Genomic DNA, 56104 nt, shown 5'->3' with positions numbered 1-56104 from the left:
TCTCGGCGGCGGTAAAGCCGCTGGTGCGCGGCGTTTCGATGTGGATTGCCGTCCACGGCGCGCGCAGCGCATCGGCCAGCCGCTTGGCCGCGCGCACCAGTTCGGGCGCGCCGGGCTGCTCGCTGATCGCCACGATCAGCCGGTCGTTGACGGCGAAATTGCCGCCCACCGCGTTGGCCCGCATGTAATCGAGCATCTGCGCATCGACCGCCTGCGCCGCGCGCCGCAGCGCCAGTTCGCGCAGCGCCGAGAGGTTCGACTTTGTAAAGAAGTGGCCGAGCGCGCGGGATGCTTCAGCCGGGACATAGACCTTGCCCTCGCGCAGCCGCTCGATCAGCTCGTCGGGCGGGATATCGACGATCTCCAGATCGGCATCCTCGATCACGCGGTCTGGCAGGGTTTCTCGAACGCGGACGCGGGTGAACGAGGCCACCAGATCGTTCAGGCTTTCGAGATGCTGGATGTTGAGGGTGGAGTAGACGTCGATCCCGGCTTCCAGCAGTTCCTCGACATCCTGATAGCGCTTGTCATGGCGACTGCCCGGCGCGTTGGTGTGCGCCAGTTCATCGACCAGCACCAGCGCCGGCTTGCGCGCCAGCACGGCGTCGATGTCCATCTCTTCCAGCACATGGCCCTGATAGGCGATCTGCCGGCGCGGAATCAGTTCGAAGCCATGCACCTTGGCCTCGGTTTCGCGGCGACCGTGGGTTTCCACCACGCCGATCACCACGTCCACTCCGGCGTCGCGCCGACCGGCCCCGTCTGACAGCATCTCGAAGGTCTTGCCCACGCCCGGAGCCGCCCCAAGGAATACCTTGAGGCGGCCCTTCCCCTCGCGCGCGGCGGCGCGCAGGAGCGCTTCGGGATCGGGGCGCGGTTCGCTCATCCGTCAGTGTTTGCGCGCGCCCGCAGCTTTGTCGAGAGCGAGGTTGAGTTCGAGCACATTAACCCGGGGTTCGCCGAGAAAACCAAGCGCGGGGCCCTCGGTGTGCGCGGCGATCATCCGGCGCAGCGCCGCTTCATCCATCCCCCTTGCGCGGGCAACGCGCGATGCCTGCCAATAGGCGGCATCGGGGCTGACATGAGGATCGAGGCCCGAGGCGGAGGTGGTCACGAGGTCGGCCGGAACCGAAACCCCCGGCACGGCCCCGAGCGCGGCGACATCGCCCTTCACGCGGTCCGCCAGAGCCTGGCTGGTCGGGCCGAGATTGGACCCGGCCGAGGCGGTCGCGTCATAGCCCTTGCCGGCGGCGGAGGGGCGGCCGTGAAAATAGCGATCGGCGGTGAAGCCCTGCCCGATCAGGTGCGAGCCGACGATCCGGCCATCGCGCGCGATCAGGCTGCCGTTGGCTGCGCCGGGAAAAACCACCTGGGCGATGCCGGTCAGGGCCAGCGGGTAAGCGATGCCGAGCAGCAGCGCGAACAGCACGGTCAGCACGATGGCGGGGCGCAGGGCGGCGGAGAATTCCTTGGTCATGTGATAGTCCTCAGACGAGGTTGAGCCCGGCGACCGCGAGATCGATCGCCTTTATGCCGACAAACGGCGCGACGAGACCGCCGAGGCCGTAGACCGCGAGGTTGCGGGCGAGCAGCGGACCAGCACCCATCGGCCGGTAAGTCACGCCCTTGAGCGCCAGCGGGACCAGTGCGGGAATGATGAGGGCGTTGAAGATGATCGCCGACAGGATCGCCGATTCCGGCGAGGCGAGCTTCATCACGTTCAGCACGCCAAGGCCGGGATAGAGCACCACGAACATCGCCGGGATGATGGCGAAATACTTGGCGACATCGTTCGCCACCGAAAACGTGGTCAGCGCGCCGCGCGTCATCAGCAGTTGCTTGCCCAGCCCGACGATCTCGATGAGCTTGGTCGGATCGCTGTCGAGATCGACCATGTTGCCCGCCTCGCGCGCGGCCTGGGTGCCGGTGTTCATGGCAACGCCGACATCGGCCTGCGCCAGCGCGGGGGCATCGTTGGTGCCGTCGCCGCACATCGCCACCAGCTTGCCGCCCTGCTGTTCCTTGCGGATCAGCGCCAGTTTGTCCTCCGGCGTCGCCTCGGCGAGGAAATCGTCGACGCCGGCTTCGGCGGCGATCGAGGCAGCGGTTAGCGGATTGTCGCCGGTGATCATTACCGTGCGGATGCCCATCCGGCGCAGTTCGCTGAAGCGTTCCCGAACGCCGGCCTTGATGACGTCCTTGAGGGCGATCACACCCAGCAGGCGGCCGTCCTGCGCCACCGCCAGCGGGGTCTGGCCGGACCGGGCGATATCCTCGGCGATGCGCCGCAGTTCGGCCGCCGCTGCGCTCGATGCCGCTTCCGGATGCGCGCGCAGGATGGCATCGACCGCGCCCTTGCGGATCAGGCCGGCGCTGCTCTTCACCCCCGATATCCGCGTTTGCGCGGTGAACGGGATGATCTCGGCATCGTCGGGCAAGCGGGTGGCGGCGGCCCCGAACCCTTCGCGCGCCAGCACCACGATCGAGCGTCCCTCCGGGGTCTCGTCGGCCAGGCTGGCGAGCATCGCGGCCTGCGCCAGAACGCCGGCCTGCACCCCGGCAAGCGGGCGGAACTCGCTCGCCTGCCGGTCGCCGATGGTGATGGTGCCGGTCTTGTCGAGCAGCAGCACATCGACATCGCCCGCCGCCTCCACCGCGCGGCCGGACTTGGCCAGCACGTTGAACCGGACCAGACGGTCCATCCCGGCAATGCCGATCGCGGAAAGCAGCGCGGCGATCGTGGTCGGGATCAGGGTGATCAGCAGCGCCGCCAGCACGGCGACCGGGATGTGCCCCCCGGCATAGCTCGCGAACGACGGAATGGTGGCGACCGCGATCAGGAAGATGATGGTCAGGCCGACCAGCAGGATCGTCAGCGCGATCTCGTTCGGCGTCTTCTGCCGCTCGGCCCCTTCGACCAGCGCGATCATGCGATCGAGAAAGCCCTGCCCCGGCTCCTGCGTCACCCGGACGCGGATCGCATCGGAGATGACCCGAGTGCCCGCCGTCACCGCCGACCGGTCACCGCCCGCCTCGCGGATGACCGGCGCGCTTTCGCCGGTGATCGCGGCTTCGTTGACCGCGGCGACCCCGGCGATCACCTCGCCGTCGGCGGGGATGAGATCGCCGGTTTCGACCACCACCTCGTCTCCGCGCCGGAGCGCGGAGGCGGCGATCGTGCTGCCGTCGGGCAGGCGGGCGACCAGATCGCTCTTGGTGGCGCGCAGCGAAGCGGCCTGTGCGCGCCCGCGCCCTTCGGCCAGCGCCTCGGCAAACGTGCCGAACAGGACGGTCAGCCACAACCAGCCGATCAACTGGACCTGAAAGCCCAGCGGCAGCGGCTCGCCGCCCACCGCCAGCAGCACGGTGAGCAGCAACGCCACGACGGCGGTGGTGAACAGCACCGGGTTCCTGACCAGCGCGCGCGGGTGGAGCTTCCGGAAGGCATCGCCGATCGCGGGTACGACCAGCTTTGCCGAGAACATCGAGGATACCGTGGTCATGATGGTCAATCCCTCAGAACAGCCGGCCGGAGATCATCGCGAGATGATCGGCAATCGGACCAAGCGCGAGGCCGGGAAGAAAGGTGAGGCCGCCGACGATCAGGATGATGGCCACCAGCAGGCCGATCCACAGCGGTCCCGTGGTCGGGAACGAGCCGGCGGTTTCGGGCGTGTACTTCTTGGCGGCCAGGCTGCCGGCGATGGCGAGCGCGGGGACGATCATGAAGAACCGGCCGATCCACATCGCGATGCCCAGCAGGCCGTTGTAGAACGGCGTCCCGGCCGTCAGCCCGGCAAAGGCGGAGCCGTTGTTGCCGGTGCCCGAGGAATAGGCATAGAGGATTTCGGTAAAGCCGTGCGGCCCCTTGTTGAGCGGCCCGGCAAGCCCGGCGGGCAGCACCGCGCTGATCGCGGTGAAGCCCAGGATGCACAACGGCAGGACGGCGATGGCCAGCACTGCCAGCTTCACTTCGCGCGCCTCGATCTTCTTGCCGACATATTCGGGTGTGCGGCCGACCATCAGCCCGGCGATGAACACCGCCAGCAGCGCGAACAGCAGGAAGCCGTAAATGCCGGCCCCGACTCCGCCGACGACGATCTCGCCCAGTTGCATGTTGAACAGCGGGATCACGCCGCCGAGCGCGGTAAAGCTGTCATGCATGGCATTGACCGCGCCGCACGAAGCGGCGGTGGTGACGACCGAGAACAGCGCACTGGCGGCGATGCCGAAGCGGACTTCCTTGCCTTCCATGTTGCCGCCGGCCACGCCCAGGTTGTGCAGCACCGGATTGCCCGCCGCTTCCTGCCAGTAGGCAATGCCGGCCCCGGTGAGAAACAGTACCATCATCGCCGCGAGGATCGCCCAGCCCTGGCGCGTGTTGCCCACGGCCTTGCCGAAACACCAGGTCAGGCCCGAGCCGATCGCGAAGATCGACAGCATCTGCACGAGATTGGTCAATGCGGTGGGATTCTCGAACGGATGGGCGCTGTTGGCGTTGAAGAAGCCACCGCCGTTCGTCCCAAGCATCTTGATCGCTTCCTGGCTGGCGACCGGCCCCAGGATCAGCGTCTGCTTCGCCCCTTCCAGCGTCGTCGCATCGATGCTGGATGCCAGCGTCTGCGGCACCCCGCTCGCCACCAGGAACAGCGCGTAGATGACGCAGGCCGGCAGCAGCAGGTAGAGCGTCACCCGTGTGCAATCGGCCCAGAAATTGCCGATCGTCCCCGCCTCGCGCCGCGCGAAGCCGCGGAACAGCGCGAAGGCGATGGCGATGCCGGTGGCGGCGGAGAGGAAATTGTGGATAGTCAGCGCCACCATCTGGCTGAGGTTGGAAAGCGTGCCTTCGCCCGCATACCACTGCCAGTTGGTGTTGGTGACAAACGCGATCGCGGTGTTCATCGCCCCATCCGGGCCGACGGCGGCCAGTCCGCGCGGGTTGAGCGGCAGCACCGCCTGAAGCCGCAGCAGGGCATAAGTGAACACCGTCAGCACCAGTTGGAACAGCAGCATGTGCAGCGCATATGCGCGCCAGCTCTGCTCGGCGTCAGGCCTGACCCCGGCGAGACGGTAAAAGCCGCGCTCGACCGGGCCCAGCACCGGGTGCAGCGGGGTGCTCCGCCCCTCATACAGGGCGAACAGGAACACACCGACCGGTTTCGCCAGAGCGATGGTCAGCGCGGTGAAGAGGAGGATCAGCGTCCAGCCTTCGATGGTCATGTCATACGTCCGTTCAGAAGCGTTCGGGCCGCACGAGCACGGCGACCAGATAGACGAGCAGCCCGGCGGCGGTGAGGCCGGCGAGCGCGAGCGGCAGGGTCATCGCGGTCTCCTCAGGCTTTTTCGCACAGGCGCACGAACGCCAGGGTGATGAGGAACAGGCCGCCCAGCAGGGCGAGCCACGACAGGTCGGGCATCTAGCGATCCTTCCAGTAAGGGGCGTTGAGCGCGGACAGCGGGACTTCCGCCAACAGGCGGGGGCCGAAAAGACTCAGCGCCAGGCCGCAGGTGAGCGAGGCGATGATCCCCAGGCACAGGGCGAAGTCACCCGGCGTGGCGTGGTGCGGCAGCGCCACCACACGATGCGTGAAGAGCGCCAAACGGTAGCAAGACGCGAGCAACAGCAGGCCGATGCCACGCAGGACGACCTCGGCCGTCCACCAGCGCCGCCCCTGTTGCAGCCGTTCAAGATGTGGTGACATGAAACGCTCCCGCACCAAGTGTGCGGTGGTTCATGTGCGCCCTTCCGGCGTAAAGGTTCTACAGGGAAAACGGCCCCGACCGTAAAGCTTCCGTAAAATTCGTAGCGCCGTCGCGCGCGCGGGGATACGCGCGCAAACCATGAGCGATGCCTCCACCGATCCGCAGGGCGCGCACGCCCACCCCGACAGCCAGACCGCCCTGGCGATCGGCGCGATCGGCGTGGTGTTCGGCGATATCGGCACCTCGCCGCTCTATGCGCTAAAGGAAAGCTTCATCGGCCATCACCCGCTGACGGTCGATGCCCCGCATATCTTCGGCGTGCTTTCGCTGATCTTCTGGACGATGATGCTGATCGTCACGCTGAAATACGTCCTCGTGATCCTGCGGGCCGACAACAAGGGCGAAGGCGGCAGCCTGGCCCTGCTGGCGCTGATCGGGCGCAAGCTGGGCCCGAACCGCTGGACCCCGGTGATCGCGATGCTGGGGGTGGTGGCGACCGCGCTGTTCTATGGCGATGCCATCATCACCCCGGCGATCTCGGTCCTGTCCGCCGTCGAAGGGCTGACCGTCGTCAACCCCGCCTTTGCCGACTGGGTACTGCCGTTATCGATCGGCATCCTGTTCGGCCTGTTCGCCATCCAGTCCTACGGCACGGCGGTGGTCGGCAAGCTGTTCGGGCCGGTGATGATCGTCTACTTCATCGTCCTGGCAGCGCTGGGGGTCATTAATATCGCCAGCGCCCCGCAAGTGCTGTGGGCGCTCAGCCCGCACTATGCGCTGGAGTTCTTCCTGATCGACCCGAAGCTCGCGTTCCTGGCGCTGGGTTCCGTCGTCCTCGCGGTCACCGGGGCAGAGGCGCTCTATGCCGACATGGGGCACTTCGGCCGCAAGGCGATCATGATCTCGTGGCTGTACATCGCGTTCCCGTGTCTCCTGATCAACTACCTGGGGCAATCGGCGCTGCTGATGACAAACCCCGCTGCAGTGTCGAACCCGTTCTTCTTCCTGGCCCCGGAATGGGCCCGCCTGCCGCTGGTGATCCTTGCCACCCTCGCCACCATCATCGCCAGCCAGGCGGTCATCTCGGGTGCCTATTCGGTATCGCAGCAGGCGGTGCAACTGGGCTTCCTGCCGCGCCTCAAGATCATGCACACCAGCGCCAGGGCGGCGGGGCAGATCTATGTGCCGATCGTCAACTGGGCGCTGCTGATCCTCGTCATCCTGCTGGTGATCGGGTTCCAGAGCTCCAGCAACCTCGCCGCCGCCTATGGCATCGCGGTGACCGGAACGATGCTGATCACCGCCTGCATGGTGGCGGTGCTGACTTTCGCCGTGTGGAAGTGGCACCCGCTGCTGGCGACGCTGATCACCGCCGTCTTCCTGATCGTAGATGGTCTCTATTTCGCATCCAACGTGACCAAGATCCCCGACGGGGGCTGGTTCCCGCTGCTGGTCGCCGCGATCGCTTTCACGCTGCTCACCACCTGGGCCACCGGCCGCAAGCTGGTGCGTGATCGGCTGGAGGAGGATGCGATGCCGATCGACCTGTTCCTCAAGTCCGTCGGCGAGCGGGTGAAGCGGGTGGCCGGCACCTCGGTGTTCCTCGCATCCACCACCGAGGGTATTCCGCCGGCGCTGCTGCACAACCTCAAGCACAACCATATCCTCCACGAACGGGTGGTGATCCTGACCGTGACGAACGAAGGCGTGCCGCACATCGCCCCGAAAGAACGCAGTGAGGTGGCGGACCTGGGGAGTGGCTTCTACCGGATCGTGCTCCACTTCGGCTTCATGGACGAGGTCGATATCCCCGCCGAACTGGCGCAGGAAAGCCGTGCCGGCGGGCCGTTCCGGCCGATGGAGACCAGCTATTTCCTCGCCCGCCAGACGCTGATCCCCTCCGCCCGCCCGGGCATGGCGATCTGGCGGGAAAAGCTGTTCGCCTGGATGGTGCGCAACGCCCAGAGCGCGATGGAATTCTTCAAGCTGCCCACGAACCGCGTGATCGAACTGGGCAGCCAGGTAGAGATCTGAGCCCTAGGGATCTTGCCTTGAGAGAGGTGGCGAGGCCCGCGCTACGCGCCGATGCGGCCGATCGCTGCGCAGAGCGCGAAACCTTGGCAGGAGTGGCAGGATTCGAACCCGCGGCCCTCGGTTTTGGAGACCGATGCTCTACCAACTGAGCTACACTCCTGCGGCCGTCGGTGCCTCTAAAGGCAGAATCCGGGAATGACAAGCGCGAGGCCGAAACATTCGCCATGCCTCGCGATATTTCCTGCGCGCGGGTGTCGTCTTGTTACCTGTTTTTGCTAAGACCCTTGTCGTGCCCACCAATCTGATCCCTGCCCCGATCGAGCCGGAACTGCTGATGCTGGCCTATCGCAGCGGCATTTTCCCGATGGCGGACCGGCGCGACGATCCCGAAATTTTCTGGATCGAGCCCCGGCAGCGGGCAATCCTCCCGCTCGACGGTTTTCACCTGTCGCGCTCGCTGGCCCGCACGCTGCGGCGCGGGCGCTTCACGGTGACCTGCAACGCAGCGTTCCCGGACGTGATGGACGCCTGCGCGGCCCCGCGCGCGACCGAGGACGGGCAAAGCTGGATCAGCCATCGCATCCAGCGCAGCTACGAACAGCTCAACGCGCTTGGCCTCGCGCACTCGATCGAATGCTGGCAGGCCGGTGCGGACGGTAGCCGGGAGCTCGTCGGCGGGCTCTATGGCGTCGGGTTCGACGGGGTATTCTGCGGCGAATCGATGTTTTGGCGCGTGCCCGATGCCTCGAAGATCGCGCTGGCCTGGCTGGTGGCGGCGCTGCGGCGCGGCCATGCGGCGCTGCTCGATTGCCAGTTCCTGACGCCGCACCTGGCATCGCTGGGGGCGGTGGAGATGCCGCAGCAGCGCTATCTCGCGCTGCTCCAGTCAGCTCAGTCCTGGGTGGCGGCGGGGTCGGCTTCCGGCGATGCGGCGGCGACGGGCGACACTGCTGCTGAAGGTGAAGACGAGGGCGCAGGGGCCGGCGTGCTGTCACTGCCCGATGCCTTCGCCGCGCTGCTGGACGATGCCGCGTCTGCCGGGCTTTCCTCCTCGCCCGGGTACTTCATCGCGCAATCCTTGACCCAGACGTCATAGATGGGATGCTGCACGGTGTTCAGTGCTGGCGAGTTCTTGAACAGCCAGCCGGAGAACACCTTGTGCCAGGCCAGCTTCTGATCGGTCGTCGCGCGTTCCTCGACGAAGACCTGCACGAACGCGCCGACTTCCTGCGGGCGTTCCCAGGGCAGCGATTTCTCGCAAGTGGCGACCTTGACCACGAGGTTGCCCATGCGCCGCGATTCGCCCGGCTTCATCACCAGGTCGGTGGCTTCGTTGTTGCGCTTGTTCAGCACCGCCAGGGTAACGACGCGGTCCTTGTTCGGAGTACCCAGTTGCTGGCCCTGCGCCGCCTGCGCCTTGCCCGCCTGCATTCCGGCGATGGCGTCGGGCACGCCGGTATCCTCCACTTCGGGCGCAGGTTCGCCGCCGCATGCGGACAGCAGCGGCAGCGTGCAAGAAAGCAGCAGGATCGCGGCCAGCCGGCGCATCAGCCGCTGCCTCAGGCGTCCGGGGTCCAGGCCTCGTAATCGCCGGTGGCGGGGGCGCGCCGGCCACCGCGCTCCAGCGCGCCTTGCGGACGATAGGCCATGGCGGTGCCCGTGGCGTTGGGGGTATAGTCCACTTCCCAGATGCGCGGTGCCGGCAGGTGGCTTTCCGGCACGGCGTCATAGGAATGGTGCAGCCAGCCGTGCCATTCGGCCGGAACCCGGCTGGCATCGTTGGCACCATGATAGATGACCCAGCGCTTTTCGTAGCCTTCGACGGTTTTCGCCTTCTTCGCACGGAAGTAGGTGTTGCCCTGCGCGTCGGTGCCGACATGTTCGCCGTTCATCGAGCTCCAGAGCGAGGTGCCGATGGTGGCGCCGTCCCACCAGGTGAAGATCTTGCCGAGGATTCCCATGGTCTGGCGCGTTAGCCCGTTTGGCCGGTGCTGCGCAAGCATGTCTGTGCTTTCACCCCCAATGCCCCGGCAAAGTACGTAATCGCGGCAAAGCGGCATGTTCGCTTCTGGCCGCTATCGATTGCACCACCCCTCGAAGGCGCGTCATCGCGCCCTGTTCAATGGAATGTGTGCAAATGGCGATTTTGCAAAAACTGAAAATCCAGACGGTGACGATGGCCGCCACGATCGGCGTGGCACTGCTCGCGCTGGGCGGCGGCGGCCTGGCTTTGCAGATCATCGGCCGGATCGGAGATTCGCTCGCCTATTCGGCCGACAACACCGTGCCCAGCCTGGCCGTGCTGGGTGACATCGCGCAAGGCGCGGCCCGCTCGCGGCAGTTGATGGCCGCGCATATCCTGGAGACCACGCCCGAAGGAACCCGGCGCCTCGATGCGCAACTCGTGGAGTCCATGCACGAGACCGACGCCAAGTTCGCGTCCTACCAGGCATTACTGTCAGACGAGACGGAACGCGCCATGTTCGCCCAGTTGCTCGGAGACTGGCAGTCATGGAAACAGGCGGCAGAACCTACACGTCAGGCCTCGCTTTCGATCCAGACCGAGCGGGCCACCTCACTTTTCAACACCCGCCTGCGCCCGCTTGGCGAAGTGCTTGACCAGCACATGGCCAAGGAATTCCGCTACAATGTCGATATCGGCAAGCGAGCCGGGCTGGAGGGCAAAGAGATCGTCGCCTCCGCGACATGGCGGATCGGCATGGCGCTGGGGATCATCGCGATCGTCAGCCTGGCCATCGTCGCCATCATCAGGAACCGGCTCAGCGGGCCGCTGTCGCGGTTGACCGATGCGATGCGGGAAATGGCCGGCGGCAATCTGGACCGGGCCGTCCCCGGGCGTGAGCTGACAGACGAGATCGGCGATATCGCCCGGGCGCTGGACGCGATCAAGGCGGGTGTCGAGGCCCGCACCCGCCAGCAGGCGGAAGAACAGACGCGGATCCAGGGGGCCATGGTCGATAGCCTCGCCAGCGGCCTCGGCGCGCTCAAGTCCGGCAAGCTCGATTGCGCGATCACCACCGCCTTCCCCGCCGATTACGAGCGGTTGCGGGTCGATTTCAACGATACCGTCGATACTCTCGCAACGCTGATGCGCGAGGTTGCGAGCGCATCCGAAAGCGTCAGCACCGGATCGGCGGAGATCGCCAGTGCCGCGAACGACCTGTCCAACCGCACGTCCTCGCAGGCGGCGGCGCTGGAGGAATCGGCAGCAGCCGTTCGCGAACTGCGCGAGGCGGTGACCGATACCGCGCAGACCGCCGGCAAGGCCCGCCAGACCGCGCGCGACACCGAAGGCCAGGCGATCAGCAGCGGCGACATCATGCAGCAGGCGGTGGGCGCGATGGAAAAGATCGCCGATTCCAGCCGCCGCATGCAGGAAATCGTCACCCTGATCGACGGCATCGCCTTCCAGACCAACCTCCTCGCCCTCAACGCCGGGGTCGAGGCGGCGCGGGCGGGCGAGGCCGGCAAGGGCTTCGCGGTGGTCGCCACCGAAGTGCGAGCGCTGGCCCAGCGCTCGGCCGAATCGGCGCGCGAGATCGCCGGGATCATCAAGACCAGCGGGGCCGAAGTGGGCAACGGCGTCGAGATGATGAACGCCACCAAGAGCGCGCTCGAACAGATTGTTGCCAGCACGGCGACGCTGGCGCAGATGATCGATACCATAGCCCAGTCGGCCGAAGATCAGGCCAGCGCCATCCGCCAGGTCGACCAGGTCGTCGGCCAGATGGACACCACGACCCAGCAGAACGCCGCGCTGGTCGAGGAATCGACCGCCGCCTCGCGCGCGCTGGCAAACGAAGCGGGCCGGCTCGGCAAGATGGTGGCGCGGTTCACCGGCGGCGGCACCGGCGGTGCGACCGGCTTCGCGGCTGCTCGCCAGACGCCGCCGCAACGCGCCGCCGCCCGCGCACCGGCGCGCCGCCTCGCTGCAGTCGGCGGCGGGGGCAGCGCGGCGGCGGATGACTGGTCGGAATTCTGAACCGGTCTGGCCCTATGAAAAAGGCCCGCCATTCAGACGATGGCGGGCCCTTTTGCGTCCGTAACGATGAGGCTCGGATCAGCTCGCCGAAGCGGGTGCTGCTACCGGTGCAGCAACCGGGGCCGCCTGCGGCGTCGGCGCGAGCGTTCCGGTCATCTGACGCGGGGCGTTGGCGGGAATAGTGAACGACAGCGGCTCAACGGTGTGAGCGCGCAATTGCTGGCCGTTGACGATCGTCGCCGAACGCCCGGTCACGAAAGCCGAGAACACGCCGACGGCAACCGCCGTGGCAACCGTCGCACCGGTGTTGCCTTCGCCTTCCTGACGGAACGTGCCGGTGAGCGGGATGCGCCGACCGCCCATGTCGAGCCAGTCGAACGAGACTTCCATCTTGCCCGACTTGCCGAATGCGCCCTTGTTGGTGATGTAGGTGACGGTGCCTTCGCCAACGGTCCCCTTGGGGATCACGACAACGCCGTCCTGCATCACGTCGAACATGGTGGCGAGCTTGAACTTGCTGCCCTGCTTGATGAGCTTGCCCTTGGTGGTGATCGTTTCGTTGCTGGTCACCACCACTTCGGTGTTGGGCGGCAGCACGAGGGTCTGCAGGGCAGGCTCGACAACCGCCGGAACGACAGCCGCCGTTACCGCAGCCGGTGCTCCGGGCACCTGCTGGACGACGGGTTCAGCGAAAGCGCTGGTAGAAAGGCAAAGCAGCGTTGTGGCGCAAAGTGCGACGCGCATAAAATCATGTCCCCCATTCCCGAGCCGGCGACGCCGACTCTCCCCAAGAATGTTCCATCGCGAATAAAGCACCGGCTATCGCTGTCCAGCCGAATTACGACGAACTGTTGGCCCGTCCGTAAACGGCGGCAAGTGCTCGGCGAAATTACAGTTTTGTAATACTTAGGGGTGCTGCCGATGTCACCGCGGGCTGCAAATCACCACTGCACCACATCGCCGGGCACGATGCCCAGTTCGGCGGCGCGGCCGGCGTTGAGTTCCAGCACGCCGATCGCGAAGCCGGCGGCGGACAGCAGGCTTTCGTCGTAGGGCTTGCCATGCGCGATGTTGAGGATGCGCCCATCCTCGCCGATAAACACGATATCGAGCGGCAGCACGGTGTTGTGCATCCAGAAGGACGGCACGCGGGGCGGGTTCATCGGGAAGATCATGCCTTCGTCCGCGCCCATCCGGCTGCGGAACATCAGCCCGCGCGCCTGCTCGGCCGAAGTGCCCGCCAGTTCCACCCGGAACGTGTGAACGCCGCCGGCGGAACGCACCGTCAGCGGGATGACGCGGAGGCCGGAATCGGGATGCACCGACGGCGCGGCAGCGTCCGCTGACGGAGCAGCCGAAACCGGCGGCGTGGCTGCGGCTTCCTGCGGCCCTTGCGAACACGCGACGGCGGCCAGCAGGGCAAGAGCGGCAAGCGGATGTTTCAGACGCACGACGATGCTCCTTGCGGTTCAGGCGGGTGCCTCAGGCCGAATCGGCCCACTGCTCCACCTCTTCCGGATCACGCGCATCGACGATCCGGCGGGCGATGTCGAGCGGGTGGCCGGCGCGGACCATGGCGGCCACCTGCTTTTCGCGCTGCGGCCGGTCGGGCAGCAGATCAGCCCCGCGAAACGGCCCGAACCGCCGCCGCCGCGCGAGCACCAGCGCCGCCTGCCGCTGCGCCGGTTCGTCCAGCCGGTTATCGGCGCGCAAGTCCTCGGCGATGCCCGCTTCGCGCAGCGCCTGCCCGATGCGCCCCGCCCCGAACCCGCGCCGCGCCAGCGCGCCCGATCGCATCCGCGCCCAGGCCTCGTCATCCAGGTAGCCTGCCTGAGCGAACCGCATGACCAGCGCCTCGATGCGGTCCTCGGGCCGGTCCTCCGTCCGGTCATCTGTGCCTTCCCAGCCACGCTCGCGCAGCTTTCGCACCAGGTAACTACGCAGGCGGGCTTGCGTCGTCGCATAACGCGCGACATAGGCCAGCGCCGTCTGCTCCAGGGCGGCGGGGGTGAACGGGACACGATTGCGACGCTTGTCGGACATCTTGCCCTATTCGTGCCACAGTCACAGCCGAATGGGGAGAGCGTGCGAGTGGTGCATGCATCGCGGCGGTCTAGGCAAGGTTCATAAAACAACGCCTAAGTGCCGCATGCAGACGTAAAACGGTTTAACAAAGAACGGGTTACAACGAATGAACGACACCATCAACTTGGTGCCGCACGGGACGCACAAGCCGGTATCGACGCCTAACGAGGACGTGCTGCCCCGTCGTTTCGCCGATTTCGCCACCTTTACCGAGGCGCTGGATTATGCCGCCACCGGCGCGCGCGGCTTCAATTTCCACGATGCGCGCGGCACGTTGGCGCGGGTCTATCCGTTCAGCGAACTGCGCGAGGATGCGATCAAGGTCGCCCATGCGCTGATCGCGCGCGGCATCAAGCCGAACGATCGCGTGGCGCTGATCGCCGAAACCGGCCCCGATTTCGCCGCCCTGTTCTGCGGCGCGGTCTATGCCGGCGCGTGGCCGGTGCCGCTGCCCCTGCCCACCAGCTTCGGCGGCAAGGACAATTACATCGAACAGCTTGCGGTCCAGCTTGACAGTTCGGACCCGGTGCTGCTGGTCGGCCCGGACGAGATCGCCGCCATGATCGAGGCCGCCGCCGCGCGCCAGGGCTGCGCGCACGCCGGCTGGGCCGATTTCGCCGCCAAGGATGCCCCGGTGGTGGAGCTGCCCGCGCGTTCGCCGGACGATATCTGCTATCTCCAGTATTCCAGCGGTTCGACCCGCTTTCCCCACGGCGTTGCCGTCACCCATCGCTCGCTGCTGTCGAACCTTGCCAGCCACAGCCACGGCATGGAAGTGGAGCCGGCCGACCGCTGCATTTCCTGGCTGCCCTGGTACCATGACATGGGCCTGGTCGGCTGCTTCCTGTCGCTGATCGCCAACCAGGTTTCCGGCGATTACATGAAGACCGAGGATTTCGCCCGCCGCCCGCTGGCCTGGCTCGACATGATCAGCCGCAACCAGGGCACCTCGATCTCCTATTCGCCCACATTCGGCTATGACATCTGCGCGCGTCGCATTTCCAGCCAGAGCGCGGTGACCGACCGGTTCGACCTGTCGCGCTGGCGGCTGGCCGGTAACGGTGCCGACATGATCCGCCCGGACGTGATGCAGAACTTCGTCAACGCCTTTGCCGCCGCCGGGTTCAAGGCTGCGTCGTTCCTGCCCAGCTATGGCCTGGCCGAAGCCACCCTTGCCGTCACGATCATGCCGCCCGGCGAAGGCATCCGCGTCGAACTGGTCGAGGAAGAGCGTCTGTCGGGTGCCCCGCGCGACCTTTCGCGCCCGGCCCGCTATCGCGCCATCGTCAACTGCGGCAAACCCGTGCGAGACATGGAAGTGGTGATCCGGGGCGAAGACGGCACCCTGCAGGGCGATCACAAGATCGGCAAGGTCTGGTGCCGCGGCGTCAGCGTCATGCATTCCTACTTCCGCGATCCCGAAGCCACCGCCGCGTGTCTGGTCGACGGCTGGCTTGATACCGGTGACATGGGGTACATGGCGAAAGGCTATCTGTTCATCGTCGGCCGGGCGAAGGACATGATCATCATCAACGGCAAGAACCACTGGCCGCAGGATATCGAGTGGGCGGTGGAGCAGTTGCCCGGCTTCAACCACGGCGATATCGCCGCCTTCTCGGTCGAAACCGAAAACGGCGAGGAAGCGCCGGCGGTGCTGGTCCACTGCCGCGTGTCCGATCCCGAGGCGCGCGTAGCGCTGCGTGACCAGATCCGCGACAAGGTGCGTTCGATCACCGGCATGAATTGCGTCGTCGAACTGGTCCCGCCCAAAAGCCTGCCGCGCACCAGTTCGGGCAAGCTGAGCCGCGCCAAGGCCAAGAAGCTGTACCTTTCCGGAGAGATCGAGCCGTTCAAGCTGGCCGCCTGATCGAACTCTCCCCGGCAGGGCGGGGTTGGGGGAGCGATGCCGCAAGGCAGCGCGTCAAGGCGTGCGGCGGCACACCCCCTCCCGACCTCCCCCCTGAAGGGTGGAGGAGCAGGCCGCGCGTAGCCTAATGACATCAATCGCACAGTCTACCCGTCGCGACGGGGAACCTGTCGCATTCCTGGCAGCTTGTTGTGCTGACAGACAGGTGCGCCATGCAACCGGCGAGCAGTCGTCCAGCCACGGAGAACGCGCTTGCAAGACATCGTCCTGACCAGACAAGGCGCAGTGCCCCTGCCCGGATCGCAGCGCGATGTCCCCGCTGAAACGCGGCCCGACGAGCAGGCGCGTCAACGCCGGTCGGACGCGATCGGCATTGCCCGGGTGCTGTGTATCCTGGGCGTGGTCTACGTCCATGCCTGGACGGGCCTTGGCGGCAACGGCCTGGAACTGGCGCGCGGCACTTTTCAGGAAAATCTGCGCTGGGTGCTGATGGAATGTTTCGGGCGCAGCGCGGTGCCGCTGCTCGGGCTGATTTCGGGGTGGCTGGTGATGGCGTCGCTGGCGGAGCGCGACGGCCGGCGGCGCGACTGGGCCGGCCATGTCGGTCGCAAGGCGCGCACCGTGCTGCTGCCGATGGTGGTGTGGAATGCCATCGCGCTGGTGCTGGTATCGGGCACCGCCTGGCTTTTCACCCTCCCCGCCCCGGTTCCGCACACGCTGGGCTGGACGATCGAGGAACTGCTGATCCTCACTCGCAATCCCGACATCAACGTCCAGATGCCGTTCCTGCGCGATCTGTTCGTGTGCATGGTGCTGGCTCCGGCGCTGGTGCGGCTGCCCGCCCGCGCGCTCGGCCTGATCGCACTGGCGGCAGGGATCGCACAGGCGTTCGCGCTGGGCTGGCCGATCTTCCTGCGCCCGTCGATCCTGATGTTCTTCGCGCTGGGCATGATCGCGCGCCAGACCGGGGCGGCAGAGCGGGTGGCGGAATGGCCGCTATCCCGCGCCGTGCTTCCCTTCGCGCTGCTGCTGCCGGTCAAGCTGGCGCTGGAGTTCGCCCTCGCCGATCCGGGCGCGATGCCCGCCTTCGTGGCGTTCGACCTGACGGTAAGGATCGCCGCCGCCTTCGCGTTCTGGCGGATCGCCTGGGCGGTGGCGCGGAGCGATGCGCGAGGGCCGCTGCTGGCGCTGGAACCTTATGCCTTCTTCCTGTTCTGCGCCCATCTGACCCTGATCTGGCTGTTCGCGCCACTGATCGGCCGCCTCACTGGCCCGCTGGGCTCACCGCTCTATCCGCTGTTTCTGATCCTCCAGCCGCTCCTGGTCCTTGGGGCGACACTGGCGGTGGCGAGCCCGCTCAGCCGCCATTGGCCCGCCGCCGCCCGCGTGCTGAGCGGCGGACGGTTGGGACGGAGGCGGCCCTAACCTTCCCCCAGAAAGGCCAGCAACCCCCGCTCCTCGCGGCTCAGCCAGCGGGTTTTGCGTGGCAGTGTCCTGGGCAGCGCCGGGGCGTACTCGCCCGTTGCAGCGGCAAGCACCTTGGGATGGACATAGGACTTGCGCGCGATCGCCGGGGTGTTGCCGAGGCGGTCGCAGACATCCTCCAGCATCGCCTTGAGCGACGCGCCGGGATGGGCATGGAGGTGTGCGAAGGCGATCGTGCTGGCCGCCCAGGTGCGAAAATGCTTGGCGGAGAACCCCTCGCCCAGCACATCGGCGATGTAGGCGTTCACATCCTGGCTGTGCACCGGCCGCGCCAGCCCCTCGGCGTCGAGATACTGGAACAGGTGCTGGCCCGGCAGGTCCTGCATGCGCCGCACGCATGTCGCCAACCGACGGTCCGCGCAATCGATCTCGTGCTTCTTGCCGCCTTTGCCGATGAAACGAAGCCGCAAGCGCCCTGATGCCAGCCTGGCATGACGACGGCGCAGGGTGGTAGCGCCGAAACTCCTGTTCTCCCGCGCATAGCATTCGTTGCCGACGCGGATTGCGCCCTGATCGAGCAGAGTGATGACCGAGGCAATGGCCCGCTCGCGCGTCAGGCTGCGGCGGCCAAGGTCCTTGCGCACCTGTTCGCGAAGGCGCGGCAACAGGGCACCGAACGCGCCGCAGCGATCGAACTTCATCGCCTCGCGCGCCTCCCGCCACTCGGGGTGGTAGCGGTATTGCTTGCGCCCGCGCGCGTCGATGCCGGTCGCCAGCAGGTGGCTGCGCGGGTCGCAAGCATACCAGCAATCGCGATAGGCGGGCGGCAGCGCCACCGCGTTCAGCCGGTCGATCTCGGCGCGGTCCGTAATCCGCCCGCCGTCAGGCGCGAAATAGGCCCATTGCACTTTGCCCGCCCGTTGTCTGGCGGGCTTGCGGGTGATGCCGGGCTCGTCTTCCTCGACGAAGCGCAGGGCTGAAGGGGGCATGAAGGTTCGCCGTTGTCAGGATCGTGGGATTCCACCTGCCCGATCAACGCGCCAACCCGGCACAGGTTGTCAGGCCACCGCTGCAACCGACGGGTTCCGGCAGCGTTGCATCGGCAACCATCGCAACAGAGGACTTTCGACCATGGCCGATGCCCGCATCTTCAGGGACCTCAAAGCCGATCATGACCGCCACCGCGCCATGCTGGAGAAGCTGGGAGAGACCAGCGGTGCCAGCGAGGAACGGCGCACCCAGTTCGAGGCGCTGCGCACCGAACTGCAGGCGCATGCGGCGGCCGAAGAGGAATCGCTTTATGCCACCATGCTGGCCGAACCGGACCTGCGCGACGAAGCGCGCCATTCGGTATCCGAACACAAGGAAATCGACGATTATCTGGGCGAGTTGGTGGACATCGACATGTCCTCGTCAGCGTGGCTGACGAAGTTCAAGGAGATGCGCCACCGCTATCTCCACCATATCGACGAGGAAGAGGAGGAGATGTTCCCCTCCGCAGCCAAGAACCTTTCGGCGGAGGCGGAAAAGCGTATCGCCAAGGTGTTCGAACAGCGCAAGCCCGCAGAGCTTGAGGCCGCCGCCGAACAGACCCCGGGCGACGACCGCGAATAATCGCCGCCGCCCGACGCCCGCCGCCGCTTCCGGAACGACCGGGGCGGTCCGGGCGTTACCTCACCATAGCAAGAGGAGATCCCACCATGGACAAGGAAACCCGCGAAACCTTCTGGAAGGCCTTCGCGTCCAGCCCGATCATCATGATGCGACTGGAAGGGGCGGATGGTCATGCCGAACCGATGAGTGCCCAACTCGACAAGAATGCCCATCACGCCATCTGGTTCTATACCAAGCGCGACAACCGCATTGCTCCGGGTGGACCGGCCATGGGCCAGGTGATGACCCGCGATCACGGCGTCTTCGCCTGCATCAAGGGCGCGCTGAGCGAGGAAACCGACCATTCGGTGCGCGAAGCCCACTGGAACAACGCCGTCGAAGCCTGGCTGCCCGGCGGGAAGACCGACCCCAATGTCATCATGCTGCGCTACGACATCACCGATAGCGAAGTGTGGGCCAGCGATATCGGCATTACCGGCGCCTTCAAGATGCTGACCGGCAAGCCGATCGATCGCGAACACGCCGGCACCCACGAACTCGGCGCGGTCTGAACCCCTCGCAGGACCGCGTACAAGGAGGGCGCGAGGGTGAGAACCTTCGCGCCCTTTTCCGTGCAGCGATGGGGAAATATGCCCTGATAGGGCTTACTTGCTCCTCCACCCTTCCGGGGGAAGTCGGGAGGTGGTGTTCCACCACGAGCCCTGCGGCAGTGCTCCTCCAACGACGCCCCCGCCAAGACCAGGACAATCGCATATGAGGCGTTTATCCGCAGCAGGGTCATGCTGAGCTCGTTTCAGCATCCATCGCGCGGTTTGCACCGCCGTCGAATAGGGCTTGGCCCCATCGTCCAGCGCCTTTCAGCGTCCCGTCCGGCGGCACGATAGCCCCTGGAACAAGTTCAGGGTGCCCCAATACGGATAAGCAATAACATGCGAGTGCCGTCCCGCAGAGGCAGGCCGACGCCGCATTCATCAGGCGATCAGTGAGAGCGGAGACGTTCCAGCTCGGCCGGGCGATCCTGTTCCGGGCAGCCGGCGAGCGCATAGGCGATGGCTGCCAAGATGGTCTGGCGCGAAAACGGCTTCTGTACGAAGCCCACGGCCGTTTCCGCCGGGTAATCGATCTGGTTAGGGGTAGCGGTGACGTAGATCACTCTGGCCCCGAACTGCCCTGCCAGATGGCGGGCAATATCCGGGCCGGTCAGGCCATCGCGAAGATTGAGATCGACAAGCGCAACGTCGGGCACTTCCTCCAGGTCCAGCACCGATGCGCGATCGGGCACCGTGCCGACGACCGCATAGCCGCCATCGGACACGATATCTTCCAGTTGCAGAGCGACGAGAAACTCATCCTCCACGATCAGGATTTTGCCGGCCGAGGGAAAAGCAGAATTCAAAACGCGGAACTCCTTAGCGAATGGCCGCAGCGATCAGGCGGCTTGCGCCATAGCCGCAAGCCGCAGTTCCTCGGGGTGGAGGTTGGCGATCTTGCCGAGTTCGGCGAAGAAAGCGTCGATCGCATCACCGCCCAGCACGAAGTTGTGACGGAAATCGGGAAGCTGGCCCGATTCGATGACTTGCGACAGCATCGCCCGGGCGCGGCAGATGCGGCTCTTCACCGTACCCAACGCGATCCCGCAAATGTCGGCGATCTCTTCATAGGAAAGGTTGCCCGCAGCGACGAGGATCAGCGCTTCGCGATAGCTGGCCGGGATCGCGCTCAGCGCGCGCAGGACGTCGGCCAGTTCGATCGCGCCTTCCTGTCCGGCGGGGGCCCGCAGGATACGTTCGGCAGCCACTTCGTCGTACTCGCCGTGGAAGCGGGCGCGGCGTGCCTCGCTGTAGAAGTGGTTGCGCAGGATCGTGAAGGTCCAGGCCTTGAAGTTGGTGCCCGCAGCATAACGGTCACGCGCCGCCCAGGCGCGCAGCATGGCTTCCTGCGCCAGATCATCGGCCCGGTCGCGGCAACCGCAGAGGCCGCGCGCGAAAGCGCGCAGGTGCGGCGCAACATCGGCCAGGGCGCGCTTGAAATCGCGATCGGTGAGAGCGCTGCGTTCGACCGGCTCGGCACCGGTTTCGGCGTGGTCTTCAAGCGATGCGATGGCGCTGATGGATGTCATGGCAATACCCTCGATTATTGCTGTCTGACCCCGAGAACGCGACGATGTCCCGGAAAGTTCCCGAAGATCGTCATAGTGTTCACAACGGTTTCGACGCACTCGGCCTGACCTGCGCGCGGCACGGCTCAACGGCAAGGCCACCGATGTTCATCGCCGGTTTCGATAGTCTCGATTCTATGGAAGCGTTGCCTGCTGGCCTTTCGGCCGGCGCAAAGATTTCGGCGAAAATATTATGTGTGCTTCGGGAACATTGCCGCCCCTGACGATTTGAGGCCTCCGTCCACTTGTTTAAGTGAGCGGAGGCCTCGGGATCGGATCACCACCGGTTGCGGGGGGTGGGGTGGGGCCGGCAGTGATACTGGACTAACCGGTCGCAGGCGTTTTGGTTCCCGTCCAAAGGGGCCCGAGCGCAAAAATTTTCTGGTTGCCCTTGCCTTCGGGCAGCGGCAGATAATCGCTGCAGTCCTGCCGGCTTTGCCTGTGCATAGCGGTACGGAGACAGTGCCCAACATTGACGACACGCCATCATGCGCATGTCCAGAGGCCGAGGTAGATGAATGTCCGTTTCTGACCAGATCGCCCTTCAACTGCCCTATCTGCGGCGATACGCAAGGGCGCTGACCGGTTCGCAACAGTCGGGCGATACCTATGTGCGCGCCACGCTCGAAGCGGCCCTCGCGGATAGCGCGCTGCGCCAGGCGATCGCCGGCAGCCGCGCGGCGCTTTATGGTGCATTCACCAGCATCTGGACCACCAGCCACATCACCGAACCCAGCTTTGCGGGCGGCGATGTCGGCATGCACGAACGCGCTGCGCAGGAACGCCTCGCCACGATCGCCCCGGCCCACCGCCAGGCGCTGCTGCTGACCACGGTGGAGGAATTCTCGCGCGAGGACACCGCCGCGATCCTCGGCATCCCGGCCGAGCGGGTCGATACGCTGGTCGATCAGGCCGTCCGCGAGATCGAAAGCGAAAGCGCCACCGATGTCCTCATCATCGAGGATGAGCCGCTGATCTCGATGCAGCTCGAAGGGCTCGTCACCGATCTGGGCCACAACGTCGTCGGCACCGCCGCGACGCACCGCCAGGCGCTCGACATCTTCGGCAAGGCACCGGCCGGTCTGGTCCTCGCCGATATCCAGTTGGCCGACGGCAGCTCGGGCATCGACGCGGTGGAAGACCTGCTCAAGTTCGGCGACGTGCCGGTGATCTTCATCACCGCCTACCCCGAACGCCTGCTCACCGGCGAACGCCCGGAACCGACCTATCTGGTCACCAAGCCGTTCCAGGAAGCCACCGTCCGCGCGGCGATCAGCCAGGCGCTGTTCTTCGGATCAAGCAACCCGCTGAAGTAGCGGTGGGCTGGGAGCATTGCGCGTTTAATCAGCGCCAAAAGTTCCGTTCGTGTCGAGCGAGGTCGAGACACTGAAGGCACAGTGCCAGCGTGTCTCGACTTCGCTCGACACGAACGGAGAATGATACAGGCCTCACATGCTTGGTTTTAAGGTTGGTCGTTAGCCCCGCCGCATGCCGCCAAAGCATCGGCTGCGGCCTTGTCGATGAACGGAGCATCCGACGGCTCGGCCCAGACCCGAAGATCAGCGATTAGAAGGATCGGCGCAAATTTCCGCAGCTTCAAGGATGGGGACCGTCACGCTGCTCCCTCTCAAGGCTTGCTGAACAAACGGCTACGCCAGGAGCGCGTCCCTCTTCGCCAGTCCCAGCACCGCCTCTGCGCGAACTATTGCCTCACGGTCGCTTGCCGCGTGGAGAAGCGCATCCCTGACCGCAGGCGTGTCAGCGTCTTCCTGCGCGAGGAGAAATGCCGCCCAATCGCGATTTGAAACAATGTCGTCACGGGTCAGTTCGATCAGCCGTTGCAAATTGTGATCGGCCCATTCGCTTCCCGAAAGCGGCACTTCCTCGGCGATGATCGCCTTGACGAACGCCGATTCAGGTTCGTAACGATCGCGCATTATCGTACCATTCCAGCCATTTCGGATGTCGTAAATTAAGGCCGCCGAATTCCTGCCGCAAGATCGGCGCGATCGAGCCTCATGCGTTCTAGGGAATCGGAAAACCACCGTGGAACATGGAAGGCCGAGGTTAGGGGTGGGATGCTCGCAGCCGATGAATCAGTTATCAAAAGGAACCGGAGCGCCTCAAGGACGCCGAGAAGTTCACGGTTCCGCTTTGCGTATCGCTTGTGGTCACATCCAAAATCAGCGAGGAAATGGTGCTGCGAGTTTTCTGTCGTCCAAAGGAGATAGAGCGCCCCTGCGTCCGTCACACGCGGCGTTCCCTTGGGGCAAGTCCGGCTCATGAACTCCCGTGCACTTGCTTCGGAGAATTGCACGGATCGCTGGCGGTAGGGTTCAAGTCTCGCGGCGATCGACTGAAACTTAGCTCGGTCAATTCTGAACTTGCCCGCTCTCCCGTTCGGGAAAGGCTCGCTTAGTTTGTATTTTCCATTTCCTTGGTCATCGATCTCGACATCAACCGAAGACACCCCCGATAGCCGCATTTCAATCCGCTCGACTTTCTCGTTGTTGCCGGGCGCGGTGCAGCCGGCAAGCGATAGAAGGAGTACGAGGACAAATGGCGCACGCATTGCGCTAGTTTATGTCGAACACAAACGTCCGCAAGGGGCGAAACCCGACCTTCGAACTTCCGCACGCGGCCTTAACCGTGCGCCCAGCCTACTGCCCGCCACCCCGCAAGGCGAACTCGCGCAACACGCGCACCGGCACGTTCAGCCGGCACTCCACCCCGCCCGGCAGGAACTGAAGCTCCACCTTTCCGCGCAACTCGTGCGCGACGATCTTCTCGATCAGGTCGCGGCCGAACCCGCGCTTGCTCGGCTCGGTCACGGTCGGGCCGCCCGATTCGCGCCAGTGGATCGATGCGAGGTCCGCCCCGGTCCGCTGCCAGGTGACGCTGACCCGCCCATCCTCGACACTGAGCGCGCCGTACTTGGCGGCGTTCGTCGCCATTTCGTGCAGCGCCAGACCGAGCGACATCGCATCATTAGGGGCCAGCTTGATCTCCGGCCCGTCGATGGTGACGAACTCCTCATGCCCTTCCATGTACGGCGCCAGTTCGGAGACCACGACATCGCGCAGCGCCGCGTTGGTCCAGTCGGTTTGCGAGAGCAGGTCGTGGGTGGCCGACAGCGCCCGGATACGCGAAGTCAGGCGATCCGTAAAATCGTCGATGTCGCGCGATCCGCGCCGGGTCAGCGCGGCGATCGACAGCACGTTGGCGAGCGTGTTCTTCACCCGGTGGTTCAATTCGCGGGTGAGCGAATTGCGGATCGAGGCTTCGCGGCTCAGCCGTTCCAGCATCAGCCGGTCTTCCGCCGCGCGCCGGGTGATGAGCCGGCCGATCGCCATCACCATCAGCGATGCCACCGCCCCGAAGAACAGCGTGATCCGGGAGATGGCGCTGAGCATCCCGGTCTTCTTGTCGCTGACCTGGACCACCCAGGAATGGTTGCCGACATCGATGCGCCGTTCCGCCGTGCGGCCGATCAGGCCGTCCACCGGCCGCTGCGCCAGCAGATTTTCCGAGGCGACGGTCTCGTCGTAGATCTTCACCTCCAGCCGGTCGGCCCGGAACAGTTCTCCGGCCGAGCGGATGAAATCATCGGCGCGGAACGGGGCGTAGACGAAGCCTTTGACGATGCGCGACTGTCCCTTGATGACCACCACCGGCATGTAGATCAGGAACCCTGCCACATTGGGCCGACCGACGTCCTGGATGAGCCGCAGCTTGCCCGAGGCGACCGGTTTGCCGGTCTTCATGGCCTGGTCCATCGCTGCACGGCGGGTGGGCTCGGCATACATGTTGTAACCCAGCGCCCTGCGGTTCTGGGCACCGCCGGGCTCCAGATAGACGATCGGCACGGCATAGGGATCGCCGAAATCGGGCCGGGGGGTCACGAAGAAGCTGCTGCGCCCCTGGTTGACAATTTCCAGTTCCAGATAGGCCAGCCGATCCGCCCGCACCAGCGGTGCCCAGCCCATGCCAAGCGAGCCGTACAGATTGCCTTCGTGCTGGAGATCGGCCGCGAATTCGCGGAACTGTTCCTCGCTGACGCTATCCTGCGTGGCGAACAGGGCGCTGGCGGCGCGCAGCACGGCGATGTTCTCGGTCACGCGGCGCTGGAGCGCGGAGGATATCTCGGTGAGGTTGCGGTCCAGTTCCACCGCGCGGGTCTGCCGGTCGGCATGCTCGATCGCCATCACGCTGACCGCCGTGGTGATGCTGGCGAGCAGGAACAGCAGGAACGGCCAGCCGCGCGGGTAGCGATAGAACCACGCCTGCCTTTCGACCCGGTCGAACAGAGACTGGTCAATCACCCGGCAATTTCCCCGTACTCCATCCCGGCCACCCGGCCATTGGGGCCTGTCGATCCGATCCCCCGAATCTCTATGGCCGCTGCGGCGTCAAAGGGGAACCATGGGCGTCGCCAATTGTTCCGTGGCTTGATGGACGAAACCTTGCTCCTCGCTGACGGTGGTCTGGGCAGAATGCCGGATAATCGGGGCTTGACCGCCCTGCCCCGCGCACGGCAAGGTTTTCGCGTGGAAAAGGAAGTACCAGTTGTCTCAACCTGAACGACCTGGGCAGCCCGGCAAGAAGATGCCGGGACTACCACCGGAGCTGCGACGAAGCGGTGAGCCGGGCTGGGCGGGCGGGCTGAGGAAGCTCTATAATTCCGTGGTGGATGAACCGCTCCCGTCCAGCTTTGACGATCTGCTCAAGAAGCTGGACGAAAGCGGCGATGCCTGACCGGATAGAGGTTTCCCCCGCCGATGAAGGGTTTCGCCGCGAGTTGCTGGGGGTCCTCCCTCACTTGCGCGCCTTTGCCCGCGGCCTGTGCGGCCGCCCCGATTTCGCCGACGATCTGGTGCAGGAAGCCACGATCAAGGCATGGGTAGCGCGTGATCGCTATACGCCGGGCACCAACATGCGCGCCTGGACCTTCGCAATCCTGCGCAACCACTACCTGTCCGAACTGCGCCGCTCCCGCCGCCAGACCGATCTGGACGAAGGCGCGGTCGAGCGGATGCTGGTCATGGAAGCGGATCAGGAAGGCCCGCTGCACCTGTCCGACATGGAGACCGCGCTGAGCAAGCTGGCCCCCGAACGGCGCGAGGCAGTGCTTCTCGTCGGTGCTTCGGGGTTCAGTTACGAGGACGCGGCCGAGATCGCCGGATGCCCCATCGGCACCATGAAGAGCCGCGTCGCCCGCGCCCGCGCCGATCTCGCGCGGTTGCTGGACGGCAAGGCCGATGCGGTAACCGCAAGGCTGCGCAAGGCGGGCTGAAGAGCGTCCCGGACATAAAAAGGGCTCCCGCACCATGCCGGTACGGGAGCCCTTTTTGCATCTGCCAGCAGGATCAGCCGGGATAGACCCAGGCCGTGCCACGATCGAAGTTGTCGGATGCGAACTTCCAGTTGAGCAGGTTGTCCAGCACCGCCTTCACATAGGCAGGGCGCTTGTTCATCTGATCGATGTAGTAGGCATGTTCCCACACATCCACGGTCAGCAGCGGGTTGACGTCGGCGGTAATCGCGGTGCCGGCGTCATGGGTGGAGATGACCTTGAGCTTGCCGCCATCGACGACCAGCCAGGCCCAGCCGCTGGCGAAGTGGTTGACCGCTTCGTTGGTCAGCGCTTCGAGCAGCGCGTCCATCGATCCGAAATCGTTCTGGATGGCAGTTGCCAGGCTCTCGCTCGGCGCGGTCTTTTCCGGGCTCAGCGAATGCCAGTAGAAGCCATGGTTGTAGACCTGCGCGGCATTGTTGAACAGCGGGCCCGAAGCCGACTTGCTGATCTCCTCCACCGACTTGCCGGCATTCTCGGTGCCGTCGATCGCGGCGTTGAGCTTGTCGACATAGGTCTTGTGGTGCGCGCCGTGATGGATTTCGAGCGTCTTGGCCGAGATATGCGGCTCCAGCGCGTCCTGGGCATAAGGCAGCGGCATCAGGGCAATGGTCATGGCAGGCTTCCTGTACAGTTCTTGTCGAATTCACGGCGGCGGCACCGGCCCGCCGGCGACCCGCGAAGGAACGCCGGGGCGATCACACCGGGGGTGCATTTCGGTGCTGCAGTGCGACAAATCAAGCGCCGCGAGGTGTCAAATTTGTGCACTGCACGCAAAAGGGGGCGGCGGCCAGGCCACCACCCCCCGGGGATTCGCATTATGGCAGGTTAATTTGCCTTGCGAACTTCGTCAGCCTTGTCCTCGATGGCATCGGCCTGAGCCTCGCCGGTCGCTTCGACGGCATCGGCCTGGGATTCCATGCCTTGCGATTCGAGCGAATCGGCAGCGGCGTCGGACGCCTGCTCGGTCGCGTCGGCCTGCTTTTCCAGGTTGTCGTCAGCGGGATTGTTGCAGGCGGCCAGGCCAAGCGTTGCGGCGGCAGCGGCGGCGATCAGCGCCGTGCGGGTATCGAGAACAATCTTCATGGGTCTTTCCCCTGCTCTTGCAAACCGGAACGGCCCCGTGCCGACCGGTCTGATGAAAAATGGCCCGGCGACGAGGCCGCCGGGCCGTCTGCTTGCCGTTTAGCGGACCGAACCGCGACGGAAGAGGTTGACGATCGCCAGGAGCACGACGGCACCCAGGAACGAAGCGAACAGCGACATGATGTCGAAAGCGCCGCTGGTGATCGGCGCTCCGCCGATGAGCGGGGTGATGACGAGACCGGCGATCAGCGCGCCGACAACACCGACGACGACGTTGAGGAACACGCCCTGCTGGGCGTCGGTCCGCATGACGATCGAAGCGAGCCAGCCAAGGACGCCGCCGACCAGAAGAACGAGAAGAAGGGTCATTGTTCCGTCTCCAGAAAAAGTGAGTAGTTGCCGGTTGAAACTGTCATCGCGCCGCAAGGTTCCGGGTCAATGTTTTCAGGTCGTCGCAAGATGCGTCGGGGGGAGCCCACGAGCACGCCGACCGTTTGAGCATCATGACCCCGGCCGAAAACCGCAGGCGAGCAGGCGCGGCGCTGGCATCGGCGCTGACGGTAGGCAGCGTTGTGGCGGCGCTGATCGCCGGTCTTGGCGCGCGCTTCGTGCCGCTGGCGAACCATCCCTTGCAATCCGTCGTCACTGTCAGCCCTGCCCCGCCCCAGCCTGCACCGACCCCGACCCCGGTCGCGCGCGCCAATCCCAAGCCGCCGCATCAGGGCGGCGGCGGCAAGCCCCGCGTCACCACTCCGCAGCTCGAAGCCCCGCCCGCCTCGGCGGTCGTGTTGTCAGTGCCGGTGCCGGCGACGCCTGCGCAGGGCCGGGCCGGAACCGCGCAGTCGGGTGGCGATGGCGGCAGCGGGTCCGGCAGCGGCGGGGGCTCCGGTTCCGGCTCGGGGAACGGTTACGGCAGCGGATCGGGCTATCGCCTGCCGGCGGTGCTGCCCCGCCAGACGCACGGCAAGCTGCACTTCACCGACCTGCCGCCCGACTTGCGCAAGCGCCGCCAGGGCGATGTGCTGACGCTGCGCTACCGCATCGGCGTGGACGGCACGGTCAGCGGCTGCACGATCCTCTCCTCCAGCGGCGATCCGGCGCTGGATGCGCAAACCTGCGCCCTGATCTCGGAACGCTTCCGCTTCCGCCCGGCGCGCGATGTTCAGGGAAATGCGGTGGCTTTCACAATGACCGAAATCCACGGCTGGGACGATGCGTCAGAGCCGGACGAGCGGTGATCGAGCCGGGGCGCAATCGCCTATGAAATCGCCTATCCGTATTCGTCACCCTGAACTCGTTTCAGGGTCCATCGTGCCGCCGGCCGGGACGCTGAAAGGCGCTGGACGCTGCAACCAAGCCCTATTCGACGGCGGGGCAAACCGCGCAATGGATGCTGAAACAAGTTCAGCATGACGAAGCTGAGGGTAAACTCGTCATATGCGATTGCCCTGGTGATCGAGTTGAGTCCGGCTTCGCCCAGTAGCCGACGTTCGAACTGGCCTTGCTCAATTCAATCAGTGGCTGCCGGGTGCAAAAGGATTAGGGTGTAAAGGGCCGAACAGAAGGTGGCAGCCACAACCAGCCCGAGTATCATCGTCTGGCGCATAGCACGCTGGTGGTCATCACTGACGTGAAAGGAAGCTATACGAGCGCCCAGCACGATTATGGCATCAGGCAACGCGAAAAGCATGAGTTCGCCGCGCGACGCGGGTCTATCAACCAGCGGCGTTAAGAAGATTGCCGCGTTGACAGCAAGCGCAATCCAGAAGCCCACATAAGGCCAGGTTTCTGTCGGATAGTCTTTGCGCAGCTTCCATATGATACCAAGGCCAACTGCCGCGCACGCAACTCGATAGAAGGTAGCGAAAGGAAACTCGGCTTCATTCTCAAGTGCGACGCCAACGACTACAAATGTCGCTACACCGATAAGAGCCAATCCTAACCGCCCAAAGTATAGTCCCAATGACCGGTCTCCTTCAACCCGTAGCGTTCCAGAAGACCGCACAGCATTCAAGGACGAACGTCCGCTCCCCAACAATCTTCGCCGTTCCTCCTGATACGAAGCCCAACCTAAATCCAAACACCCACCTTCACCGCGCCCCAGCATCCGCCCGCTTTTCCCCCATCCGCCGCGCAATCACGGCGCAGACCATCAACTGGATCTGGTGGAAGATCATCAGCGGCAGGACGATCGCCCCCACCTGATCGGGCGCGAACAGCACGCCGGCCAGCGGCACGCCGGTGGCAAGGCTCTTCTTGGACCCGCAGAACAGCAGCACCACGCGATCCTCGCGCGCGAAGGCCATCGGCCGGCCGATGGCTTGCGCCGCGCTCATCACCACCGCCAGCATCGCCAGCGACAGCGCGCCGATTTCCGCGATGTCCCCCCATGTCACCCGGCTCCACAGCCCGCCCAGCACGGCGGCGCTGAACGCGGTGTAGACGACCAGCAGGATCGAGCTCTTGTCGGTATAGCCCAGCACCCGCTTGTGCCGCGCCACGAAGCCCGCGATCCATGGCCGCAGCAGGTGGCCGGCCAGGAACGGCAGCAGCAACTGGGTGGCGATGGTGATGACCGGATCGCTCGAAAACCCGCCGCTGCGCCCGGTGATGAACAGCGCGGTCAGCAGCGGCGTGAGGACAATCCCGGCAAGGTTGGAAAACGAGGCGCTGCACACCGCCGCCGCCACGTTGCCGCCCGCCATCGAGGTGAAGGCGATCGAGGACTGCACCGTGGACGGCAGCAGCGACAGGAACAGCATGCCGCGCGCCAGCGGGGTCGGCAGGAACGGCAGCGCCTGGATCGCCAGCCCCAGCAGCGGAAACAGCAGATAGGTCAGCCCCGCGACCGACAGGTGCAGCTTCCACGCCCGCGCCCCGTCAATCACCGCCTGGCGCGACAGCCGCGCGCCGTGGAGGAAGAACAGCAGCGCGATGGCAAGGTCGGTAATGCGGTCCGCCACCGTCGCCCACACGCCTTGCGCCGGCAGCACGGAGGCCAACACAACGGTCGCCATCAGCGCCAGCACATACGGATCGAGGTTGAGCCGTGCGAGCGCCCTGCCGATCACAGCCAGCCCGCCTCGCGATACCATTGCGCCGTCTGCTTCAACCCTTCGCGGGTGGCGATGCGCGGCGTCCACAGTGTTGGCGGCACTTGTGCGGCAGCACTCACCACCCAATCGGGATGGCTGAAATAAGCGGCGCGATCGGCCGTCATCTTCGCCTTCGCGCCGCGCAGCAGGCCATCGATCCGGGCAATCCGCGCCAGCATCGCCGGTGACAGGCCGATCACCCAAGGCCGCCGGCCCACCGCCCAGCCGATGGCGCGCGCCATCTCGCGATGTTCCCAGCCCCCTGCCCGGCCGTCGTCAGGCTCGAACACCTGCCCGGTCACCATTTCCCCGCCCGGCACCAGATCGACCAGCAGCCGCGCCAGATCGGCGGCGTGAATCATCGAGGCGTGACCCTGCGCCGGGACCGGCACCACGCCCCAGCGCGCGGCGCGGAACAGTTCGAACATCTCCTTGTCGCGCGGGCCATAGATCGCCGGCGGACGCACGATCGTCCAGTCCAGCGCGCTGGCCCGCAGCAGTTTCTCCGACCGCGCCTTGGATGCACCGTAAGCCGATAGGTCCGGCTCGCGCGCGGACAGCGAGGAAACGTGAATGAAGCGGCGAATACCCTTCAGCCGCACCGCATCGATCAGGTTGAGCGTGCCGGTGACGTTGCCGGTTTCGAACCCGGCGGCATCGGGCGCGTTCACCACCCCGGCCACGTGGATCGCCGCCTCCGCGCCCCGGGTCAGCGCCGCCATCGCCTCGGTATCGGCAAGATCGCCGGGCACCCAGATCACGCCTTCGCGCGGCGGCTGCGGGCGGCGGGTGAGCGCGGCGACCTCGTACCCGGCGGCCAGCGCCGCTTCCAGCACATGGCTGCCGAGAAAGCCGGTCGCCCCGGTCAGCGCCACGCGGGGCCGGTGGTCCGCCACCATCACTTGAGTACCAACTGATCGCGATGGATCACCGCGCTGCGCGGCGCATAGCCCAACACCTCGGCCTGCTCGCTCGAATGGCGGCCCCGGATCGCATCGCATTCGGCGGAATCATATTCCGACAGCCCATGCGCCACCGTGCGCCCATCGGCATCCAGCACCGAGACCGGATCGCCGCGCAGGAATGCGCCGCCGATCGCGGTAACGCCCTTCGCCAGCAGGCTGGACCCGCGCCGCAGGGCCGCAGCGGCTCCCGCATCGACCACCACGGTGCCCTTGGTCCGCAAACGGCCGCCCAGCCACGCCTTGCGGGCATTGCCGCGCGCGCCGGCCTTGCGCCTGGGCAGGAACAGCGTGCCGATCCCTTCGCTCACGATCCGCGCCACCGGCCGATCATGCTGGCCGTTGCCGATCACTAGGCAAATGCCCGCCAGTTCAGCGATCTCGGCCGCCTGCAACTTCGACACCATCCCGCCCGATCCCATGCCCGAGCCGGATTCGGTGCTGGCCATCGCCTGCACTTCCGCCGTCACCCCTTCGACCACCGGGATCATCCGCGCGCCCGGCTCGCGGGGGTGGCGATCGTAAAGCCCGTCGATGTCCGACAGCAGCAACACCGCGCTCGCCTGCGCCGCCTGCGCCACGCGCGCGGCGAGCCGGTCGTTATCGCCGAAGCGGATTTCCTGCGTGGCGACCGAATCGTTCTCATTGATTACGGGCACCGCCCCGGCATCGAGCAACCGGCCCAGCGTCGCGGTGACGTTGAGGTAGCGGCGGCGATCCTCCAGATCTTCCAGCGTCAGCAGCATCTGCGCGGCGGTCAGGCCGTGCCCCGCCAGAAGCTGCGCCCACAGCCCGGACAGCGCGATCTGGCCCACGGCGGCGGCGGCCTGCGCATCGGCCAGGCTGCCGCGCCCGCCCTTGTCCAGCCCCAGCGTTGCCGCCCCCAGCGCGATCGCGCCGGATGATACCACGATCACTTGCTGCCCGCGCCCGCGCGCCTCGGCGATCTCGGCCACCAGCGCCTCGATCCACGCCCGGCGCACCCCTTCGCGCCCGACCAGCAGCGCCGATCCCACCTTGAGCACAAGGAGCGGGCACTGCGCCGGATCGGCAAGGTCGGAAAGGCGGGAAATGGACATTTGCGGCCGCTCTCTAAGGGAAATGCAGGCCTGGGGGAAGACGGACTATTGCCCGATCACAGAGGCGACCACGGCGTTTCGTCGGCCTCTTCGCGCTCGCCTTCGGGGCGCTCGGTCACGGTGGCGGCGGGGAGATAGTCGATCACCGCATCGAGCAGCTTCGACATGCCCTTCCCGGTGGCACCGGAAATCGGGAACACCTCATCCGCACCGGCCTTGAGCAGTTCGCGCGCATAATCCGCCGCCAGCGCATCGTCGATCAGGTCGATCTTGTTGAGCGCGACCAACCGGGGCTTGTCTTCAAGGCCGCCGCCATAGGCTTCCAGTTCCTCTTCCACCACGCGCATCGCCTCGACCGGGTCAGTGCCCGATACGTCGATCAGGTGGACCAGCACGCGGCAGCGTTCGATATGTCCCAGAAACCGGTCGCCGATCCCTGCGCCGTCAGCCGCCCCGGCGATCAGGCCGGGAATGTCGGCCAGCACGAATTCGCGGTTTTTGTGCAGGACCACGCCGAGTTGCGGGCGCAGCGTGGTGAAGGCGTAATCGCCCACTTTCGCCTTGGTGTTGGACAGCTTGTTGATGAAAGTGGACTTGCCCGCGTTCGGCATGCCGACAAGGCCGACATCGGCCAGCAGCTTGAGCCGCAGCCAGACCCACAGCTCCTGCGCCGGCATGCCGGGCTGGTGCTGGCGGGGCGCGCGGTTCGTGCTGGTCTTGTAGCTGGCGTTGCCGCGCCCGCCCAGCCCGCCTTCGAGCAGCGTTACCCTCTGGCCCGCCTCGGTCAGGTCGGCGAGAACCGTTTCGCGATCCTCATCGTCGATGACCTGGGTGCCGACGGGAACCTTGATGACCAGATCCTTGCCCGCCGCGCCGTTGCGGTTCTTGCCCATGCCATGGCTGCCGCGCGGGGCCTTGAAGTGCTGGGTATAGCGAAAGTCGATCAGGGTGTTGAGGCCGGCCACCGCTTCGAACACCACATCGCCGCCCTTGCCGCCGTTGCCGCCGTCCGGACCGCCGTATTCGACATACTTCTCGCGCCGGAACGATACCGCGCCGGGGCCGCCGCCGCCCGCGCGGACATAGATCTTGGCCTGGTCGAGAAAATGCATGGGGTTTTATCCGGTGAATGGCGATGCTTGTCGAGGCCGGGCTAAATCCAGGCAAAGCAAGCGCGCGCCACTAGGCCCGCTGGACCGATTTTGCAAGTTCCGCGAAAATCGCGCATGATTGCCGCCATGGCCGAAATCATCAACCTGCGTCAGGCGCGCAAGTCCAAACAGCGCAAGGATGCGGCCGATGCAGCCGCAACCAACCGCGCGAAACACAGCGTCACCAAAGCGCAGCGTGCCCTGGCAGCCGGTGAAGCGGCGCGCACCGATCGCCTGCTCGACGGCGCGAAACGCGAGACCGACTGATGCGCACGACCTATGGCGAAGCGACGGTACGGCTCTATCACCTCGATGGCGGAGCAGAAGGCGGCGCGGCGACGACGCTGTTATACGGGCCGCTGTCCGAAGCCATGGCGCTGGCGGCGCGGCAGAGCGAAGACGTGCAGGACGGCCTGTTCATCGCCACCGACAATGACGTGATCGCCTGGCTGGATCTGGTCGAGGAATAGGGCGTTTCTCAAAGCGCCCGCGCGGATTGCTGGTGGAGCCGAGGGGGATCGAACCCCTGACCTCGTCATTGCGAACGACGCGCTCTCCCAGCTGAGCTACGGCCCCGTTCCAGCAATCGCGCAGGCGAGGTACCTTTCGGCAACCTCGCTGCGAGGCAGCCCCTTAGCGAAGTGGCCTCGCGCTTGAAAGAGCAAAAATCCGCGCGTCCGTCAAATTCGGGCCGCGCCGGGCCTGTCGGCCTTACCGGCTGCTCGTAGGGTTGGACTGGCCGATCACGACGATCCGCCCGCCATAGCGCGCTTCCCACGCCGCCAGATCGGCCATGTACTGGGCATAGCTGTCATAGAAGGCCTTGAACGGCGCTTCCAGCTTGGCCAGCCCGGCATAGGAATAGGCCTCGAATCCTTCGGGGGCGACGGCCTGCAGATCGGCGCTGACCTCCATCGCCGCTTCGCAGAACGCGGGGGTGACGGGCGGCAGGGCGAAGAAATTGTAGACCTGCGTCTGGTAGGTTTCGCGCGCCCGCGCCGCGTCCCGCACGGAAAGCTGGGTCTGGAAGCTGCGATCGATCTCCATATTGGCGTTGTCCAGGGCCTTGTCATACATCGTCAGGAACCGCTTGTAGCCGGCCAGGATCGGTGCCTGTTCGGGCTTGAGGCAATTGAGCGCGGCGACGTTATAGGCCGAGCGCAGGTTCCAGATGGTCTGGGTCGAGGAAATGCCGGTGTTGACGGTGTGGCGCTGGCCGTTGGCATCGATCGGCGGAATGGTGAGCGTATCGGGCGCGCCAAGCGGCGGCTGCGGCAGCGGCGGGATCACCACCACCGGCGGCGGCGGGGGCGGCGGCGGGGGCGTGGCGCACCCGGCCAGAAGCGCCATCGTCCCCAGCGCGGCACCGGCAGCCAGCCGGAACAGCCAGCCCCGGCCACCCTGTTGCTTGTCTGTCTCGAACGTCACTTCTGCACACTCCACCCGAACCATGGCCCGCATCGGCAGGCATCTTAACCTCAAGCCGCCCCAAAGCGAAAGCCCGGCGCGACAAACATCGCGCCGGGCAGGATAATACGTTGAATCTTTACAGAATATGATCCGGTTCGGGCAAATGCGACGAACCGGATCAGGGATAGATCGTCAGCGACGGTCGCCCAGGAAGCTCAGCAGGAACTGGAACATGTTGATGAAGTCCAGGTAAAGGCTGAGCGCGCCCAGCACCACGGCCTTGCCGACGAAATCGGTGCCGCGAAGCTGATAGTACTGATTCTTGAGCATCTGGGTGTCATAGGCGGTGAGGCCCGCGAAGATCAGCACGCCGAGCACCGAGATCACCAGTTGCAGCGCCGACGAGGCAAAGAACAGGTTGAACAGCGATGCGACGAGGATGCCGACCAGACCCATGATCAGGAACGTGCCGAAGCCCGACAGGTCCTTCTTCGTGGTGTAGCCATAGAGGCTGAGCCCCGCGAAGGCGGCCGCCGTGGCGAAGAAGGTGGTCGCGATCGAAGCGCCGGTGAACACCAGGAACAGCGACGACATCGACAGGCCCATGACCGTACAGAAGCCCCAGTAGAGCATCTGGAGGGTCGAGGTCTTCATGCGATTGACACCGAAGTTCATCGCCAGGACGAAGCCCAACGGAGCAAGGATGATGACCCAGCGCAGCGGCGTCGTCAGCACCTGCGCCGCGAACCCGGAGGTTGCGAACAGCAGCGCGACCACGCCGGAAAGCAGGACACCGGACGCCATGTAGTTGTAAATAGACAGCATATGCCGGCGCAGGCCCATGTCATAGGCTGCGCGACCGGCGGTGCGGCCGTCCAGGCTCGGGGACGCACCGAAGCCCGATCCAGGCTGGGGGTCGTTCCAGTTCGCCATTTAAAACTCCCTAACTACCCGCCGTGACGCACAATGCGCACTGGCGGTTGATGAGGAATATCGGCGCGACGGCCCCGGTTTTCAAGAAAAACCGGAAATGGCCATTTGTGTCAAAATGTGAAAAGCTGTCGCGGCATCATGCCTTGCGCGCTTCGGCCGCCATTTCGGCGTTGCGATCGCGCGATGCGGTCATCGCCGCCAGCACCACCGTTGCCAGCGCGGCGTCGGCATCAAGGACATTCATCCCCGCACGGGTCGATCCGCCGGGGCTGGCCACCATGTCCGCCAGCGCGCCGGGCGAATGAGGCGAGGCGGAGGCGAGCTGCGCCGATCCTTCGACCATCGCCAGCGCCAGCCGCCGCGCCTGCCCGGCCTCAAGCCCGAGCGCCTCCGCCCCCGCGCTCAGCGAATCGATGAAGCGATAGACGAAGGCGGGGCCACAGCCCGCCAGCGCGGTGACGGCATCGAACAGGCTCTCGTCCGCCAGCCATTCGGGCGTGCCCAGCGGGGCCATCAGCGCGGTCACCGCCGACCGGCCCAGCTCGTCCAGCCCGCGCGCGTCAAGCGCGATCGGCGATTTGCCGATGGCCGCCGCCAGGTTGGGCATGATCCGCACCAGTGCACCGGCTTCGGGGAAGCGCGCGGCAAGGCTGTCGAACTCGACGCCTGCCAGGATGGAAAACAGCACCGTTTCGCGCGTGGCCAGCGGTGCCAGCGTGGCCACCACATCGTCGAGCCCCTGCGGCTTGACCCCCAGCAGGATCGCGTCGAACCGGCCATCGGGCATGTCGCGCAGCAGCCGCACGCCGTCGGGCACTTCGGCGCGGAAGGGATCGACCACGGTGAACCGCGATGCCGGGATACCGCCCGCCAGCCATCCGGTCAGCATGGCCCCCGCCATATTGCCGCAGCCGACCAGAAGAATGTTTTGAAACCGGTCCATGGCAGGGTCCTTCACGCGATGAGGTGCAGCCCCTTAGGCTGGCCGCGCTCCGGTGCCAAGGGGGCGCTCAGGCCTCGCCGGCGGCATCCACCATCGCGGCGGCCAGCGCTTCGGCCGGGGTCTTGTCACCCCACAGGATGAACTGGAACACCGGGTAGAAGCGATCGCACTCCTCGATCGCGGCTTCGACCACCATCTGCGCGCGCGCCGGACCCAGCAGCCCGTCCTCGCCCAGCATCAGGCCGTGGCGGAACAGGATCACCGAACCGTTGGACCACATGTCGAAGTGGCCGAGCCAGAGCTGCTCGTTAATCAGCGCCAGCGCCTCATGAACGGCGGCGCGCTTGGCATCCGACACGCGGATGTCGGGCAGGCACAGCAGTTGCAGGACGCAATCTTCGGGACGCCAGATCGCCTGGAACTGGTATGTCGCCCAGGCCCCCTTCACTTCGGCCGAAATCTCGGCATCGCCGTTGAATTCATAGGGCCAGTCGCGCGCTTCGAACAGCGAAGCGAGCATTTCCACCGGAGCGGCGTCGTCGTCGTCGTGGTCGATGGTGTCCTCAACCGTCTTCATGTGTCGAACAGGCTTTCTCTCAACGGGTTCACCGTGGATCGTCGGTCAGGCTGTCGGGCACAATCCGGACGCGGGAATCGGCTGCGCAAAACTTCACAACCCTGTTCACAGCGTGTGGATAAAGATAACCGCAGGTTAATTCGGGGTGCCCGCGGGGCCGGCACGCAGGCTCTCAGTCGTCGCCAAGCTGGTCGACGACTTGCCCGGCGGGGCTGATCCAGACATGCGCGCCATCGCCGATATCCGCCTTGCGCGCCTGCGTCAGGAAAGTTTCGGCCGCCTTTTCGGTGGCGAATGGCCCGGCAAGAATGCGGTTGGTCTGCCCGTAATCCGACAGGAACGGCCCCTTGCCCTTGAACAGCGCCGACGCCTGCCGCGACATCCGCCGCCAGTCATAGGCGATCGCCGACTTGTCGCGCCCCACGCCCACCTGCACCCAGATGCGACTGGGATGCGCCGGCGGTGCGGGCTTTTTCACTTCCGGCTTGGGTTCCGGCTTCACGACGGGCCGCGCCGGGCTGATCCGCGAGATATCGACCGCCCCGGACACCGGCCCGGCCTTGAGCGTGGGCTTGTCGAGATCGGCGAAGATATCGGCAAGGCTTGGCGGTTGCGGCGCACGCGCCGCCGGTTGCGCAACTGCCGGAGCGGGGGCAGGCGGGGCAGGCGTCGCCGGAGCGGGCGAGGCCGGAGGCGTGCTGGCCGCAAGAGCAGGGGGAGCGGGGTTTGAAACGGCCGGTGGCACTGCGGCGGGCGCGGCGGCAGGCGGCAGTTCTACCGGTGCAGCGGCAACTGGCGCGGGTGTCGTTGCGACAGCCGGTGGCGGTGCGGCAGGCGTCAGCGCGGCCGGGGCCGGGGCGGACGTAACCGCCTCTGCGGAAGCGCGCGATTGCGGCAGACGGGCGAGATCGAAGCCCGGCCCTGCCTTGCGCGCTGGCGGCGTTGCCACGGCGACGCGCGGCAGTTCCACAGATGCGGGCTTGGCGGCGACAGGTGCGGGTGACGGGGCAGGCGCTGCGGCGGTCAACGCGGTCGCGGGCGGCAGTTCTACCCGGCGATTGACCGGCGGCAGTTCGCCGTTCGCGGCCAGGGTGACCGGCTCGGGCGCGGTGGTCGCGGTAGCGGGCTTGATCGGCGGTGGGGCGGTGCGGGCGCTCGCATCGGCCACGGCGGACAGTTCGCCGCGCTTCGTCGCCGCCGCTGCACTGTCCGCCCGCGCCTGGCGCGCGGCCTTCGCCGTCCGGGCCGAGGCTTTCTTCGAACCGCCAGACCCCAGCGGTTCGCCCTTGGGCACCAGCCCGGCGGCAGCCGCCGCCATGTGGCGGGGGAAGCCGCCCGCCGGCGTGATCGCCGCGATCCGGGTATCGTCGATGCCCACTTCGGCGGCACGCGGGAACTTGCCGAGGTTGGCCGCCGCCGCTTGCTGCGCGCGGGTCAGGCGCGGCATATAGCGCAGATAAGGGACGATCCGCTCCGCCAGCTCGCCGGGCAGGATCGTTTCCACCACCTGGGTCGCCTGCGGCACGTCGCCGCCGATCGCCAGCGCAAAGGCGCGGGTGCGCCAGGCCGGCTTGTCCTGCTGGCGCATCAACGGCATCAGCGTCAGTTCCGAGGCAGAAGCATCGCCGCCGATCGCCTGGCTCAGCGCCAGCCGCAGGCGCAGCCCGGCTTCCCCCGGCCCACCGCGCGGAGCCTGCGCGTAATAGCGCTGGGCGGTCAGGTTATCGCCGACGAGATCATAGGCCAGCCCGCGATCCGCCGCGATCTGCGCCGGTGCCGCCCCGGCCTTCTCTGCCGCATCGTAAGCCGCGATCGCGGCGACCGGATCGCCGCTGCCGGTCAGCGCGCCGGCCAGCCCGATCTTGATCTGGGGATCGCCCGGAGCGATCTGTTCGGCGCGGCGGTAGAAGCCGATCGCCGCCGCGAAATCGCCCATCGTGCTGGCGGCATTGCCGGCATCGAGGAGCGCGGCACTGTCACGAGGGTTGCGCCCCAGACGCGATAGCGCGGCGTTAAGAGCGGCAGAGCCCGCACCCGGCACCGGCTGCACCACCGGGCGCGACACCACCGGCGCGGTCTGCGCATGCACCCCGGCAGCGCCGAGCAAGGCACACACCGGCAGCGCCAGCCGACGCAGGGCAAGGGCGCGGCGTGCGCGCCTTCCGATGACTGCTGAGTTTCGCCGCACGCGCATAGCTACCCCGTCCGTCCTGCCTGCATCCGCCCTGCCGGCATCGGGCACCGCCCGGCCGCCCGCAAGGAAGCGGGAGCAGGCCAATCCCTCGCGCCTGCCCCCTGACATAGCCGTGATGAACGCCAGATTGCCTCAGCGCCGCCCCGCCCGGCCACCGGGAGGAGCAGCGCCGAGGCCGATCTGCCTACTGGTTGTTCTGCCGCCCGAGGAAGCGCGGGATGCTGAGCGAACCGCTATCGGCGTCGCCTTCTTCCGCCGGGGCCTGATCGGCCGTGGCCGGCTTGGTCCGCGACAGACTGGTCATCCGTTCGAACAGCGTGCTGCCGCCCGGAGCCGGGCGCGGCGGCGCAACCGCCGGGGGGGCATCGGGTTCGAAGCGCAGCTCGTCCTGGACGCGGCCATACGGCTGCGGAGCCGGTTCGGGCTGGATCGGAGCCTGAAGTTCCAGCGGCTCTCCCTGCGGCCGGCGCAGCCCGGTCAGGCTGGCGTAGCCGGCGGGCACGCCGTCGTCCGCGTCGTCATCCTCAACCCCGGACATTTCCAGGCCTGAGCCGAGTTCGAAGGCATCTTCCTGCGGGGCGGCAACCGGTGCCGGTTCCGGCGGCGGCGCATACTGCGCGACCGGAGCCTCGACCGGGGCGGCAGCCGGGGCCATCGCCGGGCGGACCGGGCCACGGCCCGCGCCGAACGCGGTGGGCCGGGCAGCCTGCGCCGCCATTTCCTCGGACTGTTCGATGCCGGTGGCGACTACCGAAACGCGGATCTTGCCCTGGAGATCGGGATTGAAAGCCGAGCCCCAGATGATGTTGGCGTCCGGATCGACCAGTTCGCGGATGTGGTTGGCCGCTTCATCAACTTCGAGCAGTTTCATATCGTCGCCGCCGATGATCGAGATGATGACCCCCTTGGCACCCTGCATCGACACGCCATCGAGCAGCGGGTTGGCGATGGCGCGTTCGGCCGCTTCGAGCGCACGGTTCGGGCCTTCGCCTTCGCCGGTGCCCATCATCGCCTTGCCCATTTCGCCCATGACCGAGCGCACGTCGGCGAAGTCGAGGTTGATGAGGCCGGGCATGATCATCAGGTCAGTGATCGAGCGCACGCCCTGCTGCAGCACTTCGTCGGCAAGCTGGAACGCTTCCTTGAAAGTGGTTTCGGCCTTCGCCACCAGAAACAGGTTCTGGTTGGGAATGACGATCAGCGTATCGACGTGCTTCTGCAGCTCCTCGATGCCCGCTTCGGCGGCGCGCATGCGGCGCGTGCCTTCGAACATGAAGGGCTTGGACACGACGCCCACCGTCAGCACGCCCTTGTCGCGCGCGGCCTGCGCGATGATTGGGGCAGCGCCGGTGCCGGTGCCGCCGCCCATGCCGGCGGCGATGAAGCACATGTGGACGCCGTCCAGCAGGCGGTCGATCTCGTCGAGCGTTTCTTCGGCGGCGGCGCGGCCCACTTCGGGGCGGGCACCGGCACCAAGGCCGCGGGTGATTTCGGGGCCGAGCTGCACGCGGGTTTCGGCGATCGCATTGTTGAGCGCCTGCGCATCGGTATTGGCGACGACGAAATCGACACCTTCGATCGCCGCGTGGATCATGTTCGCGATGGCGTTACCGCCGGCACCGCCCACACCGATGACGACAATGCGCGGACGAAGCTCCTCTATCGCCGGCGGTCCGATGTTAATGCTCATTTCGCTCTCCTGGCAGGCTCGTGCCGCAAGAATTTGTCCCAACAATGATCGGCGATGTTTGCACGCTTGGCGTCATCGACGCAAAGGATGTCACCCCCTTGTCCACAGCCCGTGTACTGCGCACGACGGAAAATGCCGCCGGATCGCCGCCCCCCCGGTGCGCGGCCGGGTTCGCGGCATGCAATCGTTTCGCACGACGGCACGGCGCGGCATCTTCAGAAGTATTCCCGCACCGCCTGGACCACCCGGCCGACCACGCCGAACGATCCGTAGCGGACGATCTTGTGCCGGTCCGCACCCAGCGTGCGGATATCGACGGGATCGGCAGCGGCATAAAGCACCAGTCCGGCCAGCGTCGCGAAGCCCGGCTTCACGTGCGCTTCGGCCAGCCCGGACAGATGCGGCACCCGGCCGATCCGCACCGGCTTGCCCAGAGCAGCCTGCGCATAATCGGCAAGGCCCACCAGTTCCGCGCCGCCGCCGGTGAACACCACCTGCTTGCCGCGCTGGCCGTTGAACCGCATGACCTTGAGCGCGCGGTTGATCTCGTCCATCAGCACGCCCAACTGGCTGGTGATGACGCCGATCAGTTCGGCACGCGGGATGCGGTTCTTCTCGTCGGCGTGGCGGGCCAGCGGGCCGGTCCCTTCCTCGCCCGGCGCGTTGACCGGGATCATCTCGCGGTGATCGTTCGGCGAGGCGACGGCGGAACCGCTGACGCACTTCAGGCGCTCGGCCTGATAGCGGCGGATGCCGAACGCCGATGCCACGGCGTCAGTGATGTCGGCCGAGCCGATCGGGATCGCAATCATCTCGCGCAGCATACCATCGCTGAACACGGATACGTTCGTGACTTCCGCACCGAATTCGATCAGCGCCACCCCCAGATCGCGCTCTTCGGGCGACAGGCAGGCATGCGCCGCCGCAATCGGCGAGCCGACCACCGCCTCGACATCGAGGTGCGCGCTTTGCACCGCTTCCGTCAGATTGCGGATCGGTGCGCCGTCGGCCAGCATCACGTGAATATCGACGCCCAGCCGCTCGGCGTGGAGGCCCTTGGGGTTGCCCACCCCGTGCGCGCCGTCCAGCCGGTAGCTGGCGGGCTGCGCGTGCAGCACCATGCGGCCATCGGGCTGGATCACGTCGCGCGCCGAAAACAGCAACTGGTCGATATCCTCCTGCTCGATCCGCCGCCCGCCGATCTCGGCCTCGACCTGGGCGATCTGGCTGGCGAGTCCGGCGCCGGAGCAGCCGATCCACACTTTCTGGACCGACAGGTTGGCCATCTTCTCGGCCCGGTCAATCGCGTCGCGCACTGCATAGGTCGCCGCGCGCATGTCGGTGACATAGCCGCGCTTGATGCCCTGGCTGGCGCGGTGGCCGGAACCGAGAACCACCATGTCGCCCATCTCGGTCACCCCGGCGATGATCGCGGAGATGCGGAAGGAGCCGATGTTGACCGCGCCGAACACGCGGGCACTGCGGGGCTGGGCCATTATTCCGACTCCTTGGTGGTGGACGCAGACACCGGTTCAGCGGCAGTGGCCGTGGCGGCGGCAACCTTGGCGCGCGATGCGGCCGCCTTTTCCTCTTCCTCGGCCTCTTCGCGGCCGGGAACCCGGAAATAGATGCGATCGCCGGCGCGCATGTCGAACGCCGCCACTTTGCCGCCAAGCAACCGGTTGGTGCCGTTCAGCCGCGCGAACGAGAGCAGCGCCGCGCCCGATTCCCGCTCGCCCTCCGGCAAGGCCAGCACCTGGCCGGTCTGGAAGGTCAGGTTCCAGCGCCGGTTGCCGATCCATTCCGCCTCGGCCACTTGCGGCTGCAAGGCGGGAGCGACGCGCAGCAGCCCCGACAGCGCGACCACCTGCTGGCCCGCGCCGGGCCCGGAAACGATGAGCTTGCCCTTGGCGTTGCGCGCGCTGACCGGGTCGAGTTCGGCCCCGGTCTCGTCGATCAGCACATAGCGGTCGGCCTTGCGCAGCACCGCGTGCGGGGTGCGCTCAACGATGTCGATCACCAGCGTATCGGGCAACTGGCGCGATACGCGCGCGTCCTTGACCCACGACAGCGCCAGGAGATCGGCCCGCAGGGCTTCCAGATCGACCAGCGGCATCGCCCGATCGCGCTGCGCCAGCGCCTTCTCGTAGATCTTCAGCTCATTGATGTTCTTCACCCCGCGCACTTCCACGCGGCGGACTTCGAACCCCGCCTGGCTGGCGATTTCGGCCATCTGGGTCTCGGCCACGGTCGGCACCCCGGCGGCGCTGGCAGCCAGCCACACCAGCACGGCGGCACCGCCCAGGATCGCGACCACGAAGATCCGGTGCAACTGCTCTTCGCTGAACGGCAGCATCGCCAGCAGCGCTTCCAGCGCCGATCCGGTCTGGCGGCGCGCCTGCTTGACGCGCGCCTTCTTGCCCTGGGCGGCCGAAGTCTTGCGGGCGCTTTGCGCCTTGCGCCGGATCGTGGTGCTCATCCTGCCCCCTGCCCTGCGGGTTCCTGCCCTGCCGGTTCCTGCGCTGCCGGTTCCTGCGCCGCCTTGTCGGCCAGCGCCTCGGCGATGATCGCCTCGACCAGTTCGGGATAGTCCATCCCGCAGGCCCGCGCCTGTTCGGGCACGAGGCTCAGCGGGGTCATCCCCGGCTGGGTATTGGTTTCGAGCAGGAACAGCCCTTCGATCCCCTGGCTGTCATCCCAGCGGAAGTCCGACCGGCTGGTGCCCTTGCAGCCCAGCAACCGGTGCGCCCGCAGCGCCAGATCCTTGCACGCCTGGGTGATCTCGTCAGGGATTTCGGCGGGGCAGATATGCTCGGTCAACCCGTCGGTATACTTGCTGTCGAAATCGTAGAACCCGGACTTGGGCCGCAGTTCGGTGACCAGCAGCGCGCGGTCTCCGATCACCGCCGTGGTCAGTTCGCGCCCCCGGATATAGGGCTCGGCCAGCAGACGGTCGAATTCCTGCCACGGCCCGCGTGCATCGCGGCTGATAGGGTTGCCGTAATTGCCCTCGGCGGTGACGATGGCGACGCCCACCGACGAGCCTTCGTTCACAGGCTTCAACACATAGGGGCGCGGCAGCGGATCGCGTTCGTAAAGCTCTTCGCTATCGACCATGCGCCCGCCCGGCATCGGCACGCCGTGCGGCACCAGCGCCTGCTTGGTCAGTTCCTTGTCGATGGCGATGACCGAGGTGACCATGCCCGAATGGGTATAAGTCAGCCCCATCAGGTCCATCATGCCCTGCACCGAACCATCCTCGCCCGGCGCTCCGTGGAGCGCGTTGAACACGACGTTCGGCGCGGCGGCGGCCAGCTTCTGCGCCACGTCCCGGCCCATGTCGATGCGGGTGACCTTGTGCCCCTTGCCCTCCAGCGCCTTGGCCACGCCTTCACCGCTCATCAGCGAGATCGGCCGTTCGTTCGACCAGCCGCCCATCAGGACCGCGACATGGAGTTTAGGCAGGGGCATCGTATGGCGTTCCACTAAATCAGACACTTGCATGACCTTCGTCATCCCCGCGAAAGCGGGGACCCAGTGCGAACTTCGCTGGCCAGGCACGAGCGGGAGATAGGTTCCCGCTTTCGCGGGAATGACGGAAGGGGTTGGGGCGGGAATTTGCGCGGATCGGGGTCACGGCCGTCCCACCCGCTGGATTTCCCATTCGAGCGTGACGCCCGAACTGTCCTTCACCCGACGGCGCACTTCCTCGCCCAGCGCCTCGATCTCGGTGCTGGTGGCATCGCCGGTGTTGATGAGGAAGTTGGTGTGCTTTTCCGACACTTGCGCGCCGCCCATGGTCAGGCCACGGCAGCCGGCCCGGTCAACCAGCTCCCACGCCTTGTGGCCATCGGGGTTCTTGAAGGTGGACCCGCCGGTCTTGGAGCGCAGCGGCTGCGAAGCCTCGCGGCTGGCGGCGATGCGGTCCATTTCGGCCTGGATCGCGGCGGGCTCGCCGGGGCGGCCCTGAAAGCGCGCCGACACCACGATCGCGCCTTCCGGCAGTTCGGAATGGCGATAGGTATAGCCAAGGTCGGCAGTGGCCAGCGTCACCAGCTCATCCGAACGCAGCACCACGTCGCAATCGACCAGCACGTCCTTGACCTCGCTGCCATAAGCGCCGCCGTTCATGCGCACGAACCCGCCGACGGTGCCGGGGATCGAACGCAGGAATTCGACGCCGGAAATCCCGGCATCGCGCGCTGTGGACGAGACCAGAATGCCGCTGGCCCCGCCGCCGCATTCCAGCACATGGCCTTCCCGCGCCGTCACTTTCGCGAAGGCTTTGCCCAGCCGCACCACCACGCCTTCAACGCCGCCATCGCGCACGATCATGTTGGAGCCCAGGCCAAGTGCCATAACCGGCACGGCCGGATCGAGATCGCGCAGGAACCCGCGAAGGTCATCAAGGTCGGCCGGCTCGAACAGCCACTGCGCCGTGCCGCCCGCCTTGAACCAGACGAGCGCAGCCAGCGGCGCGTTCGCGGTCAACTTGCCGCGGACACCGGGAAGTGCGCTGACGACCATCATCCTTGCCCTCCGTGGACGATGACGCACGTTGCAGGAGCGATCGTGCCGGTGGAGATACCCACCCCGCTGCGACTAACGCTTGCTCCGCAAGCGCAAGTCTCGCTCCCCTCCCGCTTGCGGGAGGGGTTGGGGGTGGGCCAGTTGCGCGCGCTCACACCGCCCTCCGCTGCCGGATCGCATCCGCCAACCCTGCCGCCCACTTGGTGATGTCTCCAGCGCCGAGGCACACCACCAGATCGCCCGGCTGGACGGTGGTTGCCAGGGCATCGGCCAGCGCTTCCGGCCCGGCGATGACCTGGGCCGAGCGATGGCCGCGATCCTTCATGCCCGCTACCATCGTATCGGAACTGACACCCTCGATCGGCTGTTCGCCCGCCGCATAGACCGGCGCGGCATAGACCACGTCGGCATCGTTGAAGGCGGCGGCGAAATCATCCATGTGATCGCGCAGGCGGGTGTAGCGGTGCGGCTGGACCACGGCGATGACCCTGCCCTTCACCCCTTCGCGCGCCGCTGCCAGCACCGCGCGGATTTCCACCGGGTGATGGCCGTAATCATCGATCACGCTGACGCCATCGACTTCACCGACCTTGGTAAAACGGCGCTTGACCCCGCCGAACTTGGCGAAGCCGGTGCGGATCACCGCGTCGGGGCAGCCCATTTCCGCCGCCACCCCGATCGCCGCGAGCGCGTTCTGGACGTTGTGGCGGCCCGGCATCGGCAGTTCGATCCCCTCGATCCGGCGGAACGAACCATCACGTTGGCGCAGCGCTACGTCGAAGCGGTTGCCGCCGGGGAACGGGATCACGTTCTCGCCGCGGATATCGGCCTGGGCGGAGAAGCCGTAAGTCACCACGCGCCTGTCGCGCACCTTGGGGATCACCGCCTGCACTTCGGGATGATCGATGCACAACAGCGCGCAGCCGTAGAACGGCACGTTTTCGATGAATTCGACGAAGGCGGACTTCACCTTGTCGAACGACCCGTAGTGATCGAGGTGTTCGGGATCGATATTGGTGACGACGGCGATCGTCCCGTCCAGCCGCAGGAACGATCCGTCGCTCTCGTCCGCCTCGACCACCATCCACTCGCTCTCGCCCAGCCGCGCGTTGGAGCCATAGGCGTTGATAATGCCGCCGTTGATGACGGTGGGATCGATCCCCCCGGCGTCCAGCAGCGCCGCCACCAGCGATGTCGTGGTGGTCTTGCCGTGCGTACCGGCCACCGCGACGGTGTTCTTGAGCCGCATCAGTTCGGCCAGCATTTCGGCGCGGCGCACCACCGGGATGCGGTGTTCCAGCGCATAGACGACTTCAGGATTGTCGCGCTTCACTGCCGTCGAGGTGACGACCACCGCCGCGCCCGCCACGTTTTCCGCCGCATGGCCGATCATCACCGCGATCCCGCGCTTGCGCAGGCCTTCCACCACATAGCCTTCGGCGATGTCGGAACCCTGCACCGAATAGCCCAGGTTATGCATGACCTCGGCGATGCCGGACATGCCGATGCCGCCGATGCCGACGAAGTGGATGGTACCGATGTCGGTGCCGACGCCTTTCACTGAATAGACTCCTTGGCCAGCGCCTCTCCTGCCGAGGCGGCGGGCGATGCGGTGGTGACGCGGATCACGTCCATGATCGGAGTGGCACCGAAGCTTTCCACCAGATCGGCCAGATCGCTGGCGGCGTTGGGATAGCCGCAGTTCCAGGCGCAGTGCGCGGCGTTGGCCAGCGCATCGGGGGCCTGCGCGATCGCCTGAATTTGCAGGCACAGGTCCTTGGCCATGCGCTGGTGAACTTCGGCCTGTTCGCTCAGCAGCCGGTTGCGCTTCTCTCCGGTGTGGGCGTCGGCGTCCTCGGTGGTGACCGGCGGCTGGCGGATCACCCGCGCCCCGCCGCCCGCCACCATTTCGCGCGCGTTGGCGCTCTGGTGATCGTCCATCGCATAGGGCAGCGGGATCAGCACGGCGGGGCGGCCCACGGCGGTCAGTTCGGCGATGGTCGATGCGCCCGAGCGGCCGATGAACAGGTGCGCGCCGGCCAGACGCTCGGCCATGTCCTCGAAATAGGTGCCCAGTTCAGCGGGGATGCCATGCTGGACATAGCGGGCGCGGACCCGCTCGATATCTTCGGCGCGGCACTGCTGAGTCACCTGCAGGCGGCTGCGCAGGGCCGAGGGCAGCATCGCCAGCGCATCGGGGACAACATCGGACAACACCCGCGCGCCCTGGCTGCCGCCGGTAACGAGGATGCGGAACAGGCTGTCTGCGGTGAACGCGGGAAACGGCGCATCGCGCAGCGCCAGCACATCGGCCCGCACGGGATTGCCGACCAGTGTCACCTTGTCAGCCAGCGCCGCGTCCAGCTTGTCGATCTGCTCGTAAGCGGTGGCGATGGCGCTGACCTTGCCGGCGAAATAGCGGTTCACCCGGCCGAACACCGCGTTCTGTTCGTGCAGAACGGTGGGGATGCCCGCCGATGTTGCCGCCAGCATCGTCGGCAGTGCGGGATAGCCGCCGAAGCCGACGACGGCGCTGGGGCTGAAGGTCTCGAAAAGCCGTAGCGCCATGCGCCGCCCTTCGAGCACGCCCCTGGCACCCTTGATCCAGACCAGCGGGTTCTTCCCCGCGATCCGCCCTTCGGGCAGGACATGCGCGGGCAGATAGTCCGGCTTGCCGGGGATCGCCGCGCCGCGACTGTCGGTGATGAGCGCGACATGATGGCCGCGCGCATGCAGTTCCGCCGCCAGCGCAAAGGCGGGTATCAGGTGTCCGCCGGTGCCGCCTGCGGCGAGCACGTAATGGCGGCTGACCGAAGTCATGCGATCTCTCCGATGTCGGTCAGCGAAAAGCGTTCGCGCCGGATGAACGGGTTGCGCCGGGTAATGGCGATGAGCAGGCCGATCGACAGGCACACCGCCACGGTGGACGATCCACCGTAGCTGATGAGCGGCAGGGTCATGCCCTTGGACGGGAAAAGCTTGAGGTTGACGAGGATGTTGATGAACGCCTGCCCGCCGAACTGCGCGGCAAAGCCGGTGCCGGCCAGCACCGTGAACAGGTCCTCCTCGCGCACCAGCCGCAGCAGCACGCGGGTGACCATCGCCAGATAGACGAGCACGATCACGGCGCAGGCGATCAGGCCGAACTCCTCACCGATGACCGAGAAGATATAGTCGGTATGCGCTTCGGGCAGCGCCATCTTGCGGGTGCCCATCCAGAACCCCGAACCCAGCCAGCCGCCGTTGAGCAAGGTGCGTTGCGCCAGATCGACCTGATCGTAAGCCGCGCCGCCGCCGAGGAACGCATCGATGCGGTTCCGGCCGTTGTCATAGGTGAAGTACATCAGAACGATGCCAAGCACGCCCACGCCGATGAACATGCCGATCCGCTTGAGCGGGATGCCGGCCAGCAGCACCATCACGAAGAACGTGCCGCCGAACAGCATCGTCGAACCGAAGTCCGGCTGCATCATCAGCAGCGCGCCGATCAGACCCATCAGCGCAAAGCAGAGGCCGATCACCGGGATCTGCGGATCGCGCGCGCGCCAGGACAGGATCCACGCCAGCAGGATCGGGAAGCCCGGCTTGAGGAATTCGGACGGCTGGAGCGATATGCCCAGGTTGAGCCAGCGGCGGGCACCGTTCACTTCCGAGCCCATGATCGGCACCAGCATCAGTGCCACCAGCATGCCGCCCGCCAGCAGGATACCGAACCGCCGCGCACTGTCCTTGGCCAGCGACGAAGCCCAGAACATCGCCAGCAGCCCCAGGAACTGCCAGCGCAAGTGCAGCGCGAAGAAATGCAGTTGCGAAAGCTTGTGTGCCGAGGTCGACAGGCGGCGGGCGCTGGCCGGCGATGCCGCCGCCACTGCCACCGCCCCGATCGCCATCAGGATCAGCGCCAGCGCCAGCAGCGGCCGGTCGATCTCCTGCCACCAGATCGCCAGCCCGCCACGCCGGTTGCGGTTGTAGCGCGGGACCTGCAGCGGTGCGGGTTCGGGGGCCAGCGTCGCCATCACGCCGCTCCCGGCGCGTCAGCCGCGCCGTCTTCCAGCAAGGCCTCGACGATCTGGCGGAACGCATCACCGCGCGCTTCGTAATCGCGGAACTGATCGAAGCTGGCGCAGGCGGGCGACAGCATGACGATATCGCCCGACACCGCCGCTTCCATCGCCTGGCGGATCGCCTCGGCCATCATCTCGCTGCGGTGGACCACGGTGTAAGGGGCCAGCAGTTCGGCAAAGCGGGGGCCGGCATCGCCGATGGTATAGGCGGCGGCGATATGGCCGAACCACGGCGCGCATTCGTCCAGGTCATCACCCTTGGGCAACCCGCCCAGGATCCAGTGGATGCGTGGTTCGGGGTTAGGTGCGAAGGCGGCGATGGCGGGGGCGGCAGAGGCCGGGTTCGTGGCCTTGCTGTCGTTGATATAGATGACGCCGTTGGCTTCGGCGACCCGCTCCATCCGGTGCGGCAGGCCGCGAAAGCTGCGCAGTGCCGGTTCCCATTGCTTGCGCTTGATGCCCAGCATCTCCAGCGCCGCCACCGCAACGGCGGCGTTCTGGAGGTTGTGCGGGCCCTGCAACGAGGGCCAGCGCGGCTGCAGGGCGGCAAGGTCGGCACCATCGACCACGCGCACCCGGCCCATCGCCCGGCGCGTCGCCTCGGCCTTGGCGATGCCGCGCGTCTCGTCGTCGCCATCGCCGAACACCGCGCCGTTCTGGGCAGACTGCATGGCGAAAAGCCGCGCCTTGGACGCTACATAACCGGCAAAGCCATCGTAGCGATCAAGGTGATCGGGGGTGAGGTTGAGCAGCACCGCCACGTCGCTGTCGAGGGTTCGGGTCAGGTCGATCTGGTAGCTTGACAGTTCGAGCACATAGACCCCGCCTTCGGGCAGCGGATCGGAACCCAGGATGGGCAGGCCGATATTGCCGCCCAGCAACGCCGGCACCTTGGCACATTCCAGCACATGGTGGATCAGCGCGGTGGTCGTCGACTTGCCGTTGGTCCCGGTGATGCCGACAACCCGGTGCGCCGGAAGGCTGGGACGGGCCTGCGCGAACAATTCGATATCGCCGATCACCGGCACTCCGGCGCGCGCTGCCGCTTCGGCGATGGGGTGGCGGTTCAGCGGTACCCCGGGCGAAACCACGATGCCGGCGCAGCCCGAAAGATCGGCCGCCACCGGATCGGCAAACTCGATCCGCGACCGGGCCTCTTCGTCCAGCCGCTCGCACAGCGCCTGGCGCGGCTCCTCGCGCGAATCCCAGGCCAGCACTTGCGCCCCGCTCGCCAGCAGCGTCTCCACGGTGGCCAGCCCGGACCGGGCCAGGCCGAGAACCGCGTAGCGTTTGCCGGCGAAGGCGGGGGAGACGATCACGCGGGCCGCCTCACCGCAGCTTGAGCGTGGACAGGCCGATCACGGCGAGGACGATGGAAACGATCCAGAAGCGGATGACGACAGTCGATTCCTTCCAGCCGAGCTGCTCGAAATGGTGGTGGATCGGGGCCATGCGGAACACCCGGCGGCCGGTGCGCTTGAACCAGAATACCTGGACGATCACCGAAACCGCTTCGAGCACGAACAGCCCGCCGACGATCGCCAGCACGATTTCGTGGTGCGCCGCCACCGCGATCGCGCCCAGCGCGCCGCCCAGCGCCAGACTGCCGGTATCGCCCATGAACACCGCTGCGGGCGGGGCGTTGAACCACAGGAAGGCGAGCCCCGCCCCCATGATCCCGGCGCAGAATATCGCCAGTTCGCCCGCGCGGGGCACATGCGGGATGCCAAGGTAGCCGGCATAGTCGGCACGCCCGGCAAGGTAGCAGATGATGGCAAAGGTCAGCGCGGCGATGATCACCGGGAACGTCGCGAGGCCGTCCAGCCCGTCGGTCAGGTTCACCGCATTGCCCGCGCCGACGATCACCACGGCGGCGAAGACGTAGTAGAACGGCCCCAGCGGTATGTAGTGGTTGCTGAGGAACGGCACGTAGAGGTTGGTGTTGAGCTGGCGCACGATGATCCACGCGGCGATGCCCGCCACCACGAATTCGAGCAGCAGCCGCACCTTGCTCGACAGGCCGGCATGGTGGCGCTTGGTCACCTTGTCGTAGTCGTCGAGGAAACCGATCGCGCCGAAGCCGATGGTGACGGCAACGCAGGCCCACACGAACGGGTTCTTGAGGTCCATCCAGAACAGCATCGAGCCGACCAGCGCGGTCAGGATCATCAGGCCGCCCATGGTGGGCGTGCCGCGCTTGGCGAGATGGGTCTGCGGGCCGTCAGCGCGGATCGGCTGTCCCTTGCCCTGGCGCACCCGCAGCATCGAGATGAAGCGTGGTCCGATCAGCAGTCCGATCACCAGCGCCGTCATCATCGCGGCGCCCGAGCGGAAGGACTGATAGCGGAACAGGTTCGTCAGGCCCTCATAGTGAAACCATTGAGCGAGGAGATACAGCATCTTGCGGGGGCGACCCCTACCCTTCCTGGTTGCTTAGAGCAGTGACGAGGGCAGACAGTCCCACCGAGTTGGAACCTTTGACGAGGATCGCGTCTTCGCGTTCCAGGCCGAACGTCCGCACGGCTTCGAGTGCTTCCTTCGCACTGTTGCATTGGGCGAAAGGCACGGCTTTGCCAAGCGATCCCGCCCCCGTTTTCCCCGGTTCCCCGGCCGCCAGCGCCTCTGCCAGCGGGGCCATCTCGTCCCCCACCAGCACCGCGAAATCGATCCCGGCATCGGCGATCGGCTCGGCCAGCGCGGCGTGGTATCCGGGACCGTGGCGGCCCAGCTCCTTCATCGCCCCCAGCACGGCGATACGGCGGCGCGCCGGAGTGCGGCCAAGCTGCGCCAGCGTGGCGCGCATGGAGGCCGGATTGGCGTTGTAGCTTTCATCGATCAGCAGCGCGCGCCCGGCGGTATCGCCCTCGCCCACCGCGATTTCGATCCGCGCCCCGCGCCCCGGCAAGCCGTCCATTTCGGCCAGCGCGACGCCCGCCGCGCCCAGATCGCCCTTGACCGCGCGCACCGCCGCCATGACCGCCAGCGAATTCATCACCTGATGCTCGCCCGGCGCGGCCACGGTGTAGCACACCCGCCGATCGCCCATGTCCACCGTGACCAGCGAGCCGCCGCCCAGTGCCGGCACCGCATCGAGCAGGCGGACATCGGCATCACGGGCCTTGCCGAACGACACGACCGCTGCCCCGCAAGCCAGCGCCGCATCGCGCAAGCGGCGGAAATGGGGATTGTCGGCCGGGATCACGGCGGTGCCGCCCTCTTCCAGCCCTTCGAAGATCTCCGCCTTCGCATCGGCGATCGCCTCTTCCGAACCGAGCATCTCGATGTGGGCGGGAGCGATCGTGGTGATGACGGCCACGTTGGGCCGGACCTGACGGGTCAGCGCGGCGATTTCGCCGGCGTGGTTCATCCCCATCTCGAAAATGCCGAACCGCGCGCGCGCCGGCATGCGGGCCAGGCTCAGCGGCACGCCGACATGGTTGTTGTAGCTCTTGACCGACCGGTGGGCATCGCCGTGCGAGGCGCGATCGAGCGCGGTGAAGATGGATTCCTTGACTCCGGTCTTGCCGACCGAGCCGGTCACCCCGATGATCGGCCCGCGCGCGCGCAGCCGCGCCGCCGCGCCCAGGCGTTCGAGCGCTTCGGTGGTATCGCTGACCAGTACGTGGGGGCCCGCCACCGGCCGGTCGACCACCACTGCCACCGCGCCCTTGGCGAACGCCATCTCGACGAACTTGTGGCCGTCCATGCTTTCGCCCTTGAGGGCAAAGAACAGATCGCCCGGCTGTACGTCGCGGCTGTCGATCTCCACGCCGGAAACGGTGAAATCGGCGTTGGCGGTGCCGCGCACCGCCCGCGCAATCGACAGAGCATCCCACAGGACGCCGGGATTGTCCTCCAGCGCTTCGACCGGCCATTCGAGGATGCGGGTAAACGCGTTCATCGTCCAGTTCCTCCCAGCGCGCCCGCCATTTCCCTGGCGACGCCAACGTCGTCGAAGGGCAGCACGCGCACGGTGGCGCCGCTGCCGATGATCTGCCCCTGTTCGTGCCCCTTGCCGGCCACCAGCACGATATCGCCGGAGCGCGCCGCGGCGATAGCCGCGCCGATTGCCTCGCGCCGGTCGCCGATCTCGCGCACCGCGCCGTCAGCGGCGGCGGTCATCCCGGCCAGCACCATCGCGCGGATCGCGGCCGGCTCCTCGCCGCGCGGGTTGTCGTCGGTCACGATGGAAAGGTCTGCCCCGACCACCGCCGCCCGGCCCATTTCCGGCCGCTTGCCGGTATCGCGATCACCGCCCGCGCCGAACACCACGATCAGCCGCCCGACAGGACCGACATGGGGGCGCAGCGCGGCGATGGCGGCTTCCAGCGCATCGGGGGTGTGGGCGTAATCGACATAGACCGGCGCGCCGGCCGCGCTGATCGCGGCGCGTTCCAGCCGCCCGCGCACGGTCACCAGCCGCTTCATCGCATCGAAGGTGGCATCGGCGTCCCCACCGGTCGCCAGCACGAGCCCGGCCGCCACCAGCGCATTAGCGGCCTGATAGGCCCCGATCAGCGGCAGATCGATCTTGCGCGCCTTGCCGGCGTGCTCGACCTCCAGCACCTGCCCCAGCCCGCCCGGCGTGCGGCCCAGCAGGCGCACGCCCTCGCCCTTCACGCCCACCGTGAACAGCGACAGGCCGCGTGCCGTGGCATGGGCAATGGCCCGGTCGGACCATTCATCGTCGGCCCAGACCACCGCCGTGCCGCCATCGCCGACCACTTCATCGAACAGCCGCATCTTGGCGGCGAAGTAGTCATCCATGGTCGCGTGGTAATCCAGGTGATCGCGCGACACGTTGGTAAAGGCACCGGCCGCCACGCGCGGCCCTTCGATGCGGAACTGCGAAAGACCGTGGCTCGACGCTTCATAGGCGACGTGCGTGATGCCTTCGCGGGCAAGGCCGGTGAGGTTGGAGAGGAAAGTGGCGATATCGGGGGTCGTCAGCCCGGTAGAGACGCTCTCGTCGCTGGTGGTCACCCCCAGCGTGCCGATCGAGGCGGCCCGGTGGCCGGCCATGCGCCACAACTGGCGGGTCAGCTCGACGGTGGAGGTCTTGCCGTTGGTACCCGTCACCGCCACCAGCGTTTCGGGCACCGGCACGAAGAACTGCCCGGCAAGCTGCGCGAACATGCGGCGCGGCTCCGCGCTCGCCAGATGGACCGCGCCGTCCACTACCGCCTCGGGCCGGGCGACGATTGCGACCGCGCCGGCCTTGACCGCATCGGCGATGAAATCCTCGCCGTTGAAGCGCGCGCCGACGAAGGCACCGAACACGGTGCCGGGCGCGACCTTGCGATGGTCGATGGCGAACCCGGTCACTTGCGCTTCGGCAGAGGCGGGCAGCGGAATCCCGGCGGCGGCGGCAAGGGCGGCAAGTTTCATCAATCGTTCCCTGAACCGTGCGGGATCAGCGGCAGCAGATCGGAGATATCGATATCGCGGGTGTTGTCCGGCATGATGCCCAGGATCGGCCCGATCCGCGGCACCACGCGGCCCACTACCGGGGCCGCATTCCAGGCGGCAGTGCGCTGGAACGAGGTCGCCTCGGTGCCCTGCGGTTCGTCCATCGTGGCGACGACCACATAGCGCGGCTTGTCCATCGGGAAAGCGGCGGCAAACGTGGTGATGAGGGAATGCTTGCGATATCCGCCGACGCCCGGCTTTTCCGCCGATCCGGTCTTGCCACCGATGCGGAACCCTTCTGCATTGGCCTTTCGACCGGTACCATAGACCACGATCATGCGCAGCAACTGCCGCAGCCGCGCACTGGTCGCGGGCGAGAAAACCTGCCGCCCGGCGGGCACATCGGCGGGATCGAGCTTACGCAAGGTGGACGGCCGCCACACGCCGCCATTGACCAGCGCGGCATAGGCGCTGGCGAGGTGCAGCGGGGTGACCGCAACGCCATGCCCGAACGACACCGTCATGGTGCGCAGGCGCGGCCATTCACCCTTGGCCCAGATCGGGAAACCGCGCGCGGGCAGTTCGATGGATGGCCGCTGGTTGAACCCCAGCGCCTCCAGCTTGGCCTTGAGCCGCTTGCCGCCCAGTTCGTCGCCGATCTGCGCCGAGACGATGTTGGACGAGTGGATCAGCGTTTCGGGGACATTGAGCGAGGAGCCCATGTTCTCGTCATCGTGGA

Annotated in this window: 54 protein-coding genes, 2 tRNA genes and 1 pseudogene (2 of these 57 only partly in view); 13 read left to right on the top strand and 44 right to left on the bottom strand. The window is 66.6% G+C overall.

Annotated elements, in window-relative coordinates; translation table 11 throughout:
• The 6 genes from IE122_RS03435 to IE122_RS03410 form a co-directional block, all read right to left on the bottom strand.
• A protein-coding gene (locus tag IE122_RS03435) for a DUF4118 domain-containing protein (RefSeq protein ID WP_189619644.1) crosses the window boundary here: on the bottom strand, positions 1 to 886 show its 5' portion. Its footprint begins 1772 nt before the window's first position; only the first 886 of its 2658 coding nucleotides appear in the window; it begins with the start codon at positions 884 to 886; the stop codon falls past the left edge of the window.
• 3 nt (positions 887 to 889) lie between these two features.
• Complete coding sequence (gene kdpC / locus IE122_RS03430) at positions 890 to 1477, bottom strand: potassium-transporting ATPase subunit KdpC (RefSeq protein ID WP_189619643.1); 588 nt, start codon at positions 1475 to 1477, stop codon at positions 890 to 892.
• A gap of 10 nt (positions 1478 to 1487) precedes the next feature.
• Positions 1488 to 3503 carry a potassium-transporting ATPase subunit KdpB gene (kdpB, locus tag IE122_RS03425; RefSeq protein WP_189619642.1) on the bottom strand — a complete coding sequence of 672 codons (2016 nt, stop codon included), beginning with the start codon at positions 3501 to 3503 and terminating at the stop codon, positions 1488 to 1490.
• Between the two features lie 13 nt (positions 3504 to 3516).
• Complete coding sequence (gene kdpA, locus IE122_RS03420) at positions 3517 to 5220, bottom strand: potassium-transporting ATPase subunit KdpA (protein WP_189619641.1); 1704 nt, start codon at positions 5218 to 5220, stop codon at positions 3517 to 3519.
• A gap of 13 nt (positions 5221 to 5233) precedes the next feature.
• Complete coding sequence (kdpF, locus tag IE122_RS03415; RefSeq protein ID WP_189619640.1) at positions 5234 to 5323, bottom strand: K(+)-transporting ATPase subunit F; 90 nt, start codon at positions 5321 to 5323, stop codon at positions 5234 to 5236.
• 94 nt (positions 5324 to 5417) lie between these two features.
• Positions 5418 to 5702: a hypothetical protein gene (locus tag IE122_RS03410; RefSeq protein WP_189619639.1), complete on the bottom strand. Its 285-nt coding sequence runs from the start codon at positions 5700 to 5702 to the stop codon at positions 5418 to 5420.
• 139 nt (positions 5703 to 5841) lie between these two features.
• Between IE122_RS03410 and IE122_RS03405 the strand changes: the two genes are divergently transcribed.
• Entirely contained in the window at positions 5842 to 7737 is a 1896-nt protein-coding gene (locus IE122_RS03405; protein ID WP_189619638.1) for a potassium transporter Kup, read from the top strand.
• An 84-nt stretch (positions 7738 to 7821) separates the two neighbouring features.
• Here IE122_RS03405 and IE122_RS03400 read toward each other — a convergent pair.
• A tRNA-Trp gene (locus IE122_RS03400) sits at positions 7822 to 7897 on the bottom strand.
• Positions 7898 to 8071: 174 nt separating this feature from the next.
• On the opposite strand from IE122_RS03400, the gene aat reads away from it, so the two are divergent.
• A complete protein-coding gene (gene aat, locus IE122_RS03395) occupies positions 8072 to 8833 on the top strand; it encodes a leucyl/phenylalanyl-tRNA--protein transferase (RefSeq protein WP_189619773.1) in 762 nt (253 codons plus the stop codon).
• A 35-nt stretch (positions 8834 to 8868) separates the two neighbouring features.
• Here aat and IE122_RS18320 read toward each other — a convergent pair.
• Together IE122_RS18320 and IE122_RS03385 are read right to left on the bottom strand one after the other, a co-directional pair.
• Positions 8869 to 9051, bottom strand: a pseudogene (locus IE122_RS18320) (DUF2155 domain-containing protein); the annotation flags it as partial.
• A 245-nt stretch (positions 9052 to 9296) separates the two neighbouring features.
• Positions 9297 to 9698 (bottom strand): NADH:ubiquinone oxidoreductase subunit NDUFA12, encoded by a 402-nt coding sequence (locus IE122_RS03385; protein WP_189619637.1) that lies wholly within the window; start codon positions 9696 to 9698, stop codon positions 9297 to 9299.
• Between the two features lie 176 nt (positions 9699 to 9874).
• Between IE122_RS03385 and IE122_RS03380 the strand changes: the two genes are divergently transcribed.
• The gene (locus tag IE122_RS03380) at positions 9875 to 11740 is read left to right on the top strand and encodes a methyl-accepting chemotaxis protein (RefSeq protein WP_189619636.1); all 1866 of its coding nucleotides are present in this window, start codon (positions 9875 to 9877) and stop codon (positions 11738 to 11740) included.
• Between the two features lie 78 nt (positions 11741 to 11818).
• Here the strand turns inward: IE122_RS03380 and IE122_RS03375 are convergent, their stop codons facing one another.
• The 3 genes from IE122_RS03375 to IE122_RS03365 all read right to left on the bottom strand — a co-directional run bounded on the left by IE122_RS03375 (position 11819) and on the right by IE122_RS03365 (position 13783).
• Positions 11819 to 12409 carry a hypothetical protein gene (locus tag IE122_RS03375; RefSeq protein ID WP_189619635.1) on the bottom strand — a complete coding sequence of 197 codons (591 nt, stop codon included), beginning with the start codon at positions 12407 to 12409 and terminating at the stop codon, positions 11819 to 11821.
• A 272-nt stretch (positions 12410 to 12681) separates the two neighbouring features.
• Positions 12682 to 13191: a DUF192 domain-containing protein gene (locus IE122_RS03370; protein WP_189619634.1), complete on the bottom strand. Its 510-nt coding sequence runs from the start codon at positions 13189 to 13191 to the stop codon at positions 12682 to 12684.
• 31 nt (positions 13192 to 13222) lie between these two features.
• Entirely contained in the window at positions 13223 to 13783 is a 561-nt protein-coding gene (locus IE122_RS03365; RefSeq protein WP_189619633.1) for a regulatory protein RecX, read from the bottom strand.
• A gap of 148 nt (positions 13784 to 13931) precedes the next feature.
• On the opposite strand from IE122_RS03365, the gene IE122_RS03360 reads away from it, so the two are divergent.
• Positions 13932 to 15692, top strand: coding sequence for a fatty acyl-AMP ligase (locus IE122_RS03360; RefSeq protein WP_189619632.1), 1761 nt, complete (start codon positions 13932 to 13934; stop codon positions 15690 to 15692).
• Positions 15693 to 15983: 291 nt separating this feature from the next.
• Complete coding sequence (locus IE122_RS03355) at positions 15984 to 17117, top strand: acyltransferase family protein (RefSeq protein WP_373299104.1); 1134 nt, start codon at positions 15984 to 15986, stop codon at positions 17115 to 17117.
• On the opposite strand, the gene IE122_RS03350 is transcribed toward IE122_RS03355, so the two are convergent.
• Positions 17114 to 18106, bottom strand: a complete 993-nt coding sequence (locus IE122_RS03350) for a DNA topoisomerase IB (RefSeq protein WP_189619631.1) — start codon at positions 18104 to 18106, stop codon at positions 17114 to 17116. The genes IE122_RS03355 and IE122_RS03350 overlap by 4 nt on opposite strands.
• A gap of 142 nt (positions 18107 to 18248) precedes the next feature.
• Between IE122_RS03350 and IE122_RS03345 the strand changes: the two genes are divergently transcribed.
• Together IE122_RS03345 and IE122_RS03340 are read left to right on the top strand one after the other, a co-directional pair.
• Entirely contained in the window at positions 18249 to 18731 is a 483-nt protein-coding gene (locus IE122_RS03345) for a hemerythrin domain-containing protein (protein ID WP_189619630.1), read from the top strand.
• An 86-nt stretch (positions 18732 to 18817) separates the two neighbouring features.
• The gene (locus tag IE122_RS03340; RefSeq protein ID WP_189619629.1) at positions 18818 to 19282 is read left to right on the top strand and encodes a pyridoxamine 5'-phosphate oxidase family protein; all 465 of its coding nucleotides are present in this window, start codon (positions 18818 to 18820) and stop codon (positions 19280 to 19282) included.
• 428 nt (positions 19283 to 19710) lie between these two features.
• Here the strand turns inward: IE122_RS03340 and IE122_RS03335 are convergent, their stop codons facing one another.
• Entirely contained in the window at positions 19711 to 20127 is a 417-nt protein-coding gene (locus IE122_RS03335; RefSeq protein WP_189619628.1) for a response regulator, read from the bottom strand.
• 33 nt (positions 20128 to 20160) lie between these two features.
• The gene (locus IE122_RS03330) at positions 20161 to 20850 is read right to left on the bottom strand and encodes a sigma-70 family RNA polymerase sigma factor (RefSeq protein WP_229813688.1); all 690 of its coding nucleotides are present in this window, start codon (positions 20848 to 20850) and stop codon (positions 20161 to 20163) included.
• A 557-nt stretch (positions 20851 to 21407) separates the two neighbouring features.
• On the opposite strand from IE122_RS03330, the gene IE122_RS03325 reads away from it, so the two are divergent.
• A complete protein-coding gene (locus IE122_RS03325) occupies positions 21408 to 22205 on the top strand; it encodes a response regulator (RefSeq protein ID WP_189619627.1) in 798 nt (265 codons plus the stop codon).
• 333 nt (positions 22206 to 22538) lie between these two features.
• Here the strand turns inward: IE122_RS03325 and IE122_RS18315 are convergent, their stop codons facing one another.
• Both IE122_RS18315 and IE122_RS03315 read right to left on the bottom strand, forming a co-directional pair.
• Complete coding sequence (locus tag IE122_RS18315) at positions 22539 to 22826, bottom strand: hypothetical protein (RefSeq protein ID WP_229813686.1); 288 nt, start codon at positions 22824 to 22826, stop codon at positions 22539 to 22541.
• A gap of 723 nt (positions 22827 to 23549) precedes the next feature.
• Positions 23550 to 25211, bottom strand: coding sequence for a CHASE domain-containing protein (locus tag IE122_RS03315; protein ID WP_189619626.1), 1662 nt, complete (start codon positions 25209 to 25211; stop codon positions 23550 to 23552).
• 244 nt (positions 25212 to 25455) lie between these two features.
• Between IE122_RS03315 and IE122_RS03310 the strand changes: the two genes are divergently transcribed.
• Positions 25456 to 25644 carry a NepR family anti-sigma factor gene (locus IE122_RS03310; RefSeq protein WP_229813684.1) on the top strand — a complete coding sequence of 63 codons (189 nt, stop codon included), beginning with the start codon at positions 25456 to 25458 and terminating at the stop codon, positions 25642 to 25644.
• Complete coding sequence (locus IE122_RS03305; protein ID WP_189619625.1) at positions 25637 to 26182, top strand: sigma-70 family RNA polymerase sigma factor; 546 nt, start codon at positions 25637 to 25639, stop codon at positions 26180 to 26182. Before IE122_RS03310 ends, IE122_RS03305 begins: the two co-directional genes overlap by 8 nt.
• A 73-nt stretch (positions 26183 to 26255) precedes the next feature.
• On the opposite strand, the gene IE122_RS03300 is transcribed toward IE122_RS03305, so the two are convergent.
• The 3 genes from IE122_RS03300 to IE122_RS03290 all read right to left on the bottom strand — a co-directional run bounded on the left by IE122_RS03300 (position 26256) and on the right by IE122_RS03290 (position 27697).
• Positions 26256 to 26858 carry a superoxide dismutase gene (locus IE122_RS03300; protein ID WP_189619624.1) on the bottom strand — a complete coding sequence of 201 codons (603 nt, stop codon included), beginning with the start codon at positions 26856 to 26858 and terminating at the stop codon, positions 26256 to 26258.
• A 212-nt stretch (positions 26859 to 27070) separates the two neighbouring features.
• Positions 27071 to 27328 carry a hypothetical protein gene (locus IE122_RS03295; RefSeq protein WP_189619623.1) on the bottom strand — a complete coding sequence of 86 codons (258 nt, stop codon included), beginning with the start codon at positions 27326 to 27328 and terminating at the stop codon, positions 27071 to 27073.
• A 99-nt stretch (positions 27329 to 27427) separates the two neighbouring features.
• Complete coding sequence (locus IE122_RS03290) at positions 27428 to 27697, bottom strand: GlsB/YeaQ/YmgE family stress response membrane protein (RefSeq protein ID WP_189619622.1); 270 nt, start codon at positions 27695 to 27697, stop codon at positions 27428 to 27430.
• Between the two features lie 134 nt (positions 27698 to 27831).
• Here IE122_RS03290 and IE122_RS03285 point away from each other — a divergent pair, with 134 nt between their 5' ends.
• Positions 27832 to 28566, top strand: a complete 735-nt coding sequence (locus tag IE122_RS03285; protein WP_189619621.1) for a TonB family protein — start codon at positions 27832 to 27834, stop codon at positions 28564 to 28566.
• A 272-nt stretch (positions 28567 to 28838) separates the two neighbouring features.
• Here IE122_RS03285 and IE122_RS03280 read toward each other — a convergent pair whose 3' ends face one another.
• The 5 genes from IE122_RS03280 to obgE form a co-directional block, all read right to left on the bottom strand.
• Positions 28839 to 29291 (bottom strand): hypothetical protein, encoded by a 453-nt coding sequence (locus IE122_RS03280; RefSeq protein WP_189619620.1) that lies wholly within the window; start codon positions 29289 to 29291, stop codon positions 28839 to 28841.
• Between the two features lie 127 nt (positions 29292 to 29418).
• Complete coding sequence (locus IE122_RS03275) at positions 29419 to 30423, bottom strand: bile acid:sodium symporter family protein (protein ID WP_373299097.1); 1005 nt, start codon at positions 30421 to 30423, stop codon at positions 29419 to 29421.
• Complete coding sequence (locus tag IE122_RS03270) at positions 30396 to 31322, bottom strand: NAD-dependent epimerase/dehydratase family protein (protein ID WP_189619619.1); 927 nt, start codon at positions 31320 to 31322, stop codon at positions 30396 to 30398. Before IE122_RS03270 ends, IE122_RS03275 begins: the two co-directional genes overlap by 28 nt.
• Entirely contained in the window at positions 31322 to 32464 is a 1143-nt protein-coding gene (gene proB / locus IE122_RS03265; RefSeq protein WP_189619618.1) for a glutamate 5-kinase, read from the bottom strand. The genes IE122_RS03270 and proB overlap by 1 nt, the downstream gene beginning before the upstream one ends.
• Before the next feature lie 56 nt (positions 32465 to 32520).
• Positions 32521 to 33576 carry a GTPase ObgE gene (obgE, locus tag IE122_RS03260; protein WP_189619617.1) on the bottom strand — a complete coding sequence of 352 codons (1056 nt, stop codon included), beginning with the start codon at positions 33574 to 33576 and terminating at the stop codon, positions 32521 to 32523.
• 126 nt (positions 33577 to 33702) lie between these two features.
• Here obgE and IE122_RS03255 point away from each other — a divergent pair, with 126 nt between their 5' ends.
• Together IE122_RS03255 and IE122_RS03250 are read left to right on the top strand one after the other, a co-directional pair.
• On the top strand, positions 33703 to 33882 hold the full coding sequence (locus IE122_RS03255) for a DUF4169 family protein (protein ID WP_189619616.1): 180 nt from the start codon (positions 33703 to 33705) through the stop codon (positions 33880 to 33882).
• Positions 33882 to 34085, top strand: coding sequence for a hypothetical protein (locus IE122_RS03250; protein WP_189619615.1), 204 nt, complete (start codon positions 33882 to 33884; stop codon positions 34083 to 34085). The genes IE122_RS03255 and IE122_RS03250 overlap by 1 nt, the downstream gene beginning before the upstream one ends.
• A gap of 30 nt (positions 34086 to 34115) precedes the next feature.
• Here the strand turns inward: IE122_RS03250 and IE122_RS03245 are convergent.
• From IE122_RS03245 to IE122_RS03155, 19 genes are all read right to left on the bottom strand, one after another.
• Positions 34116 to 34191, bottom strand: a tRNA-Ala gene (locus tag IE122_RS03245).
• 135 nt (positions 34192 to 34326) lie between these two features.
• Positions 34327 to 35076, bottom strand: a complete 750-nt coding sequence (locus IE122_RS03240; RefSeq protein ID WP_229813682.1) for a hypothetical protein — start codon at positions 35074 to 35076, stop codon at positions 34327 to 34329.
• 141 nt (positions 35077 to 35217) lie between these two features.
• Complete coding sequence (locus IE122_RS03235; RefSeq protein ID WP_189619613.1) at positions 35218 to 35958, bottom strand: Bax inhibitor-1/YccA family protein; 741 nt, start codon at positions 35956 to 35958, stop codon at positions 35218 to 35220.
• Between the two features lie 136 nt (positions 35959 to 36094).
• Entirely contained in the window at positions 36095 to 36901 is an 807-nt protein-coding gene (locus IE122_RS03230) for a pyrroline-5-carboxylate reductase family protein (RefSeq protein WP_189619612.1), read from the bottom strand.
• A 67-nt stretch (positions 36902 to 36968) separates the two neighbouring features.
• A complete protein-coding gene (locus IE122_RS03225) occupies positions 36969 to 37478 on the bottom strand; it encodes a type III secretion system chaperone family protein (protein WP_189619611.1) in 510 nt (169 codons plus the stop codon).
• Positions 37479 to 37650: 172 nt separating this feature from the next.
• Positions 37651 to 39594 (bottom strand): tetratricopeptide repeat protein, encoded by a 1944-nt coding sequence (locus tag IE122_RS03220; protein ID WP_229813680.1) that lies wholly within the window; start codon positions 39592 to 39594, stop codon positions 37651 to 37653.
• 262 nt (positions 39595 to 39856) lie between these two features.
• On the bottom strand, positions 39857 to 41362 hold the full coding sequence (gene ftsZ, locus IE122_RS03215) for a cell division protein FtsZ (protein WP_189619610.1): 1506 nt from the start codon (positions 41360 to 41362) through the stop codon (positions 39857 to 39859).
• 215 nt (positions 41363 to 41577) lie between these two features.
• On the bottom strand, positions 41578 to 42858 hold the full coding sequence (gene ftsA, locus IE122_RS03210; RefSeq protein ID WP_189619609.1) for a cell division protein FtsA: 1281 nt from the start codon (positions 42856 to 42858) through the stop codon (positions 41578 to 41580).
• Positions 42858 to 43841 carry a cell division protein FtsQ/DivIB gene (locus IE122_RS03205; RefSeq protein WP_189619608.1) on the bottom strand — a complete coding sequence of 328 codons (984 nt, stop codon included), beginning with the start codon at positions 43839 to 43841 and terminating at the stop codon, positions 42858 to 42860. Before IE122_RS03205 ends, ftsA begins: the two co-directional genes overlap by 1 nt.
• Entirely contained in the window at positions 43838 to 44833 is a 996-nt protein-coding gene (locus IE122_RS03200; protein ID WP_189619607.1) for a D-alanine--D-alanine ligase, read from the bottom strand. The genes IE122_RS03205 and IE122_RS03200 overlap by 4 nt, the downstream gene beginning before the upstream one ends.
• 162 nt (positions 44834 to 44995) lie before the next feature.
• Positions 44996 to 45892: a UDP-N-acetylmuramate dehydrogenase gene (gene murB, locus IE122_RS03195; RefSeq protein ID WP_189619606.1), complete on the bottom strand. Its 897-nt coding sequence runs from the start codon at positions 45890 to 45892 to the stop codon at positions 44996 to 44998.
• Between the two features lie 151 nt (positions 45893 to 46043).
• Positions 46044 to 47453, bottom strand: a complete 1410-nt coding sequence (gene murC, locus IE122_RS03190) for a UDP-N-acetylmuramate--L-alanine ligase (RefSeq protein ID WP_189619605.1) — start codon at positions 47451 to 47453, stop codon at positions 46044 to 46046.
• On the bottom strand, positions 47450 to 48712 hold the full coding sequence (gene murG, locus IE122_RS03185) for an undecaprenyldiphospho-muramoylpentapeptide beta-N-acetylglucosaminyltransferase (RefSeq protein WP_189619604.1): 1263 nt from the start codon (positions 48710 to 48712) through the stop codon (positions 47450 to 47452). Before murG ends, murC begins: the two co-directional genes overlap by 4 nt.
• Positions 48709 to 49908, bottom strand: coding sequence for an FtsW/RodA/SpoVE family cell cycle protein (locus IE122_RS03180; RefSeq protein WP_189619603.1), 1200 nt, complete (start codon positions 49906 to 49908; stop codon positions 48709 to 48711). The genes murG and IE122_RS03180 overlap by 4 nt, the downstream gene beginning before the upstream one ends.
• Positions 49908 to 51275 carry a UDP-N-acetylmuramoyl-L-alanine--D-glutamate ligase gene (gene murD / locus IE122_RS03175; RefSeq protein WP_189619602.1) on the bottom strand — a complete coding sequence of 456 codons (1368 nt, stop codon included), beginning with the start codon at positions 51273 to 51275 and terminating at the stop codon, positions 49908 to 49910. The genes IE122_RS03180 and murD overlap by 1 nt, the downstream gene beginning before the upstream one ends.
• Positions 51276 to 51285: 10 nt before the next feature.
• On the bottom strand, positions 51286 to 52356 hold the full coding sequence (gene mraY / locus IE122_RS03170; RefSeq protein ID WP_189619601.1) for a phospho-N-acetylmuramoyl-pentapeptide-transferase: 1071 nt from the start codon (positions 52354 to 52356) through the stop codon (positions 51286 to 51288).
• 16 nt (positions 52357 to 52372) lie between these two features.
• A complete protein-coding gene (locus tag IE122_RS03165; RefSeq protein WP_189619600.1) occupies positions 52373 to 53857 on the bottom strand; it encodes a UDP-N-acetylmuramoyl-tripeptide--D-alanyl-D-alanine ligase in 1485 nt (494 codons plus the stop codon).
• Complete coding sequence (locus tag IE122_RS03160; protein WP_189619599.1) at positions 53854 to 55344, bottom strand: UDP-N-acetylmuramoyl-L-alanyl-D-glutamate--2,6-diaminopimelate ligase; 1491 nt, start codon at positions 55342 to 55344, stop codon at positions 53854 to 53856. Before IE122_RS03160 ends, IE122_RS03165 begins: the two co-directional genes overlap by 4 nt.
• Positions 55344 to 56104: the end of a peptidoglycan D,D-transpeptidase FtsI family protein gene (locus IE122_RS03155; protein ID WP_505830951.1), read on the bottom strand. It continues 1027 nt past the right edge of the window; only the last 761 of its 1788 coding nucleotides appear in the window; its start codon lies beyond the right edge, outside the window; the stop codon is at positions 55344 to 55346. The genes IE122_RS03160 and IE122_RS03155 overlap by 1 nt, the downstream gene beginning before the upstream one ends.

It is taken from the genome of Novosphingobium colocasiae, assembly GCF_014652555.1.
GTDB lineage: Bacteria > Pseudomonadota > Alphaproteobacteria > Sphingomonadales > Sphingomonadaceae > Novosphingobium > Novosphingobium colocasiae.
The sequence above is the reverse complement of the archived record's forward strand: the minus strand, read 5'-3'. Positions and strand labels throughout refer to the sequence as shown.

Bases quoted from the DNA above. Each gene is read 5' to 3' on its own strand.
- IE122_RS03325 (WP_189619627.1), top strand. From the start codon at position 21,408: ATGTCCGTTTCTGACCAGATCGCCCTTCAACTGCCCTATCTGCGGCGA.
- IE122_RS03285 (WP_189619621.1), top strand. From the start codon at position 27,832: ATGACCCCGGCCGAAAACCGCAGGCGAGCAGGCGCGGCGCTGGCATCG.
- proB (WP_189619618.1), bottom strand. From the start codon at position 32,464: ATGTCCATTTCCCGCCTTTCCGACCTTGCCGATCCGGCGCAGTGCCCG.
- IE122_RS03275 (WP_373299097.1), bottom strand. From the start codon at position 30,423: ATGGTATCGCGAGGCGGGCTGGCTGTGATCGGCAGGGCGCTCGCACGG.
- IE122_RS03270 (WP_189619619.1), bottom strand. From the start codon at position 31,322: ATGGTGGCGGACCACCGGCCCCGCGTGGCGCTGACCGGGGCGACCGGC.
- IE122_RS03380 (WP_189619636.1), top strand. From the start codon at position 9,875: ATGGCGATTTTGCAAAAACTGAAAATCCAGACGGTGACGATGGCCGCC.
- IE122_RS03255 (WP_189619616.1), top strand. From the start codon at position 33,703: ATGGCCGAAATCATCAACCTGCGTCAGGCGCGCAAGTCCAAACAGCGC.
- murG (WP_189619604.1), bottom strand. From the start codon at position 48,712: ATGACTTCGGTCAGCCGCCATTACGTGCTCGCCGCAGGCGGCACCGGC.
- IE122_RS03225 (WP_189619611.1), bottom strand. From the start codon at position 37,478: ATGAAGACGGTTGAGGACACCATCGACCACGACGACGACGACGCCGCT.
- IE122_RS03410 (WP_189619639.1), bottom strand. From the start codon at position 5,702: ATGTCACCACATCTTGAACGGCTGCAACAGGGGCGGCGCTGGTGGACG.
- IE122_RS03205 (WP_189619608.1), bottom strand. From the start codon at position 43,841: ATGAGCACCACGATCCGGCGCAAGGCGCAAAGCGCCCGCAAGACTTCG.
- IE122_RS03300 (WP_189619624.1), bottom strand. From the start codon at position 26,858: ATGACCATTGCCCTGATGCCGCTGCCTTATGCCCAGGACGCGCTGGAG.
- IE122_RS03305 (WP_189619625.1), top strand. From the start codon at position 25,637: ATGCCTGACCGGATAGAGGTTTCCCCCGCCGATGAAGGGTTTCGCCGC.
- obgE (WP_189619617.1), bottom strand. From the start codon at position 33,576: ATGCATTTTCTCGACCAGGCCAAGATCTATGTCCGCGCGGGCGGCGGC.
- IE122_RS03200 (WP_189619607.1), bottom strand. From the start codon at position 44,833: ATGCCCCTGCCTAAACTCCATGTCGCGGTCCTGATGGGCGGCTGGTCG.
- IE122_RS03240 (WP_229813682.1), bottom strand. From the start codon at position 35,076: ATGCGGGCCATGGTTCGGGTGGAGTGTGCAGAAGTGACGTTCGAGACA.
- kdpB (WP_189619642.1), bottom strand. From the start codon at position 3,503: ATGACCACGGTATCCTCGATGTTCTCGGCAAAGCTGGTCGTACCCGCG.
- IE122_RS03360 (WP_189619632.1), top strand. From the start codon at position 13,932: ATGAACGACACCATCAACTTGGTGCCGCACGGGACGCACAAGCCGGTA.
- IE122_RS03405 (WP_189619638.1), top strand. From the start codon at position 5,842: ATGAGCGATGCCTCCACCGATCCGCAGGGCGCGCACGCCCACCCCGAC.
- IE122_RS03350 (WP_189619631.1), bottom strand. From the start codon at position 18,106: ATGCCCCCTTCAGCCCTGCGCTTCGTCGAGGAAGACGAGCCCGGCATC.
- kdpF (WP_189619640.1), bottom strand. From the start codon at position 5,323: ATGACCCTGCCGCTCGCGCTCGCCGGCCTCACCGCCGCCGGGCTGCTC.
- ftsZ (WP_189619610.1), bottom strand. From the start codon at position 41,362: ATGAGCATTAACATCGGACCGCCGGCGATAGAGGAGCTTCGTCCGCGC.
- IE122_RS03340 (WP_189619629.1), top strand. From the start codon at position 18,818: ATGGACAAGGAAACCCGCGAAACCTTCTGGAAGGCCTTCGCGTCCAGC.
- IE122_RS03295 (WP_189619623.1), bottom strand. From the start codon at position 27,328: ATGAAGATTGTTCTCGATACCCGCACGGCGCTGATCGCCGCCGCTGCC.
- IE122_RS03250 (WP_189619615.1), top strand. From the start codon at position 33,882: ATGCGCACGACCTATGGCGAAGCGACGGTACGGCTCTATCACCTCGAT.
- murB (WP_189619606.1), bottom strand. From the start codon at position 45,892: ATGATGGTCGTCAGCGCACTTCCCGGTGTCCGCGGCAAGTTGACCGCG.
- IE122_RS03365 (WP_189619633.1), bottom strand. From the start codon at position 13,783: ATGTCCGACAAGCGTCGCAATCGTGTCCCGTTCACCCCCGCCGCCCTG.
- IE122_RS03165 (WP_189619600.1), bottom strand. From the start codon at position 53,857: ATGAACGCGTTTACCCGCATCCTCGAATGGCCGGTCGAAGCGCTGGAG.
- IE122_RS03160 (WP_189619599.1), bottom strand. From the start codon at position 55,344: ATGAAACTTGCCGCCCTTGCCGCCGCCGCCGGGATTCCGCTGCCCGCC.
- IE122_RS03235 (WP_189619613.1), bottom strand. From the start codon at position 35,958: ATGGCGAACTGGAACGACCCCCAGCCTGGATCGGGCTTCGGTGCGTCC.
- kdpA (WP_189619641.1), bottom strand. From the start codon at position 5,220: ATGACCATCGAAGGCTGGACGCTGATCCTCCTCTTCACCGCGCTGACC.
- kdpC (WP_189619643.1), bottom strand. From the start codon at position 1,477: ATGACCAAGGAATTCTCCGCCGCCCTGCGCCCCGCCATCGTGCTGACC.
- IE122_RS03290 (WP_189619622.1), bottom strand. From the start codon at position 27,697: ATGACCCTTCTTCTCGTTCTTCTGGTCGGCGGCGTCCTTGGCTGGCTC.
- IE122_RS03230 (WP_189619612.1), bottom strand. From the start codon at position 36,901: ATGGACCGGTTTCAAAACATTCTTCTGGTCGGCTGCGGCAATATGGCG.
- ftsA (WP_189619609.1), bottom strand. From the start codon at position 42,858: ATGGCCCAGCCCCGCAGTGCCCGCGTGTTCGGCGCGGTCAACATCGGC.
- IE122_RS03330 (WP_229813688.1), bottom strand. From the start codon at position 20,850: ATGACATCCATCAGCGCCATCGCATCGCTTGAAGACCACGCCGAAACC.
- IE122_RS18315 (WP_229813686.1), bottom strand. From the start codon at position 22,826: ATGCGCGATCGTTACGAACCTGAATCGGCGTTCGTCAAGGCGATCATC.
- aat (WP_189619773.1), top strand. From the start codon at position 8,072: ATGCTGGCCTATCGCAGCGGCATTTTCCCGATGGCGGACCGGCGCGAC.
- IE122_RS03345 (WP_189619630.1), top strand. From the start codon at position 18,249: ATGGCCGATGCCCGCATCTTCAGGGACCTCAAAGCCGATCATGACCGC.
- IE122_RS03180 (WP_189619603.1), bottom strand. From the start codon at position 49,908: ATGGCGACGCTGGCCCCCGAACCCGCACCGCTGCAGGTCCCGCGCTAC.
- IE122_RS03385 (WP_189619637.1), bottom strand. From the start codon at position 9,698: ATGGGAATCCTCGGCAAGATCTTCACCTGGTGGGACGGCGCCACCATC.
- mraY (WP_189619601.1), bottom strand. From the start codon at position 52,356: ATGCTGTATCTCCTCGCTCAATGGTTTCACTATGAGGGCCTGACGAAC.